Origin of the sequence: Fulvimarina manganoxydans (genome assembly GCF_900176465.1) — a bacterium.
Taxonomy (GTDB): Bacteria; Pseudomonadota; Alphaproteobacteria; order Rhizobiales; family Rhizobiaceae; genus Fulvimarina; species Fulvimarina manganoxydans.
On the sequence record NZ_FWXR01000005.1, the window covers coordinates 170938 to 227528 of the forward strand.

Consider the following 56591-nt stretch of genomic DNA (forward strand, 5'->3'; position numbering starts at 1 on the left):
CGCCGGAAAGCCAGATCCTCGTCACCGGCATCAAGGTCATCGACCTACTCGCCCCTTACGCCCGTGGCGGTAAGATCGGCCTGTTCGGCGGCGCCGGCGTCGGCAAGACGGTTCTCATTCAGGAACTGATCAACAACGTCGCCAAGGCCCATGGCGGTTACTCGGTCTTCGCCGGCGTCGGCGAGCGGACCCGCGAGGGCAACGATCTCTATCACGAGATGATCGAATCGGGCGTGAACAAGGACCCGCACAAGAATGACGGGTCTGCGACCGGCTCCAAGGCCGCGCTCGTTTACGGCCAGATGAACGAGCCTCCCGGAGCCCGCGCTCGCGTCGCCCTGACCGGCCTGACCATCGCCGAGCATTTCCGCGACCAAGGCCAGGACGTTCTGTTCTTCGTCGACAACATCTTCCGCTTCACCCAGGCGGGTTCAGAAGTGTCCGCGCTTCTCGGCCGTATTCCTTCGGCCGTGGGCTATCAGCCGACGCTCGCCACCGACATGGGTCAGATGCAGGAGCGCATCACCACGACGACCAAGGGCTCGATCACGTCCGTCCAGGCCATCTACGTGCCCGCCGACGACTTGACCGACCCGGCGCCGGCGACCTCCTTCGCCCATCTGGACGCGACGACGGTTCTCAACCGCGCCATCTCCGAGAAGGGCATCTATCCGGCGGTCGATCCGCTCGATTCCACCTCGCGCATGCTCTCCCCGATGATCATCGGCGAGGAGCATTATGAGGTGGCTCGCCGGGTGCAGGAGGTGCTGCAGAAGTACAAGTCTCTGCAGGACATCATCGCCATTCTCGGCATGGACGAGCTGTCCGAAGAGGATAAGCTCACCGTCGCTCGCGCCCGCAAGATCGAGCGCTTCCTGTCGCAGCCCTTCGCGGTCGCCGAGGTGTTCACCAACACGCCGGGCCAGCTGGTCTCGCTCGAAGACACGATCCGCTCCTTCAAGGGCCTCGTGAACGGCGAATACGACCATCTGCCGGAAGCCGCCTTCTACATGGTCGGCTCGATCGATCAGGCGGTCGAGAAGGCCCAGAAGCTGGCCTCCGAAGCGGCCTAACCATGGCCGCCCGCCTTCTCCGTCGCGAGGACGCGGTGAACGAAACCTGTCCGTGGTCGGGGAAGCCGATCGCGGACGACTCCTTGAGGATCTACGACGGCGCGGTGGTCGGGTTCTGTAATCCCGGCTGCCGCGACAAGTTCGAAGCGGCGATCCGCCACTTCGATGCCGCCATGGAAGAGAAGCGCAATGGCTGAAAGCTTCAAGTTCGATCTGGTCTCGCCGGAAAAGCTGCTCCTCTCCGAGGATGTGGAGCAGGTGACCGTGCCGGGGACTGAAGGTGACTTCGCCGTCATGGCCAAGCACGCGCCCTTCATGACGACCGTGCGCCCGGGCGTCGTCACGGCGAAACTCGCGGGCGGCTCCGAGCAGAAGATTTTCGTGCGCGGCGGCTTCGCCGACGTTGCCGAGGGTGGGCTGACGCTTCTCGCCGAACATGCGACGCCGCTCGACGAATTCGACGCCGCATCGCTGGATTCCGATATCTCGACAGCCGAGGAAACGCTTTCCAAGGCGGAAGACGACGATCTGCGCTTCGAGCAGGAACAGACCCTCGCACAGCTTCGCGACGCTCGGACCCAGCTGAGCCGCTGAGTGAGCAGCGGGGGAGCGAAGCAGCGCTGAACCAGACTTCAGTGCCGAACAGATGAGACGGCCGCTCCGGCAACGGAGCGGCTTTTTTTATTTGGCCACTTTTCGCTCTGTTGGTCGGCGAGGCATGGAGGAGACGACATCACGCCCGAGCACAGGCGGCGACGCGATTGAAAAGCCGATCGTTTCGACGCTTCGTTATTCTCGGCCACCGCGCCGAGAATCCACGCTCGGCGCCGCTCGAAATCGGTTCAGAATAAAATTCGTCGGTTATTTTTATCGCTTAAACGCACCACTGGATCCTCGGTATGGGGATCGAGAATGACGCGCACGATGAAAGCCAGGGCCTGACCTTGAGTGCCTAGAACTTGACATATGCCCGTCTCATGAAACTGCCGTGCCCTATGGGCGAAGCACCGCAATCCCCTCTAACCTTTTGTCTTGCCGCATGACGTTGCCGTAAGGCTCGTGCGGCTGTTCCGCGTCATGCTTCAGCAATCCGAACACGGAATGGTGGTGCTGACACGAGGCACCGTGACAAAGGACCGATCGATGTCGATTTCCTTCACGATGAGCGCCGCAGTCACCGGCGAGACATAGTCGAAGGTCACATCGACGAAGACGAGGAAGTTGTTTCCCCCTGCGACCAGTTCAGGCGAGACGGCATAAGGCGAATTCTTCGCAAGTCCCGGCCCGTCTTTCCGACGGGACCAAACGACGGTTCCCTTCCCCTTGTCGTCGATCGAAACGGCAGTGACCGTATAGGTCACAGCTTCCGTATCGAAGGGCACCATGATCGCGTTCGTGACCGCGAAGACGTCTTCGAGGCCTGAGACGTCGATCGACCGGGTTCGCGCCACGAGATCGCCGATCGTATGGGCCGCAGCATTGGTTTTCCGCGCGGCCTCGAAAAGATTGCTGCCCTCGAAGAGCCCGCCCAGCATGACAATACAGATCGGCGCCACGAAGACGAATTCCACCGCGGCGACTCCGCGCCGATCGGTCCGGAAGCGGCTTACGAGGTCGGCAATTCGGGCGAAGCTCTTCACAACCGTTTTCATTGATTCACCCTCAAAACGGTTCGTTGCGAAATGCGGAGACGGACGACAGCAAGGCGTTGCCGCCAGTATTCTTGGCAACTAATTTGAAGTATAGCCCTTCCCACGGCCACTCGTAATAGGTTCGTAGCACGCTGATGGAGTTCGCGCCGCCAAGCTCGTAGCGAAAACCGTCGTCATTGACATGACCCATGCGCATATCGGTGCGCAGCTCCATCGACGAGAATTCATTATAGCTTCTCAAGTCGACTTTAAGCTTATCACATCTCATATAGGGTGCGATTTGATCGCAGATCAACTTTCTGAACTCTTCACGTGTCGGCGGCCTTTCCTGGCCCTGTAGCTGGCCGGTGAGCACCAGTCGGCCGACCTGCTCCGACCCACGCTCCAGAAGGAAATTGCCCGTGAGGATGAGCCCGGTCTCGATGATGGCATAGAGAATCAGGACGAAGGGGAGACCGACAAATGCGAACTCGACGGCTGCGACGCCACTCCGGTCCCGGGCAAATCGCGTCCAGAGACGAGGCCCGCTCTTGCAAATCGTCATATTGGACCTCCGTCCCTTTCTGAACGCATCCACTTCACGACATCCCTTATGAGCCATCTCCCTTGAATCCTCGGTTAAGGGAGAGAAATGGATTCGCGCCAGATGAAAGAGCGGCCCCGGTCTTTCTCGAGCGAGCGGATCGCCACTATCCCCGGGATAGAGGGTTGGATCATCCGGCCAGACACCGTGAGAAAGGCCTCCGGCTTGTGGTGGACCAGCCAATCATTTGCTAAGAGCCGGCATCGCTCGCAGATGTTGCCCCTGAAACGGGAGTTGACGGCCGCGACCTTTGGGGCACGCCGAACGGCCTAACCCGACGAATTGACGGATCGATAGGGCATCGAGAAGATGACAGCGGCCGAACCTCGGGACAGGATGGCGGGCCAGAGCGTCGCGGTCGGCCTCAATGCGGTCGTGGTGGCGGTCGAGGAGACGACCCCGCGCGTGCTTTTGGCCGGGCCTGATGGCGCTCGCCCGAGCGCACTGCCCTCCGGCCCGCTCGAAGCCGAGCACCGAACGATGGAGACCGGCCTGCGCAGCTGGGTGGAGCGCCAGACCGGCCAGCCGCTCGGCTATGTCGAACAGCTCTACACCTTTGGCGACAAGGCGCGCGCCGGCTCGCGTCGGTTCATCTCGATCGCCTATCTCGCTCTGGTGCGCGGCCTCGGCGAGCACCGCCAGGCCAGCCTCTGGGCCGATTGGTACGCCCATTTTCCCTATGAGGACTGGCGCTGCGGGCGCCCGCCCGCGATTGAGACGATTGTCGAGGGGCTCAAGGCCTGGTCCCAGACCGCCAATGCTCATACGCTAAGGCGCGCGCGCCTTGCCCGCATCGCCATGGCGTTTGGGCTCGACGAAAACCATGCCTGGAACGAGGAGCGGGTTCTGGAGCGCTACGAGCTTCTTTATGAAGCCGGGCTCGTCGCCGAGGCCGGGCTCGATGCTCGCACAGGGCCAAGCACGGTGGCCGGAACCGGCCAGCCGCTCGCCCTCGACCATCGACGCATGCTGGCGACGGCGATCGGGCGCCTGCGGGCCAAGATCAAATATCGGCCCGTCCTCTTCGAGCTGATGCCTGACCAGTTCACGCTTTTCGACCTTCAGCGAACCGCCGAGGCCTTGTCCGGCGTTCGCCTCCACAAGCCGAATTTCCGCCGCCTGATCGAGGCCCAGGGACTGGTGGAGGAGACGGGAAATCTGTCGACTCGCACCGGCGGGCGTCCGGCAAAGCTCTTCCGCTATCGGCCGGAAGTCACTTTCGAACGTCCGCTGCCCGGCGCCCGTCTTCCCCTGCAATCCAAGGGCTGAAGCTACCCTTCATGGCTCCTTTTCGGCACTTCCAAACGCCTTTAGGCGGGAAGACGCTTGCGCGATCGGACTTATGCTCATATTTAGCATAAGCCGGCAGCGGACAGGCTGCCCATCAGGATCCGGTCCAATCCGCCATCGGGAAGCCAACGCAAGGGCTTTCGCGAGAAAACGGGCCGGGCCTTTTCCTTCGGCGAACGATGGCGAGCCTCTCGCCCTCCCGCCGGTCCAGAACCCGGGCGCACCGACACCAAACGATGCGCATGGAGACGAGCCGATGACGACCATCACCCTTGACCGCCCCCGCGCGAAGGCGACCACCGATGCGCTTTATGAGAAAGTGAGCGCCTTCATTCCGAAGGTGGAATGGGCGACCATGGAGAATGACGTCGAGGCCATTCTTCGGCTGAAAGCCGAGCGGAACGCCGTCGTCCTCGCCCATAACTATCAGACGCCGGAAATCTTCCACACGGTGTCGGACATTGTCGGCGACAGCCTGGCGCTTGCCCGCGAGGCGGTTAACACCGAGGCCGATGTGATCGTCTTGGCGGGCGTCCATTTCATGGCCGAGACGGCCAAGCTTCTGAATCCGGACAAGACCGTCCTCATCCCGGACATGGCCGCCGGCTGCTCGCTCGCCGACTCGATCACGGCCGAGGACATCGCACTTCTGCGCCAGCGCTATCCGGGCGTGCCGGTGGTGACTTATGTGAACACCTCGGCGGCGGTGAAGGCGGCGTCCGACATCTGCTGCACCAGCGGCAACGCCCATGCTGTCATCCGCTCGCTGAACGCGCCGCGCGTCCTCATGCTGCCGGACGAATATCTGGCTCAGAACGTCCAGCGCGACATTCCCGAGGTCGAGATTCTGACCTGGGCCGGCCATTGCGAGGTGCATGAGCAGTTCACCCCGCAGGACATTCGCGACATGCGCGAGGCCTATCCGGGCGTCGTGGTGCTCGCCCATCCGGAATGCCCGCCGGAGGTGGTCGCCGAGGCCGATTTCGCTGGTTCGACAGCGCATATGTCGGACTTCGTCTCGCAAAAGCGCCCGGCCCGCGTCGCGCTGATCACCGAATGCTCGATGAGCGACAATGTGGCGGCGCAGAATCCCGGCATCGAATTCGTCCGGCCCTGCAATCTCTGCCCGCATATGAAGCGCATTTCCTTGAAGAATATCCGCAGCGCCCTGGAACGGATGGAGCACGAGGTGACGGTGCCGGCCGCGTTGATGGCGCCGGCGCGGCTCGCCGTCGAGCGCATGCTGGCCGTGCGGAGCTGACCTGTTTTTTCGCGGCGGCGGACATCCTTCCGCCGCCCGCCCCTTCCTCCCGCTAGCTTTGGGAGACTGACATGACCGGGACATCCGATCCGAACCGTTTCAATGCCATAGCCGATCCGGCGCGAACCGGCGCCATCGTCGTCGGCGCCGGTGTCGCCGGCCTCGCGACCGCTCTCCGTCTTGCCGAACACCGTCCGGTGACCGTCGTCACGGCGTCGCCACTCGGTGAGGAGGCCGCGACGGGCTGGGCGCAAGGCGGGATCGCCGCCGCGATGGACCCCGCCGATTCGCCCCTGACCCATGCCGCCGATACGCTGAAGGCCGGCGCTGGCCTCACCGATGAAGCGATCGCGCGCAAGGTCGCCATGGCGGCCCCCGATGCGGTGCGCTGGCTGGAGGCGCTCGGCACGCCCTTCGATCGGGCGGCGGATGGCACGCTTGCCCTCGGCCTGGAAGCGGCCCATTCCCAACGCCGCATCGTGCGCGCCGGCGGCGACGGCACCGGCCGCGCGGTTCTCGACACGCTCGTCCGCACGGCGCGCATGACGCCCGCGATCACCCTTCTCGAAGGCGTCGTCGCCACCGCGCTTTTGAAGGATGCGGCCGGCCGGATCGCCGGCACGCTCTGTCGGCGCATCGGCGGCGGGAGTTTCACGCTCGCCGCACCCGCCGTGGTTCTGGCAACAGGCGGCATCGGCGCGCTCTATGCCGAGACGACCAACCCGCCGGGCGCCACCGCCTCGGGCCTCGCTCTGGCGGCTCGGGCCGGCGCCGTCTTGCGCGACGTCGAATTCGTCCAGTTTCATCCGACGGGGATCGCCGTGCCCCACGAAGCGGGCGAAGCGCTGCCGCTGGCGACGGAAGCCTTGCGCGGCGAAGGCGCGATCCTTTTGAATTCGAAGGGCGAGCGCTTCATGAACGGCATCGAGGGCCGCGAGCTCGCTCCGCGCGACGTGGTGGCGCGGGCGATCTTTGGCGAGCGGGCGAAGGGCGAAACCGTCCTTCTCGATGCGACCCATCTGGGGGCCGAGATCGCCACGCGCTTTCCGACCGTGACCGCCCTTTGCCGGGCCAAGGGCATCGATCCGGCGAGAGAGCCCATCCCCGTGACGCCCGCGGCCCATTATCACATGGGTGGGATCGAAGTGGACGAACGGGGCCGCACCAGCCTGCCCGGTCTCTGGGCGGCGGGCGAATGCGCTTCGAGCGGCCTTCACGGCGCCAATCGGCTTGCCTCGAATTCCCTCGTCGAGGCGCTCGCCTTTGCCGGCTGGATCGCGGCAGATATCGTCGGCGAGGCCGAAGCGGCGACCAGAGCCCCGCTCGTCCTAGCCGTTGCCCCCCTTGCCTCCCCGAAGGCCGAGGCTTCGCTCACGGCCGTTCAGATCGTTCGGCGCGTCATGGCCGATCGCGTTGGCGTCTCCCGCAACGAAGCCGGGCTCATCGATGCGATCGAGACGCTTTTGCCCCTCGCGGAAAGCGGCCATGCCAGCGCCGAGATCGGCCTTGCCATCGCCGTCTGCGCGTTTGAGCGGAGGGAAAGTCGCGGCGGTCATTATCGCAGCGACTGTCCTTACCGCTCCGAGGCAGCGCATTCGAAGGTTAGCCTCTCCGAAGCGGTCGCAAAAGCGAAAGCGCTCAGCGCCGGCCGGTCGATTGCGGACGAACCGGCCCTCGCTGCCCGTTGAACCCTGCGCCCGTCTCGATCGGCAGCCATCCTGCCGATGCCGCTATGTCTGGAGCTGCGCGCCGCCACCTTGATGCTGTTCGAGCGTGAAACGCCGAGAATGAAGGATTTCGACGATCCCATGACGCTTTTGTCGGATGCCGGGCGCAACGCGCCCTCCCCTCTTCCCCGCCTTCTGATCGAGCCGATCGTTCGGGCCGCCCTCGAAGAGGATCTCGGCCGGCGCGGGGACGTGACGTCCGAGGCTGTGATCCCGGTCGAAGCCCTCATGCGCGGCCAGATCGCGGCGCGCCAGGCTGGGCGCCTGGCCGGCATCGAAGTCGCACGCCTCGCCTTCGAGCTGGTTGATCCGGAGATCAGGACCGAGATCGTGAAAGCCGACGGCGCGGCCTTCGCACCAGGAGACGCGGTTCTGCGCATCGAAGGGCCGGCGCGGTCGATCCTCACGGCCGAGCGCGTCGCCCTTAACATGGCTTGTCACCTGTCGGGCGTCGCCTCGGCGACTGCAGAGCTCGTCGCCATCGCTAAAGCTAGCGGCCATGCCGACATCGTCTGCACCCGCAAGACGACCCCCGGCCTCAGAGGGCTCGAAAAACATGCCGTGCGCTGCGGCGGCGGCGGCAATCACCGTTTCGGCCTCGACGATGCGATCCTCATTAAGGACAATCACATCGCCGTCGCCGGCTCGATCACCGCCGCGCTCGAACGGGCGAAATCCTTTGCCGGCCATATGCTGAAGATCGAGATCGAGGTGGATACGCTCGCCCAGCTCGAAGAGGCGCTTGTCATTGGCGTCGACGCCGTCCTTCTCGACAATATGGGGCCGGACCTCTTGCATGAGGCGGTCGCCATGGTCGGTGGCCGGGCGACGACGGAGGCCTCGGGTCGGATCAGCAAGGAAACCGTTGGACCGATCGCCGCCTCCGGCGTCGATCTCATCTCGGTCGGCTGGATCACCCATTCGGCGCCGATCGTTGATCTTGGCCTCGACGAAGTCGCCTGATCGGCATCTGCCCCGTCATGGGGTGGGCATTGCGAATTCGCGGCGGCCGCCCAACCGCCATGTTGTCTCGGACCATCTGTCATACGGTGTCCGACTGATTTGGGTCGGGCTCCGTATTAGAGCCCGCGCGGTGCTTGAGCGGCTTTAAAGGTCCGTATCGCAAAGCGATCAAACGGATTTCTTATCAGAAGCGGCGTGCGTCCGATCCATGGCGCACGCCGCATCAGTATTTTTTATAATAGTTTATAATACTCTCGGACGCCCGGCGCGCTTCCGTCGCTCTTTGCTTAGACGACGATTGGTTTTTACGGAAACCCAAAGGCGCCCTGGGCACTTTATCCTTCGACGCGCCGGCAGACAGCCAATGATCGGGGCCAGGATGGTCCTTGCCCCACATGAAGGCTGGCCCTGACGCGCGACACGTCTCCGCGACCTTTCACATCGAGGCAGGCCAAAGCCGGCATGCCCCGGTGAACCCTTGCGACACAGCCCTGATCCAACAGGGCCTTGATGACGTGCGAGCGCAACCGGCCCCTGTCGGCCGGCGCAAAGACCCCTCATGTTTTGAAGGAAGGAAGCCATCATGGCCACCACCGTCGGCAAAGAAGGCGATATCGAAGGACTGGTCGTCGATCTGATCAGCCTCGAGCACGACGCCATCGCAGCCTATGAATCGAGCATCGAAAAGCTCTCGGACACGGCTTTAAGCAGCCAGATCGCCGAGTTCCGCGCCGATCATCTCCAGCATCTGGAAGTCTTGCAGGAAATGGCCCGCGAATTGTCCATCGAGGCGCCGACCTCGGGCGATGCCAAGGAGTGGCTGACCACCGGCAAGATCGCGCTGGCCAATCTCGCTGGCGATGCCGCGATCCTCAAGGCGATGAAGACCAATGAGGACGACACGGTCACCGCCTATGAGCGGGCCTCCCAGCATCCGGATGCGATCGCCAAGTCGAGAGGCTTCTTCGACAAGGCCCTCGCCGATGAGCGGCGCCACCGCGAATGGATGGATCGCACCGCCTCCGCGCTCTGAGCCGGCCATTCAAAGACACGCTTCGTGGGATGCGCCGGATGGGTCCGCCGTCAGCGGGCCAGGCGTTCCCTCACACCTTCACACGACGAAAGGGACATTCATGTTTCATCATTCATCCAAGCTTCAATACACGGTTCGCGTCGACAAGCCCGATCCGCAATTCGCCAAGCTGCTGCAGCAGGCGATCGGCGGGATCGAGGGCGAAATCCGCGTCGCCATGCAGTATTTCTTCCAGGCGATGGGCGCACGCGGCGATGACCGCATCCGCAACATCCTGATGTCGACGGCGACCGAGGAGCTGTCTCATATCGAGTTTCTCGGCCATGCGGTCGCGCTCAATCTGGAAGGCGCGCCTGTGACGGCCCAGGAGGAAGCGGCGAAGGACCCCGTCGTCCACGCCATTCTCGGCGGCGCCAATCCGCGCCATCTCCTGTCCTCGGGCCTTTCGGCCATGCCGGTCAACGCCAATGGCGTGCCTTTCGACATGAGCCATGTCTATGCCACCGGCAATATCGGCGCGGATATGATGGCGAATGTCACGGCGGAAGCCGGCGGCCGCGTTCTTGCCTCGCGCCTCTACAATTGGACCGAGGACAGCGGCATGAAGGACATGCTCTCCTTCCTGATTGCCCGTGACACCATGCATCAACAGCAGTGGCTCGCGATCCTGGAGGATATGGGCGGCCTGAAGGCATCGCTCCCGGTGCCGAATGCGACGCCGCAGAGCCATGAGGCGACCGAGCACTCCTATTACTATCTCAACACCCATCTCGATCAGGACGCGCCGGAAGGGCGCTGGTCCTCCGGCCCCTCGCTCGACGGGCGCGGCGAGTTCTCGGTCAAGGCTCAGCCCGAGCCGCTCGGCCAGGTGCCGAGCCTCGGCAAGGCCAAGCCCAATTCGGGCGCACAGAAAGAGCAGATCTGATCTGCCGCCAAGGCGCCGGCCGCAAGACCGCCTGAGGGTCTTGCCGGTGCCTTTTCAGCCCAAGGGCCGGAGCTACGCCTCCCCGCTCAGGCCCTTGGCCTTCGCCCCTTCCTCCATGCCCTGAAAAAGAGACGTCCCATGAAGGCCATCACCTGGCACGGCAAGCACGACATGCGCTGCGAAAGCGTTCCCGACCCGAAGATCGAAGCGGGACGCGACGCTATCGTGAAAGTGTCGAGCTGCGCGATCTGCGGCTCCGATCTCCACTTCTACGACGGTTTCATGCCCGGCATGGAATCGGGCGACGTGGTCGGCCATGAATTCATGGGCGAGGTCGTCGAGGTCGGGAAAGAGAATTCCAAACTGAAGGTCGGCGACCGGGTCGTCGTGCCCTTTACCATCGCCTGCGGCGAATGCGACCAGTGCAAGCGCCAAAACTATTCCGTCTGCGAGCGCAGCAACCGCAATGCCGATATGGCCCGCAAGGCCTTCGGCCATACGACGGCAGGCCTCTTCGGCTATACGCATCTGACGGGCGGCTATCCCGGCGGCCAAGCCGAATATGTGCGCGTGCCCTACGCCGATTTCGCCCCGATCAAGGTTCCGAACGGCATTCCCGACGAGGACGTCCTGTTTCTCGGCGACATTCTGACCACCGGCTGGCAGGGCGCGATGAATTGCGACATCCAGCCGACCGATACGGTCGCGATCTGGGGCGCCGGCCCGGTCGGGCTCTTCGCCCTTCAAAGCGCGATGATCCTCGGCGCCAAACAGGTCGTCGTCATCGACGAGGTGCCCGAGCGCCTGCAGCTTGCCGCCGACAAGGGCGCCATCACCATCAACTTCAAGATGGAATCGACGGTTGAGCGCCTGAACGAGCTGACCGACAACAAGGGCCCGGACAAGGTCATCGACTGCGTTGGCATGGAAGCTCACGCCCCTTACGAGGCCGAGCACTTCTACGACCGAGCCAAACAGGCCGTTATGGCCGAGAGCGGCCGGCCCCATGTCTTGCGCGAGATGATCTATGTCTGCCGTCCGGGCGGCGTCGTCTCGGTGCCGGGCGTCTATGGCGGCATCGTCGACAAGATTCCCTTCGGCGCGGCCATGAACAAGTCGCTGACCTTCCGCATGGGCCAGACCCATGTGAACAAATGGACGGATGATCTCTTGCGCCGGGTCGAGGAAGGCCAGTTCGATTCGCGCTTCATGATCACCCATCGCGGCAGCCTGGAAGACGGCCCGGAACTCTACAAGACGTTCCGCGACAAGACCGATGGCTGCGTGAAGGTGGTGCTGACGCCGTAAAGGGCGTCTTGCCACCCCTCTTTGTTATGGCATCCGAGGAACCGCCTCATGCGCTCCCATCTCAAGCCCATCAACCGCCAAACCGTCGTCCTCACGGGGGCGACGAGCGGCATCGGCCTTGCCACGGCGCGGCTTCTGGCCAAACGCGGCGCCAAGCTTGTCCTTGCCGCCCGCAACGCCGAGGCCCTAGAGGCCTTGCGCGACGAATTGTCGAAGAGCCACACCGAGGTGGTGACTGTGCCGGTCGACCTGTCGGTCAACGGCGCTGCGGCCGACATCACCCAGGCGGCCATCGAGACCTTCGGCGGCTTCGACAGCTGGATCAACAATGCCGCAACCGCGATCTATGGCGCGATCGAAGACGTCACCGACGACGAGCATCAGCAGATCTTCGCGGTGAACTATTTCGGCGTCGTTCAAGGTTCAAAGGAGGCCGCGCGTCATCTAGCGGACAAGGGCGGCAAGATCGTCAATATCGGCAGCGTCCTCTCGGACCGGGCGATCCTCTATCAGGGCCCCTATTCGGCCACCAAACATGCGGTGAAGGCCTTCACCGAAGCCTTGCGCATGGAGCTGGCGGCGGCCGGCAAGCCGATCTCGGTGACGCTGATCAAGCCGGGAGCGATCGACACGCCCTATAGCGAACATGCGCGCAATCATTTCGACACGCCCGGCACCACCAATCCGCCGCCGGCCTATGACCCGGCCGTCGTCGCCAAGGCGATCGTCTTTGCCTGCGAGCATCATCGGCGCACGCTGGCCGTCGGCTTTGGCGGCTATTCCATGAGCCTTCTGGGCAATCACTTCCCGGGTCTCACCGATACCTTGATGGAGGCCTTTGGTGGCCAGGCGCAACAGAGCAGGCGCCCAGCGCCGGCTGAGCGCCGCGACAATCTCTTCGAGCCGAGAGCAGACGGGGCCGAGCGCTCCAGCGAGGGCGGACCGGGGCCGCGAAAGTCGAGCCTCTTCCTCGAAGCGCAGATGCATCCCCGCACGACCTTCGCGCTGGCCGGCCTTGCCGGGCTCCTCGCCATGCGCGCGCTCGGCGGCGGCCGGTCGAGACGTGACCATCGCCGCATCGCTCGCCGCTTTGGCGATGATGGCTGGTGAGCGAGGCCATGGCTAAGACCGCGCCGCGCCCGGTCCGATCGAGCGCAGAAGACGACTGGACCCGCGAAAAGCTGGAAGAGGTCCTCAGCCGCAAGACCGCCCATCTGTGCATCGACATGCAGCGCATGTTCGCCGAGGAGACCGACTGGCGCACGCCCTGGATGGACCGGGTTCTGCCCGTCGTCGAAAGCCTGGTCGCCCATCGACCCGAGGCGACGATCTTCACGCGCTTTCTGCCCCCGCACGACCCGGACCAGGTGACCGGCGGCTGGCGCCGCTATTTCGAGCGCTGGCGCAATTTCACGGGGTCCGAGATGACGCCGCCCGGCCTCGTCGACCTCGTGCCAGCCCTTGAGCGCTACGTGCCGCCTGCCACGGTCTTCGACAAGCCGGTCTATTCGCCCTTCTATGGCGAGCGGCTCGACGAAATCCTGCGCGAGCGCGAAGTTCAGACGCTCGTCGTCAGCGGCGCCGAGACCGATGTCTGTGTGGTTGCCGCCGTCTTCGATGCGGTCGATCGCGGCTATGACGTCGTCCTCGTCAAGGACGCGGTCTGTTCGAGCGCCGACGAGACCCATGACGCGCTGATCACCGTCTATGCCTCACGCCTCAGGCAGCAGGTGACGCTGGCGACCAGCCGCGACGTCATGGCCGCCTGGGGTTGAGTTCGTTGATCTCACCAAAGCGAGAAAAGCGAGCCGGCCAAGGGCTTTGCGGCGACGCCGGCGCAACAGGCGGGCACTCGCTTCGTTGGTCGAGAGACGATCACAAACAGCTCGAAGAAACCGGAGTCCTCCATGAAAGCCGTCGTTTTCCATGGTGTCCGCGACATTCGCCTCGACACCGTTCCCGATCCCACCATCAAGGAGCCGACCGACGCGATCGTGCGCATCACGTCGAGCGCGATCTGCGGCACCGATCTCCACATGATCCGGGGCACCATGCCCGGCATGAAGGAGGGCACGATCATGGGCCATGAGGGGATCGGCATCATCGAGGAGACCGGGTCCAATGTACGCAATCTGAAGCGCGGCGATCGGGTCGTCATTCCCTCGACCATCGCCTGCGGCCACTGTTCCTATTGCCGCTCCGGCTATACCGCGCAATGCGACGATGCCAATCCGAACGGACCCTCGGCCGGAACGTCCTTTTATGGCGGTCCCGCCCAGACCGGGCCTTTCGACGGGCTGCAAGCGCAATTTGCCCGCATCCCCCATGCCAATGTCAATCTCGTGCCGCTCCATCCCGAGATCGATGACCACCAGGCGATCTGCCTGTCCGACATCGCCTCGACCGCTTGGTTCGGCGCCGATATCGCGGACATATCGCCGGGCCGCGGCAAGACCGTGCTCGTCATGGGTTGTGGGCCGGTCGGTCTCTTCACCATTCTTGGCGCCTGGCACAAGGGTGCCCAGCGCGTGATCGCCGTCGACCGAAGGCCCGATCGCCTCGCCAAGGCGCGCGAACTCGGCGCCGAGGTGATCAATTTCGAGGAAGAAAATCCGATCGAGGCGATCGCCGAGCTGACCGGCGGCATCGGCCCCGATCGGGCGATCGACGTCGTCGGCGTTGACGCCTTCAAGCCCACCAAGGGGCCGATGAAAGAGGCGGTCGAAAAGCGCGCCGACATCTATCGGATGCAGGTCAAACAACTGGCCGAAGAGAGCGCGGCGACCGATGCCGACCATTATGCGGCAGGCGACGCGCCGTCACTGTCGCTGGAATGGGCCGTGCAGTCCCTCGCGAAGGCCGGGACCCTGTCGATCATCGGCGTCTATCCGCAGACCCATCAGTTCTTCCCCATCGGCGAAGCGATGAACAAGAACATCACCATGCGGATGGGCAATGCCAACCACAAAAAATATGTTCAGGAACTGGTGGAGCTCGTGCGCCGAGGCGGGCTGAAACCCGAACACATCCTGACGCAAGACGAGCCGATCCGCGACGTCATCAAGGCCTATGAGACCTTCGATGCGCAGGACAAGGGCTGGATAAAGGTCGAACTTGAACCGGCGGCGGCTTAAGCTGCAGCGAGTAAGGTCTCGCGACCCGATCGGGCGGCGCTAGAGCCGCCCGGTCTTCCGAGAAGCCCTAATCTCGATCCACCTTACGCGCAGGCCGAGCGGCGGCCGGGCGCTTGTGAGGCGGCGGCGGCGACGATCTCGCAGACCTGACGCCGCACGTCGCCGATTGCAAAGGGCTTGTCCAGCACGCCTTCGATGATCGTGGCGAGATCTTCGGCTGCTTCCTTCTGCTCGGCATAGCCGGTCATCAGAAGCACCTTCACATGCGGCCAGCGCTGGGCGATGGCATGGGCGAGTTCGATCCCCGTCAGGCCCGGCATGCGAATATCCGACAGAACGAGGTCGAACTCGCCATCGGCTTCCTGCAGGCGCTCCAGAGCCTCTTCACCATCTTCGGCCGCGCTCACCTCGTGACCGTCGAGGCGAAGCGCGCGCGACACGAGATGCCGCAGGGCATCCTCGTCTTCCGCAATCAGAATATTCGCCACGACGACACTCCTGAACTTCAAACCTTTCGACCAAACAGCGATCATGCTGCCGGCAAGGCCACCATCGTCGCACGGGCAAAGTCTCCATAAGGTTTCCCTTTCGCTGTCATATCGAAAGGTCGAAATTCGGTGCCCATGCGAAGAACAAGGAGAGGATTCCATCTACGCCTGAAGTCAAGCTGGATCACGGAAGTGTGATCGCTGGTTTGGCATCATTTATCCACAGGAACTGGTGCCCGTTGGATGGCGATCAGACGGCTGACACGGGAAATCCAGAAGATCCCAGAAGGTCGACAATCAGTCGACGACCCGGCCCACAAAAGGCAGCTCGCGGAAGCGATGCCCTGCATCGAGACCATAGCCGACAACGAAGTGGTCCGGGCAGGAAAAGCCCACATGATCGGCCTCGATCTCGACCTTGCGGCGCATCGCCTTGTCGAGAAGCACGACCAGCCGGGTCTCGGTCGCGCCGCGCTCGGCCATCAGCTCGCGGGCAAAGCGAACGGTTCGCCCGCTCTCCAGAATGTCGTCGACGAGAAGCACGGTCTTCCCTGCCACGGGGCGCTCGATGTCGCGCAGAAGCCGAACGTCGCCGCCGGTGGTCCCGCCGCCATAGCTCGATAGAGAGACGAATTCGACTTCCGGCGACATGCCCTGGCGGTGAAGCGCCCGCACGAGGTCGGCCGTGAAGACGAAGGCGCCCTTGAGGACGGAGACGATGATCACGTCCCCCTCCACCGTGTCGGTGAGTTCCTTGGCAATCCGTTCGACCGCTTCGGCGATCTCGGTTTCGGAAAAGAGTGTTTCGACATCAGTGCCGGCCACGCTGATCATTGGGACGGCTCCAGGGACCGGAACCGAAGAGCGAGACGGTCGCCGGCTTCTGGCGGCACAAGGACGGAGGAAGCAAAGCCAACCGTTTCGCCGGGCTTGAGCCGGCTCGTCGTTACCTCGACGCCGCGCAGGACGCGACCGCCGCCATCATCCTGAAGCACGATTTCGAGCGGCGGCACGAGCATGTCGTGATCGGCCTTGTTCACGATTCGCCCCGACAGGGTGAGAACCGGCGCGCCGGACCGCTCCACGAAGGTCGCTTCGACGTTTTCGATCGCCAGCGGGGCGGCGGCGAGCGATCCGGTCGTCACTGTGTCGAGGACTGCGGCATTCGGCCGCCCGGCAAAGGCGAAAACACTCGGCAAGAGAAACAGACCGGCAAAGACGGCGCCGGCCACCATTGCCAGCTTGAACGGAGCAATGCGCGGCGGAACCGGCTCCGGAGTCGGCGCGGTCTTGCGCGGCGAGCGCTTAGCAGCGGCGCCGAAGAATATCTCGGCCTCCTCCGTCGCGGTTCGGCGGCCGAAATTCGTCCGCGCATCCATTTCCTCGCGCGCTAGCGTGCGGCGTTCCAAAGCGGGCCGCACCGGTGCATCGAGGCGACGAGCGCTGCCGTCGATCACGAGGGGCTGCCGCGCGACCTTGGAGCGGCGAGTATGCACCCCCATGGCCAGATCCTCGCTCACCGTCTCGCTCATCGGTACCCCTCGTCCTGTTCCTTCACGGCTTCACCCCGGACACATCCCAAAGGACCCGTCGCCCGGTGGCGCCGCCTGCGATGACGCCCCGAACCCGGCCTCACCCGCGATACCACACCGGTTCGTGTACGAGCCGCCCGATCGGGCCTGACGGCATGCGATGCCCATCTCAACGTCGCATATCGACCGGGTTCGGCTCAAACCTTGAGACCGTTTATGCACCGGGCGGCTTTGGCGAGGCTTGGGTCTCGTCTCGCCGTCAAGCGCCTTGCGCCCTCGTCGCCTTCGCATGAAATGCCTGTATCGGCGCCGGGTCGCAAGGCGCTTGACCGCGAAGAGACGGTCATTCGACGTCGCCCATCCTTTCGCATGTCGCCCAAACCCAGCGCCATGCAAGGCAGAAAAAGGACAAAGAGCCGTGATTCAGTGCCCCGATGCTGAAGGCCTGACGACGAGACGCGCCGGCGGCCACGCCGGGCGGGGCGCCTGTCGTCGCCGCCGCGCATCGAGTGCTGACGGACTGGCGCGGGGGCTGGAGCTCGAGACAGGCTCGGTAGGCGGCGTGGAGGAAGGAGCGACGGATCGGTGATCAAATTCGACAATGTCGGCCTCAGATACGATGCCGGCCGCGAAATCCTCAGCGATCTGTCCTTCGAGATCCGCAAGCAGTCCTTCCAATTCCTCACCGGCCCCTCCGGCGCGGGCAAGAGCAGCCTGTTGCGCATGCTGTTCCTGGCCCTGAAGCCGACGCGCGGCACGATCTCGGTTCTCGGCCGGGACGTCGCCAGCCTGTCGCGCCGGGATCTTCCCTCGATCCGACGGCGCATCGGTATCGTCTTTCAGGATTTTCGCCTGCTCGATCATCTGACGACTTATGAGAATGTCGCACTGCCTCTTCGCGTGCGCGGCCGCTCGGAAGCGAGCTATCGCCAGGACGTCGTCGATCTGATCGAATGGGTCGGGCTCGGCTCGCGCATGCATGCTTCGCCGGTGACGCTGTCGGGCGGCGAGAAGCAGCGCGCCGCGATCGCCCGCGCCCTCATCGACCAGCCGGACATTCTTCTCGCCGACGAGCCGACGGGCAATGTGGACCCGCCAATGGCGCGCCGTCTCCTGCGCCTCTTTCTGGAGTTGAACCGCACCGGCACCGCCGTCGTCATCGCTACCCACGACTTCACCCTGATGGACCAGATCGCGGCGCGCCGCCTCATCCTCAACGAGTCCCGGCTCGAGATTCATGACTGATCTCACCCATTCCGGCGATCGCATCTTGCGGGCGCTCCGCTTCGCTGTGGAGGCCGTCGCCCGAAGAAGGCGGGAGCGGCCGACGCCGATCGTCCCCTCGCACAACGTGGCCGGCCGCGCGCTGGTGACAACGATCGCCATCATGACCTTTCTCGCCAGCCTGACGGTGGGCGCGGTGACCCTCGTCTCCGAGACCGCCGCCCAGTGGCAGAACGACATCTCGCGCGAGATCACCGTTCAGATCATCCCTCGCGAAGGTCTCGACATGGAGGCCGCGCTCGGCGCGGTCGAACAGGTGGCGCGCGAGACGCCGGGCGTCACCGGCGCCGCCCGGCTTGACGATGCGGCGACGAGCCGGCTTCTGGAGCCCTGGCTCGGCGAGGGCCTGCAGCTCAGTGAGCTACCCGTCCCGCGTCTCGTCGTCATCGCGATCGATACAAGCGAGCCGCCGAATTTCGAGGCGCTCGGCCAAAGGCTGACCGAGGCCGTGCCCCAGGCCGAGCTCGACGATCACCGCGCCTGGGTCTCTCGCCTTGTCGCCATGGCCAATGCCATGATCATCACCGGCATCGGCGTCCTCGTCCTCGTCCTTCTGGCGACGGCCCTCACGGTGGTCTTCGCCACGCGCGGCGCCATGGCCGGCAATCGCCAGATCGTCGAAGTGCTGCATTTCGTCGGCGCCCGCTCCGAATTCATCGCCGCCGAATTCCAGCGCCATTTCTTCCGCCTCGCCTTGATCGGCGCTCTCTTCGGCGGCTTCGGCGCCTTCGTCCTCTTCTGGATGATGGGCTTGTGGACCGAGAGCAATCAGGCCCGGCCCGAGGCCGATCAGATCTCGGCCCTGTTCGGCTCCTTCTCCATCGGCTGGACAGGATATGCAGGAACCGTTGCCCTGGTTGCCCTCGTCGCGGGGCTGACGGCCCTCACCTCCCGTATGACGGTGCTGAGACAACTGGCCTCGATCGACATGCTCTCGCCTGTCGAAAATTGAACCATATTTTCCCGTAATGATTCAGGTGAAGGGTTGAGGTCAGGCGGTAAGCCTATCGTCGGTCGGGCGAAGACGAGAACCATCGGTCGGTCTCGTCGAAACAGCGGCGCAAGGCTCTCAAACCCCTCGGTTTGTCATGAGCGGCGCATCGCTTCGAGGAGTTCGCATGGGATGAAACCGGCGGAAGACAGACAGACGGCGGAAAAGGGCCAGTTGGAGGGCAGGACGTGGTGGCAGCATCTGCGCCATGTCCGCAAGCGCCGCTTTGCCCTGCTCGCGCTTCTCGTCGTCATGACGACCGGCTTCATCGTCGGCGGATTCGTTCGCTATACGGAGGCGACAGCCGCCCTGGCGCGTGGTGGCGACCGGCTGCTGAAAGCCGATGCTATCGTCGTCCTGACGGGTGGAGCCAACCGCATCCAGCAGGCCGTCTCCCTGCTCCAATCGGGCCATGGCCAACGGCTTCTCATCAGCGGGGTCAATCCCGGCACGAGCCGCACCACACTCGCCCGGATGACCGACACCGACCGGCGCCTCTTCGATTGCTGCGTCGATATCGACGTCGCAGCGCTCGACACGGTCGGCAATGCCCAGGAAGCGACGCGCTGGGCCAAGGATCATGGCTTCGACGAACTCATTTTGGTCACCAGCGACTATCATATGGAGCGATCCATCGTGGAATTCGAACGGGTCGGCGGGCTGAAGAGCATCACGCCGGTCGCCGTGCGCCGCGACGATTTCTGGCAAGACGACAGCCTGCCGACGACCTCCGGCCTCAAGGTGCTTCTGACCGAATATGTAAAGCTGATGGCCGCTCGGCTCCGGGCGAGCCTCGACGGGGCGGACGCGCCGATCGCCGTCGCCGCGGCCGCGGTGCGGCAAGACTGACGCCTGCCACCCCTCGCAGGTTCGCTCTCGCATTCTTCGCCAGAACGGCTCGCATCCCGGCGCCGAAGATCGTATGGAGCCGTGCCGGCCCGAGACATCGTCGATCCGCGACGCTTGGCTCGAGGTCGCACGCTTCAGGACGGGGCCCATCCGGCATGCTGATTCTTCGATCGATCGCCTTCCAGATCTGCTTCTATCTGAACCTCATCCTCCAGCTCCTGATCTTCCTGCCGATCTTCTTCTTCATCTCCGAGGAGCGGGCTTGGGGCATCGTCAAGAACATGGCGCGGTCCAGCCTTTGGATCCTGAGGGTCGTCGCCGGCACCCATTCGAAGGTCGAGGGTCAGGAGAATCTGCCGAAGGGCGGCTGCATCGTCGCCGCCAAACACCAGTCCTTCTGGGAGATCATCGCGCTTCTGCCGCAGCTCGACAGCCCCACCTTCATCCTGAAGAAGGAGCTGATGAGCATTCCGGTCTTCGGCCAATATGCCAGGCGCATGAAGATGATCCCGATCGATCGATCGAAGCGCGGCGGCGCCATTCCGGCGATGCTGGAAGAGGCCAAGCGTTCCGTCGGCGAGGGCCGCCAGATCGTGATCTTTCCCGAAGGCACCCGTGTCGCGCCCGGAGCGGCGCCCGACTATCGCCAGGGCGTTTATCGCCTTTACGAGGCGCTCGACCTGCCCGTGGTCCCGGTGGCGCTGAATTCGGGCCTTTATTGGCCGCGCAAGGATGTACGCCGCTGGCCGGGCACCATCCGGGCCGAATTGTTGCCGCCGCTTCAGCCTGGCCTGTCGCGCACCGACTTCATAGCCCGCCTGCGCGATGCGATCGAGACACGCTCCGAGGCGCTCCTTGCCGAGGCCGAGCGCGTCGACGGCCTGCGTCCACGGCCGGTACGGCAAACCGCCGAGGAGGTCGAAGGATCGTCCTGACGCTTAGTCATCCTGCGTCATTTCATCAATGATCGCGGTGTCTGCAGGTCTTAGATGGATCAGGCGCGCATATGGGCGATCACCGCTTCCAGCCAGCGATCGCTGAGGCCCATGCGATGGATCTCGGCCAAAGCATTGGCGACGTAGTCGACATTGGGGCCCGAGCGGCCATGGGCGCCCATCACGATACGGGCCGCGTCCTGGACGCTCGGCCGGCCGGCATATTGGCTATGGCCACGATCCACCACATAAGTGACGGCGTGGACGGCCCGCCCGTCAAGAAGTCGGATCGACAGGGTCATCTCGCGATAGACATGGGTGACAAGCTCACGGGCCCTCAAATAATCGAGCACCTCGCAGCGCTTGTCCCCCGACACTCGAAACGCCATGCCGACGCAGGAGCCACCCCGATCGAGCCCGAAGACAAGGCCTGGACGCTCCGGCGTGCCCCGATGCACATGGGAATGCACGCACAATGCTCGATGATAGCCGGACAGCCTCGCTTTCGCCGCTTCAAGATGGTCGAAGCCTGGATTCCAGATGAGGGAGCCGTAGCCGAACACCCAGAAGTCCTGACTTTCGTCCATTGCCTTGTCTCAGCTCCCGCATCGAACTCGTACACCCTCTCTCAAAGGATAGTCGCTTGTCCGCGTCAACCTCGGAGCCCCGCCGTATCCGCCGCGCCTATCTGTGGATCGTCGCGGTCGTCCTTCTTCTCTTCACCCTTCTCACCGGCGCCTGGCTCTATGCCGCAAACTGGATCGACCAGCAGGCGGGGCTCGCCATCGAGCGCGCCGCGCGCTCGGGCGTTGCCATCGGCTGTCCGAACCGGGACGTCACCGGTTATCCCTTCCGTATCGGCCTGACCTGCGAGGCGGTGACTGTGGACGCACCGGCCGAAGAATTTCGCATGAATGGCGGCGCTTTCCGCAGCGCCGCCCAGCTCTATCGGCCGAACCGGCTTGTGACCGAACTCGACGGCCCGGTCATCATCGATGCGGCCGGCGCACCGCCGCTCGATCTGCGCTGGGACCTCTTCCAGGCAAGCGTCAGCGCCTGGAGCGAAGGGCTCGATCGCTTCTCGGTCCATGTGGATCGGCCGTCCTTTGCAACCGTCGCCCCCGCCGCCTCTCGCAAACCCTTCTTCGAGGCAGTCTCGGGCGAGGTTCATGGGCGCCGCCGCGAGAGCGATCTCGATCTCGCCTTTCGCACGACAGGGGGCCATCTTTCGCGGGGCACCGGCGCGGAGCTGCCGCCCTTCGACATCTTTGCCGACGTCACCATCGACGGCGCGGCGGATTGGCTCTCGGGCGGGGCGGCCGGCCAGAGCGCCCGCGAGCTCTTTGCCGGGCGGAGCGGAACACTGCGCAGCGTCTCGATCAATTTGAGTGACGGCAGCGCGCAGGCGACTGGCGTGGACGGCCAAAATGGCGGCGCCGAACTTATGGGCGACTTCGCCTTTTCCGAGGATGGTCGTCTTTCGGGCGCCTTCGACCTCGCCCTTTCAAAGCCCGACGAGGTCGCTCAGAGCGTCTCGAACGCTATTCCCGAGCTCGCGGACACGGCCCGCCAGATCGCCTCCGTCATTCCGTATCTCGGTAAGAAGGACGACAAGGGCCGGACCGTCATTCGCCTGACCGCCGATGACGGGCGGCTCTCTGCCGGCCTGATCCCCCTTGGCGAGATTCCGCCGCTTCAATAAGTCGATGCCGCCCTCGACAGAGAGGGGAGGACACCATAGCTCGGCGAAGACGAAGCACACCTTAGGACGAGGACCGACGCCGTGACCGATGCCGCCCCCGAACCCGACGAAGAGACGCTCGCTTTCGCCGCCAAGGTCTTCGCGGCCGCGCGCGAAGGGGATGTGGGCACGCTCGGCCCCCTTCTCGATGCCGGTCTTCCGGCCGATCTCAGCAATGACAAGGGCGATACGCTGCTCATGCTGGCGAGCTATCACGGCCATGAAGCGCTGACGGAACGCCTGCTCAAGGCCGGCGCCGATCCGGCGATCGCCAATGATCGCGGCCAGACGCCGCTCGCCGGTGCCGCCTTCAAAGGCGAGACGGCGATCGCCCGCCTGCTTTTGGATCACGGTGCCCCGGTCGAGGATGGCGGACCGGGCGGCAAGCCACCGCTGACCATAGCTGCAATGTTCGACCGGGTGGAGATCCTGGACCTCCTCATCGAGCGCGGCGCCGATCCCCAAAAGCCCGGCCCCGACGGCTCGACGGCCCTTGGCGCCGCAAGAGCCATGGGCGCTGAGAAGGCCGCGGCCTTTCTTGAAGCGAAGCTCGGCTGAGCCCATCCGCCTTACGCCGTCAGAGCCGCGCCGAGGAGGCCAACGCCGACGAGTGTCATCAGCAACGCGCCCGCCAGTTGAAGAAGCGGGGACAAAAGAGAAAAGCGCCGCTGCCCGCGACCCTGTCCGCCAAAGCGTTCCAAAGCGCCGCGTCCCAGAACGGTCAGGCTGGCCAGCGCCGAGACCGTAATCGCGGTGCCGAGCGACATGGCGAAGACCGATAGCAGGCCACCGAGATAGAGCTCGTTCAACAGCGCGAAGGTCAGAACGACGACCGCACCGGCGCAGGGGCGCAGCCCAATCGCCATCACTGCCGCCAGGCCCGAACGCAGGGTCAGCGGACGCGACACGGCCTCGGGCGCCGGCATATGCGCCCGTCCGCAGCCGCAATCGGCCTCATCCGCCTCGCAGGTCGCGCCCCGTTCCAGCGCCTCGGCCCGAAAACCATATCCCGCCGATCGCTCGCCGGGCGCGGCAAAGGCGAGAGCGCCCATGGCGCCGGACGAGCCGCCGCCAGCCCCTTTTCGAACCATGCGAGAAATCCGCGTCCCGGCTGCCGAAAGCCGGTGCCGCAGGCCGGCGACGCGGCTCAGACCGACACACGCGCGGACGAGAAGCGCCAGGCCAAAGAGGGTGACGAGCGCATAGGACGCGATCTCCAGCATATCGGTCGCATCGCTCATCGACACGCCGCTGCCGCGCAAGAGATACCAGCCGGCGCCGACGGCGAGGATCGCCGTCGTCCCCTGCACGAGAGACGAGACGAAGGAGAGAAAGATGCCGCGCTTCAATTCGGCCCGGCTCGCCAGCATATAGGCCGAGATCACCGCCTTGCCGTGGCCGGGCCCGGCCGCATGAAAGACGCCATAGGAAAAGGACAGGCCGACGAGAAGGGCGAAGGCGCCCTCTTCGCGCTTCAGCCCGACAAGCGCCTCGCGAAGGGCGGAGAAGAATTCGCGCTGCCAGAGCGTGATCTGCGTGAAGAGCGGACCGAAGAGACCCGATCCGCCGGCGGGCGTCATCGTATCAGCCGTGCCGATGCCCAGAGAGGACTTTGCGAGAGCCGGCCCCGCCAACAGAACGAAGGCAAGGCAAAGAATGGACGTCGGGCGGCAGAATCCTTGAGCGATCGTCAGCTTGCCGGCGCGCATGAAACCTCCATTCGCGTCGCCATCACGTCGGCAAAGGCCGTGGCCCCGTCGCCCACCTCTTCGTCTGGTCCCAGATTCGCGATCTGATCCATCCACTGCTTGGCTGCCTCGTCCTCATCCGGCACATGCAGCGCCTTGCTGCAGGCATTCGGCAGGCCGATCAGCTGAAAGGCGTCGTCGCCAGGAAAGTCGAAGGCGACGAAGAAGCTCTCGTCGAAATTGGAGACCTTGATGCTTTGGGTCTTCAGATCGACGGTCTCGGTGACCGGCATTTCGAAAAAGAGGATCAGCTGGCCATCTTCATACAGCGCATGGATGACGTCCGGCCCTTTCAGCTTCACGTCCCGGCTGCCAAGCTCCACGAAGGTGTAAAAACCCCATTCGGCGATCGAGCCGCGGATCGTCTCGGCAACCTGTTCCAATTCATCCGCATCGAGCGTGCCATTGGCATTACTATCGAAATCGACCACGACCGAGGACGAAAACAATTCGTCGAACCGCCAGACATTGCGCAGCGCCACGAAATGCGCCGCGTCGTCGCCGACGATCTCCACATGCGCATCGATGAACACATGCGGATGGGCCAAAGCGGGCGCGGATATGGTCAGCGCGCCAGAGACTGCCATGGCCGCAGCGCAAGAGCGCAAGCTTCCACGACACTTCCGGCCCAGCCAGGACCTTTCTCGACTGATCGGCAAGCCAGACACTCCCCTCGTCCCCATCGCCCGCGACATCGACGGCGCCGAATGTGGGGCCCAGACGCCTGGATGCGAGCATCGTGCTGGGGGATGAAGCCCATAAGCATGGCCGAAGTTTGGACAGGCCTTGCGGGAGGCTTGCAGAAAATGACCGCTTTAGCGCCGGCCGAAGACGAGAATGCCGGTTTCTCGACAACCCGGCGCCTCATCAAGGCCTGTGCGTCATCAAGGATTGAGAGTGTGCCGGGCGATCCTGACTGATCGCCGGCATTCTAACGTAGCACGCGGACTTCAGCACCCACATGGACGCGCTCGAAGAGGTCTTTGACATCGCCGTTGCGCATGCGAAAGCAGCCGGCCGAGGCGGCGGACCCAATCGACTGCGGCTTGTTGGTACCGTGAATCCGGTAGGCACCCCAGCCAAGATTGATCGCCCGTTCGCCGAGCGGATTGTTCGGCCCCGGCGCCACCGATTGGGGCAGGCGCGGGTTCTTCTCGCGCATGGAGGGGGTCGGCGTCCAGGTGGGCGCTTCGCGCTTTTTCGACACCCAGCTCTTGCCGAACCACTGCTCGCTCGGCTTGCCGACGGCGATGTCGTAGACGAGGGCGCGATCGGTGTCGGTCACCAGATAGAGCTTGCGCTCGGCGGTTTTGATGACGATCGTGCCCGGCTCGGCGCCCAGATCGATGCGCGTTTCCGACGCCGTCGCATGGGCCGGAGCCGCAGGCAGGGCGAGACCAGCAAGAACGGTCAGCGTCAGGGCGGCAATTCGGAGGCGGTAAGTGCTCATGGCGGCGAGCTTATCGCTCCACCGGTGAAGCGCCGGTTACCGCCGCCGCGCCAACCAGCCTTGAATGGCGCGCCTTCACCTGCCGAGGAGCGGAAGCGCCTCAACCCTCATTGGTCAGGCCCAGATCGTGGCGGCGGAACCAGTCGGCCATGAAGTCGACGAAAAGGCGCACCCGCGCCGGTAGATGCCGGCGATGGGGGAAGACGGCATAGATGCCCGCTTCGCTCGACATGAAGTCTTCGAGTATTGGCACGAGGCTGCCATTCTCGATCTCCTTGCGAACGACGAAGGTCGGGCTCAAGGCGACGCCGAGCCCGGCGAGCGCCGCGGCGCGCACGGTCATCGGGCTGTTGACCGTGAACTGGCCCGAGACGTTGACGGGCATGGACTGGCCGGTCTCGGGATCGCGGAACATCCAGGCGGAAAATAGCCTGGAATTGGAATCGATGATCGCCGGATAATTGGCGACCTGGGAGGGATGGGTCGGTCGGCCGAGACGTTTCAAGAGATCGGGGCTCGCGACGATCGAGAAGTCGAGCGAGGCCAGGCGGCGCGCGATCATCGCCGAATCGGCGAGCCGGGTCATGCGGATCGCGACGTCGAAGCCCTCATTGACGAGATCGACGAAGCCGTCGTCGAGATTGATGTCGAGGCCGATATCTGGATGGGCCTTGGCGAAATCGACCAGAGAGAGGCCAAGCTCTGCATCGCCGAAGGTGCGAGCGGCGGTGACGCGGATCGTGCCCTTGACTTCGCCGGTCGCCTCACGCGCCTTTTCGGTCAGACATTCGAGGTCGGACAGGATCTGGCCCGCCCGCGCCATATAGACCTCGCCCGCCGCCGTCAGGGCGATCTGGCGCGTGGTGCGGTTGATCAGGAGGACGCCGATCTCGTCTTCGAGTTCGCGCACATATTTCGACAAGAGCGCCTTCGACCGGCCGGTCTTGCGCGCGGCGGCCGAAAAGCCCTCATTCTCGATCACGGCTATGAACGCCCGGATGCGCGTCAGCGTGTCCATCGCCCCCTCGCAGCTGGCATCGTCTTCTCCGCTCCCAACCCCCTCGTCCAAGGGCGCGTCATCCTGTTCGGCTCGCCGTAGCGATGTCCCATCCTTCGCGGCTTACCGAGGCAAAATCAATGCAGGAGCAGGAAATCGACCGCTCCTGAAATTTTGGGCTTGCGTATGACGGACACGATGTCTATTTCCGTCACTGCCCTATGTCGCACGTGCCTGTGGGCGTCCCCCGGTCCTCACGATAGCGAGGGTAGCCGGGACGGTACCTGGACGTAACACACCCAGTCGGTTTCGCGAGCCGCGCGTTTCCGAGGACGCCTTGAAGCAACGACGGTCCGGGCCTTTGACGGTCTCTCCCGGTCTCCACAGCCGGGATTACTGAAGAGGCACACCTTCTTTGCCTGAAGTGCGGCGGGTCCAAGCCCTCCAATCCATGGCAGACCGATAAGCCGAACGCCGCTGGCCTTTTGTCGCCGGCTTTCGGACCAATCGCGTCGCGCGAGCCCTGTCTCGCGGGAACGGACGGATCTCGTCCGGGCCCAGGGATTCGTCTTGCGTAGCGCTCCTCGTCGACCTTAATTCCGGTTCATGGGAGAGCCACATGGCCACTCAGCGCATTATCGACTTCCTCGCCGACCGACGTATCGACGGCCCTTGCCTCGTCGTCGACCTCAATGTGGTCGAAGAAAACTTCAACGCCTTCCGGCATGCGTTGCCGGATTCGGCGATCTTCTATGCCGTGAAGGCCAATCCGGCCCCGGAGATCCTCAAGCTCCTCGCCTCGCTCGGCTCGAATTTCGACTGTGCCTCGGTCGCCGAGATCAAGATGGCGCTGGCCGCTGGCGCAACGCCCGCCCGCATCTCCTATGGCAACACGATCAAGAAGGAGCGCGATGTCGCCGCCGCCCATGCGCTCGGCGTCTCGCTCTTTGCCGTCGACTGCGTGGAAGAGGTCGAGAAGATCGCCCGCGCCGCCCCCGGCGCCCGCGTCTTCTGCCGCGTCCTGACCAATGGCGAGGGCGCCGAATGGCCGCTGTCGCGCAAATTCGGCTGCGTACCGGCCATGGCGATCGACGTGCTGACCCATGCCCGCGACCTCGGCTTGAAGTCCACCGGCGTCTCCTTCCATGTGGGCTCCCAGCAGACCGACACCAATGCCTGGGATGCGGCGATCGCCGATGCTCGCTTCGTCTTCGAGGCGCTGGAGAAGCGCGGTATCCTTCTCACCCTCGTCAATATGGGCGGCGGCTTCCCGACCCGCTATCTGAAGGACGTCCCGACCGCGGAAGCCTATGGCCGCGCGATCTTCGACAGCCTGAAGGCCCATTTCGGCAACCGCTTGCCGGAGACGATCATCGAGCCGGGCCGCGGCATGGTGGGCGATGCCGGCGTCATCAAGGCCGAGGTCGTTCTCGTCTCCAAGAAGTCGGACGCCGACGAGAACCGCTGGGTCTATCTCGACATTGGCAAGTTCGGCGGTCTCGCCGAAACGATGGACGAGGCGATCCGCTATCCGATCCGCACCGCCCATGACGGCGGCGCCGTCGCCCCTTGCGTGCTGGCCGGCCCGACCTGCGATTCGGCGGATGTTCTTTATGAGAAGACACCCTATCCGCTGCCTTTGGCCCTCACCATCGGCGATGAAGTGCTGATCGAGGGCACGGGCGCCTACACGACCACCTATTCGGCGGTCGCCTTCAATGGCTTCGAGCCGCTCGCCTCCTACGTGATCTAAAAGGGGCGCCTGACTTTGAGACCGAGGATGATCCCGGCCGCTTCTCTTCGACGACGAAGCCTGAACGACTGATCCGGCGCCCATGGTGCGCCGGGTTCTGACCCCGCGCGCCATGCCGCCCGATGACGGCTCCTTGCGCATTTTCCGCAACCGCCTCGATAGTCGAAAGGTGGTCCGTCATGTCCGACACCGGTCTCCTCGCCTCCCAAATCACGTCCGATGTCCTAAGCCAGGCCATCGTGCCGGCTCTTGCCGCTTTCTCGATCCAAGCCGAAACGGCAGAGCATGTCGGCGCGCGTGAAGCGCTTCTCGACCGCGCCATGGGTAAGAGCCGCAAGCGCAAATCCTCCGAAGCGATCCGGCGCGGCCGGCGGCCGGCTGAAGGTCTCGCCTTTTCCGCCGTCTCGGTTTCGGGCGAGCTTCTCGGCACGCTTCGCCTCTGGCATGTCGCGGCCGGCACGAAGGACGGCAAGCCCGTCCTGGCGCTTCTTCTCGGGCCCCTCGCCGTTTCGCCGGAGGCCCAGGGCCTCGGGCTTGGCGGCGCCTTGATGCGCCATGCGATCGACGCGGCGAGCCGGCTCGGCCATGGCGCGATCCTTCTCGTCGGCGATCCCGAATATTATGAGCGCTTCGGCTTTTCGGCCTGTGAGACGGGTGGGCTCGCCATGCCCGGCCCCTTCGAGCCCCGGCGGCTTCTCGCCCTCGAACTGAGCCATGGCGCGATCGCCGGCGCTTGCGGGCGCATCGTTGGCACCGGTGCGCGGATCGGCGAGATGGGCCACCGCCGCTTCTCCAGCGATGGCTTTGCGGTTGCCGCCTGATCCGTCGTAGGTCTTGCGGGCACGCCACCCTGTGCCTCTTTCGCATCGCCGGGAATTCAAAGCTTTGAGATGGCGGCAGGTTTTCCACTTTACCGGCGGCGACCGAAGGGATCGACTATCTAAGGCGGGCCGCAACGCGTATCGTTCAGACTGACGTCACCGCCTCGAAAAGGCGCTTTTACGGACTGACGGATGAGCGAATCCGAGATATTCAATCTCACGGCTGAGGAGCGGCTTGCCGCTCTTCGACGCGAAAACGAGGATCTGCGCCTTCGTCTCTCCCGTCTTCAGGATGCGGAAGACAGACGAGCTGAGATCGCGAATCATGATCGCGAAATCGCCAATCTGCGCCGCGCGCTTCATCGCTCGGAGGCCCGCTATCGGCTGATCGTCGAGAGCGCCGTCGACTACGCCATCATCGCCACCGATCTCGACGGCACCGTGACCACCTGGAACGAGGCCGCCGAGGCGACGCTCGGCTGGAGCGCCGAGCAGATGATCGGCCGCCCGATCAAGACGATCTTCACGCGCGAGGATGTGGCGAACGGCATTCATGAGCGCGAGATGCGCCTGTCGCTCACGGAAGGAAAGGCACGCGACGAGCGCTGGCATCTACGGGCCAACGGGTCGCGCTTCTTCGCCAGCGGCGAGATGATGCCGCTGCTCGACGACGACGAGCAGCCGGCCGGCTTTCTCAAGATCCTGCGCGACCGCACCCAGGAGGTCCTGGAGCGCAAGGAACTCGACGCCAGCCGCGAACGATTGCGCTTGGCGCTCGACGCCTCGGCCATCGTCGGCACCTTCGATTGGGACGTGCCGGCCGATATCCTCTTTGCCGATCAGCGCTTTGCAGCGATCTTCGGCATTGGCGAGGCGACTGCCCGGCAGGGGGTGTCCGTCGCCGCCTTTCTCGACGGCATTCATCCCGAAGATCGGGCCCGCGTCGGCGCCAAGCTCGAGGCGGCTGTTGCGAGCGCCGACATCTTCGCCGAGGAGTTTCGCAGCGCGCCCGCCCATGGGCAGATCCGCTGGATCTTCGCCAGAGGCCGCTGCTTCCACGACGCCACCGGCCGCCCCCAGCGCTTTCCTGGCGCCATCGTCGACATCACCGCCGAGAAGGAGCGCAATCGCCGCCAGGCCGCGCTTTTGAAGCTCGGCGACGACATGATGCGCGAATCGGGGACGACCGACTATTCCCGTCTCGCTCTGTCGATCCTCGGCGAGACGCTCGGGGTCTCGCGTGTCGGCTATGCGACGATCGATCGAAGCGGCCGTTATGCAACAGTGGTCAACGAATGGTGCGAAGAGGGAACGGCGCCTTTGCGCGGCCGATATGAGATCGGCCTTTTCGGCGAGCACTTCCTGCCCGCCCTGCGCAAGGGTCTTCTCGTCGTGGAAGACGTCTTCGAGGCGAGCGAAACGGCCGATGCCGCCGATGAATGGGCGGCGCTCTCGGTGCGCTCCCTCGTCAATATCGCCGTCGTCGAAGGCGGCGAGCCGAGGCTCATTTTCTATGTCCATTCGTCGCGCATCAGGCGTTGGTCCGACGAGGACATCGCCTTCATCCGCGAGATCCTGGCGCGCTCCTGGACCTATACGCGCCGGCGCCGGGCCGAGATCGCGCTGAAGGAGACCGAGACGCGCCTACGCCTGGCCCAGGAAGCGGCGGAGATCGGCACCTTCGACTATGATCTGAGAACCGGCGTCCTCATCTGGGACGATCGATGCCGCGCCATGTTCGGGGTCTCGCCGGGCGAGCCGATCTCCTATGAGGAGGTCTTCCTGCCCGGGCTCCATCCGGAGGATCGCGCCCGGGTGGAAGAGGCGGTCGCGCAGGCGATCGATCCCGATTCGTCAGGCGATTACGACGTCACCTATCGCACCATCGGGATCGAGGACGGGGCGCTCCGCCATGTCCATGCCAGCGGTCAGACCATCGTCGAGAATGGCGAGACGGTGCGCTTTGTCGGCGCAGTTCGCGACGTCACGGAGGAAAAGCTCGCCGAGGGTCGCCAGCAGCTCCTGACCCGCGAATTGCAGCATCGGGTCAAGAACACCCTCGCCATGGTCACGGCGATCGCCAATCAGACGCTGCGACGGGCACCGAGCGTCGAGGAGGGGCTGGCCGCCTTTTCCGCCCGGGTCTCGGCCCTTGCCAAAGCCCATGACATCCTCACCGAGACGAGCTGGACGGCGGCCCCCATCGCGGACATCGTCGAGCAATCGCTTCTGACCCACCGTCCGGCCAAGGGCGAGCGCATGGGCTGGTCCGGGCCGAAGGTCATGCTGACGGCCCGCCAGTCGCTCTCCTTGTCGCTCGCCTTGCACGAACTGGCGACAAACGCGGCGAAATACGGAGCTCTCTCCAATGACGACGGCCGGGTCGCCATTGTCTGGAGCGTCGACACGCAAGCCGGGACACGCTGCCTGAGGCTGCAATGGCGCGAGATCGGCGGCCCGCCCGTCGTCGCGCCGACCCGCAAGGGTTTCGGATCGAGGCTCATCCAGCAATCGCTCTCAGCCGAATTCGGCGGCAATATCGTCCTCGACTACCAGACGACCGGCCTCATCTGCTCGATCGACGCGCCGATCACCTTCGATGAGGGGGAGTGGCCGGCGGGGTGATCGGAGCGATGCTCCGCCTGCGGCGGCCAGAGCATGATGTGACCCGAAAAGTTGCAGAGCTTTGGGGTCACACGGCGTCTGTTCCTAAATCGTTATCGGGCCTGCAGAGTCTGAAGGTGAGTGCAATTCTCCCGACGCTTCGCCATCCTTGCTCTCGGGAAGAGAGCGGGGACCATGCCGTCACCGTCAGAGGGGCATTCCGGCTGAGGAATTTCACGAAAGAGACCGCTATCGTCTGCGGATGTGAGCAACGTTCGAGGCATAGGTCCCCGGCCCTGAGGGGCCGAGGATGACGACCGGTATCAATGACTGCGTCAAAACCTTTTACGCATTCATTTGACACAGTGGGACCAGATGTCCGCGTTAGGCAGGCTCATCGCGCTCGCCGCGATAGCGTTGGATGCGCCACGCGGCACCGCTTCCGTCTTCAGCGGCGCGCGAACATCACGATATTGCCGAGACCCGCCAGAAAGACCCCCGCAAAGGCGCTCGCGGTCCATTCGTAGCCCTCGAAAAGGGTCGAAAGGGTCAGTGCGACGATCGGAAAGAGGACCGTCGCATAGCCTGCGCGGGCCGAGCCGATCCGCGCGACGAGCATGAGATAGGTGGTGAAGCCGACCACCGAGCCGATGACCGCCAGATAGACGAGCGCCGTCCAGTAGCTGACGCTTGCGGGAACGGCCAGCGTCTCGCCCCGCAAGGCGATCAGGATCAGGACGACGGCCGCGCCGATGCCCATGCCCCAGCTGTTTGCGACGACCGGGGTGATGCCGAGGGCCGAATTCTTGCGGGAGGCCATATTGCCGAACGAGAAGAAGATCGTTCCCATGACCGCCCAGACGAGGCCAACCAGCGTTTGCGGATCGAAGCCGACGGCAAGATCGTGCCAGAAAAGCAGCGTCAGGCCGCAGACGCCGAGCGCACCGGCAAGCAAGGTCTGCGGATTGATCCGATCGCCGAAGAACAGCCGCGCATTCACCGCGTTGAAGATCGAGGCCAGCGAAAAGACGACGGAGACGAGACCCGAGGGGATCGACGCGGTCGCATTGTAGAGGCCAATGAAATTGAACGAGAACAGGCAGAGCGCCTGAAGGACGACGAAACGCCAGTGCGAGGGCCGCTTCAAGCGGCCCAGAAGGGCGAGCCCGGCCACCATGACCACGCCGGACAGGGCGAAACGATAGAAGATCGAGACAAACACGGGCGCCTCGCCGACCTCCGCGGCGATGCCGATCCAGGTGGTGCCCCAGATGAGGACGGTCGAGACGAAGAGGATGGCGGTCTGCATGGCGGTTCCTTTCAAGGACGCTCGCCCATAAGCCGTAGAGGGATGCCGCCCTTGCACGATCTTGCGCTATTCTCGAATGGCTGACGTTCCGCGCCGGTTTCGGGTCGGCTATGGTTGAGGCCATGGTTTCGACGGTTCGCCATTCCCTGGAGGCTTCGCCCTCCGCCCGCACGCTCGCCGCGCTCAATCTCGGCGACGGCCGCTCCGTCGCGATCTGGGAAAATCGGAACGACCGGGTGCGCTATGAGGCGCCGGCCCACCATGCCTTCAGCCTCTATCTGACTGGCGGAGATGGAACGCGCCGGGTGGACCGGGGGCGGGAATGCGGCCGCGCCGGAACGGTCTGCATCATGCCCGAGGGCCGCAATTCAGAATGGGAGATCACCGCCCCGTTCCGCTTCGTCCATCTCTATCTGAGCGACGGTGGGCTGAAGGGAGCCTTCTCGCGCATTCACGACAGGGACGCCCGCTGCCTCGATCTGCCCGAGGTCACCTTCGTCCTGGCGCCGAACCTTGCCGACCCGCTCGCACGCCTGGCCGAAGCGGCGGTGTCGGCGGATCTCATCGGGGCCGATGGTGCGGTGGCCGATCTTGTTGCCGGGTTTCGCCCATCCCCCGTCCAGCTGCGCGGCGGCCTGCCGTCCTTTCTCCTTCGCCGCCTGGATGAGTGGATCGAGGCCCATCTGGACCAGCCCATCCGGCTGTCAGACCTCGCGCGCCTCACCGACCTCTCGGAATTTCACTGCCATCGCATGTTCCGGCTCTCGCGCGGCGTTCCGCCCAATGTGTGGATCGCCCAGCGGCGGATCGAGCGGGCAAAAGACCTCCTGCGGACGACGACCCCGATCGCCGAGATCGCGGCGGCCTGCGGCTTCTCCAGCGCCAGCTACCTGACGCGCGTCTTCAAGGCCCAGACCGGCGGCACACCCGCCGCCTATCGCGGCGCGATGGAAGGGAAGACGATCGAGGGACGGGCGTCTTGAGGCACCATACCCTCCCTTCGATATCCCACCACGATCTCATCTGTCGGGCCCAGAGCGACTGGACTTGTCGATGAAACAGATCGCCGTACCGGCGAGCATCAGAGCGACATAAGAGAAGGCGAGGCTCCAGAAGGTTGGCCAGTCCACCCATCTCCACCCCCAGACGGAAGCGATGACCATCGTTGCGATCGCTATCGTGGCAGCGACGCAGGCCGGGCGTAGAACCGCGACAATACCAGAAATCATGAAAATATCTCCGCCAATCGGCGAGAGTATATGGTCCCAGCGCCTACCGGTCGATGCGGATGATGGCCGGAACGCACTCTTCAGCGAAAGAAGCGCACTCCATGGTTAAGAGGGCTTCGATCACCTGAGCGCGCGATGCAATAACCCAAATTCGCCATCGCGGTCCAAGGCTTTGTCTTGCCGCCTGACGTCCAGCCCACCCCTTGATCCTGATCAAGGCGCTCGCCTTCCATCTCGTCCATGACGCAAGCTGAAACGCGATCCTCGCGGGGGCCTACCTCGCGACCGAGACGAAGAAGCCGCTGCCATCATGGACACCCATCCGAACGAGTCTTTGCCGGGAGAGGACGAGGTCCAGACCTTTGCCGATACGGCGACCCACAAGGTCGGATCGAGCGCGCCGCTTTATGCCAAGCGCGAGAAGATCCACCCCAAGCGCGCCGAGGGCCGGTTTCGCCGGCTCAAATGGATCATCATGGCGATCACCTTGGGGATCTATTACGTCACTCCCTGGCTACGCTGGGATCGCGGGCCTTATGCGCCGGATCAGGCGGTGCTCGTCGATCTCGCCAATCGGCGCTTCTATTTCTTCTTCATCGAGATATGGCCTCAGGAATTCTATTACGTCGCCGGGCTTCTGGTCATGGCAGGCATCGGCCTGTTCCTCATCACCTCCGTCGTCGGTCGTGCCTGGTGCGGCTATACCTGCCCGCAGACCGTCTGGACCGACCTCTTTCTTTGGGTCGAGCGCGCGGTGGAAGGCGATCGCAACGCCCGCATGCGCCTCGACAAGGCGCCGATGGATGCGGGCAAGCTCGCCAAGCGCGTGACGAAACACGCTATCTGGCTTCTCATCGCGGTCGCCACTGGCGGCGCCTGGATCTTCTATTTCGCCGATGCGCCGACGCTTCTGAGGGACGTCGTCACGGGGGATGCACCCTTCGTCGCCTATGGCACGATCGCGGTCCTCGCCTTCACCACCTATAGCCTCGGCGGCCTCATGCGCGAACAGGTCTGCATCTATATGTGCCCCTGGCCGCGCATCCAGGCGGCGATGCTGGACGAGGATTCGCTCACCGTCACCTATAATGACTGGCGGGGCGAGCCGCGCTCCAAGCACCAGAAGAAGGCGATCGCGGCCGGCGAGCCGGTCGGCGACTGCATCGACTGCAATGCCTGTGTCGCCGTCTGCCCGATGGGCATCGATATCCGCGAGGGCCAGCAGCTCGGCTGCATCACATGCGCCCTCTGCATCGATGCCTGCGACGGCGTGATGGATAAGATCGGCCGCGAGCGCGGTCTGATCGCCTATGCCACCTTCCGCGATTATCACGACAATATGGAAGCGGCGACCAACCCGGAGACAGGTCGGATCGAGCCCGCCCGCGTTCGCGATCAGAGCGGGCGGTTCCTGCCCGGCCTGAAGCACTTCGACTGGCGGATCATCTTCCGGCCACGCACGCTGATCTATTTTGCCGCCTGGGCCGCCATCGGTCTTGGTCTCGTCACCGCGCTCACCTTGCGCGAGCGGCTGCAACTCAATGTCCAGCACGACCGCAACCCGGTCTATGTGACGCTAAAGGACGGCTCGATCCGCAACGGCTACACGGTCAAGCTCCTCAACATGGTGCCCGAACCGCGCGAAATCACGCTGTCGCTCCAAGGACTGCCCGGCGCGACCATGCATGTCCCCGATCTCGGCCTCGACAATGTCCGCTCGCTCGACGTGCCGGTCGAGCCCGATCTTTTGCGCCAGATCAAGGTCTTTGTCTCCCAGCCGGGCGATAAGGTGGAAGACGGCAAGACCGGCTTCGACTTCCTCGCCAAGGACGTCGGGTCCGACGAGGCCGACCGTTACGACGCCGTGTTCGAAGCCCCGGAAGGACGGTGAAAATCAGATGAAGAGCGCCCTCAACATGACCACGCTTCTCGATACGCTCCTTGCCCGCAAGTCCTTCACCGGCATGCATATGCTCGCCGTCATGCTGGTCTTTTTCGGCACGATCATTAGCGTCAACCTCTATATGGCGCGCCAAGCTATGGAGAGTTGGACCGGTCTCGTCGTCGAAAACAGCTATGTGGCGAGCCAGCACTTCAACGACGATGTCGCCGAGCGGGAACGCCTCGCCGGCCTCGGCTATTCGCTTCATGCGACTTACGCGAACGAGACCTTGACCATTCATCTCGCCCGCAGCGGCAAGCCCCTGGCGATCGGCTCGATCGAGGGGCGTGTCGGTCGCCCGGTGACGGCGATGGAGGATCGCGATCTCACCTTCTCACTCACCGGCGACGGCACCGCGCGTTCCGCGCTAAAGCTCGGGGCTGGTCTTTGGAAGGCTGATGTCCTGGTGAGGACCGCCAATGGCGAGATGATGGAGCGCGGTCTGCGCTTCATCGTCACCGAGGCTGAGGCGGAGGCGGTCCAATGAGCTGCTGCGGGGGCGATCTCGCCGGAGCCTGCGTCGAGGCCGTCGGCGATCCCGACAGGCTGCGGCGGGCCGAAGAGCTCCGCCATGCCGGGCGCGAACTTCCCGATGGGGGAACGGAATTCGTTCTGTCGGCCCCATCGATCCATTGCGGCCAGTGCATCGTCGCTATCGAAGACCAGCTCGCAAAACTGTCCGGCATCGAGAATGTCCGGGTCAATCTCACGCTGAAGCGCGTGACGATCACCACCAGCCCCGACTTCGAGGAACCGATCGTCCTTCTCGAGACCCTCGACCGGCTCGGCTATCCGGCAACGCCAGTCGATCTCGGCGATCTCGACGACCTCGCCAAGGGCCAGCGCTCGCGCGAACTCCTCAAGGCGCTCGCCGTCGCCGGCTTTGCCAGCGCCAATGTCATGCTGCTCTCGGTCTCGGTCTGGTCCGGCGCGGATGCTGCGACGCGCGACTTCTTCCATCTCGTCTCGGCCCTGATTGCTTTGCCGGCGGTCGGCTATTCGGGCCGGGTCTTCTTCCGCTCGGCCCTTAAAGCCTTGAGCGCCGGGCGACTGAACATGGACGTGCCGATCGCCCTTGCGATCCTGCTCGCCCTTGCCATGAGCCTTTACGAGAGTCTGTCGGGCGGCGAGACCGCCTATTTCGACGCCGCCCTCACCCTCACCTTCTTCCTGCTCATCGGTCGCTTTCTCGACGAGGCGATGCGCGAGCGCGCGCGCAGCGCCGTCACCGCTTTGGCAAGGCTCGTCTCCAAAGGGGCCAATGTCGTCGAGGCCGATGGCAGGATCCGCTATCGTCCGCTCGACGAGATCCAGCCCGGCATGCGGCTGCGCCTGGCCGCCGGCGACCGGCTTGCGGTGGATGCCAGGGTTCTGAGCGGCGAGGCCATGATCGACCGCTCACTGGTCACCGGTGAGAGCGCGCCCATGCTGGCCGCGCTCGGCACGCGGCTCGAAGCGGGCGTTCTCAATCTGTCCGCACCGATCGAGGTGGAGGCGACGAGCGATGCCGGGACCTCGTTCCTCGCCGAGACGCAGCGGATGATGGAGGCGGCGGAGGTCGGTCGCGGTCGCTATGTGCGCATCGCCGACCGCATGGCCCGCATCTATGCGCCGGCCGTCCATCTCCTGTCGCTCGTCACCTTTCTCGGTTGGGTCGTTATCACCGGTGACTGGTATGCGGCCGTCTATGCCGCGATTTCGGTCCTGATCATCACCTGCCCCTGCGCCCTCGGCCTCGCAGTGCCCGTGGTCCATGTGGTCGCTGCCGGCCGGCTGTTCGAAGGCGGGGTGATGATGAAGGACGGTTCGGGCCTCGAACGCCTCGCGAAAATCTCTCACGCCGTCTTCGACAAGACGGGAACGCTGACCACGGGCACGCCGCGCGTTGATGCAACGACGATCTCGGATAAAGACGTCCCGCTCGCCCTTTCCCTCGCCGCCGCCTCGACCCATCCGGCCGCCCGCGCCGTCGCGGCCCATTATGCCGGACGGTCAGGCGCCGCGATCGAGGCCCTTCGCGAAGAGCCTGGCTGCGGCATGGAAGGCACGATCGGAGGCATGGGCCGGCGCCTGCGGCTCGGACGGCCCGACTGGGTGGGCGAGATCGCCGATGTCGATCCGCGCAGCGCGGCCACCCTGGAAGGCGTCGCCTTCGCCATAGAGGGCCATCCGATCGCTCATGTCACCTTGACCGAGACCCTGCGCCCCGGAGCCGAGGCGATCGTCCAGGCGCTTGGCAAGCTTTCGCTTTCGGCCGAGCTTCTGTCGGGCGACGCCGAACGGCCGGTTTATCGCCTGGCCACGCGCCTCGGCCTGCCGGCCAAGGCCCGGCGGGCTCCTTCAGACAAGATCGGCCGCATCCGCGCCCTCCAAGAGGCCGGTGAACGCGTTCTGATGGTCGGGGACGGGCTCAACGATGCGCCGAGCCTAGCCGCCGGCGACGTCTCCATGGCGCCGGCTTCGGCCTGCGACGTCGGGCGGCTCGCCGCCGATTTCGTGCTGACACAGAACGATCTCTCCGCGATCCCTGAGACGATCGAGGTCGCCCGCAAGGCCGAGCGGCTCGTCACCCAGAATTTCGGCCTCGCCATCGCCTATAATTGCGTCGCCGTACCGCTCGCCATGGCGGGCATCGTGACACCGCTCATCGCTGCCATCGCCATGTCCGCCTCTTCGATCCTCGTCGTCGCCAACAGCCTTCGCCTCGCCCGCCGGCCCTCTTTCCGATCGAAGAAGCAGGAACCGGCGACGCCCGCCTTCCTTGCCCCCGAGGTTTTCGGATGAGCCTTCTTCTGTTTCTAATTCCCATCGCGCTCGGGCTCGGGGCCCTCGGCCTCGGCGCCTTTCTCTGGAGCCTCAAGAGTGGCCAGTATGACGATCTCGACGGGGCGGCGGTGCGGATCCTCTTCGACGACGAGGAAAGCCTGAAACGGTCCGATCGCCGGCCCCGCTGAAGCGAAGCTCTTTTGTGCGGCGCGTCATTATGACCGCGATCTTTTGAAACCTCTCACGTCTGACCCAGTTTGCCTCTAACAGCGGGTTGGCTGGCTCTTAGTTCTCCGGTTGCCCGTCTCCTCTCGACAGTGGCAGGTTTATGAACAGCGAGAACAGCGGCGACGCGCGGAAAGGCGAAGCCAAAGGCAATCAACGGCTCCACGCCAGCAATGTGACCGAGCATCGCATCGAGCATGAAGGCTCGACGCTCACCCGGAGTGAACTCGAAGAAGTCGACCATCGCATGAAGCTGAGGCCGCTCGCGGTCTATGAGATCGTACGCCAGGAAGGCGAAGACGAGCTCACCCGGCCCAATCGCAGCCTTCTGTGGTCGGGCCTCGCGGCCGGCCTTTCGATCGGCTTCTCGGTCTGGACGCAAGCCGCCCTGCGCGCCTATCTGCCGGATGCCCCGTGGCGTCCGCTTGTGGAATGCTGGGGCTATGCGGTGGGCTTTCTCATCGTCATTCTCGGCCGTCAGCAGCTGTTCACGGAAATCACATTGACGGCCGTCCTGCCGGTTCTCGCCCGCACGAAGTTACGCGGCTTCATCGCCATTGCCCGGCTCTGGGCGATCGTCTTCTTCGCCAACATGGTGGGAACGGCGATCTTCGGATATGGCATCGCCTCGGATGTCCTCAACACACCGGACATCACAGCGGCCGCGCTCGAAGTGTCGCGAAAGGCGATGGAGCCCGACTTTCATTTCATGCTGTTGAGAGGCGTAGCGGCTGGCTGGCTGATGGCGACGGTGGTCTGGCTCCTGCCGTCGGCCGATAAATCGAGCTTCGCGGTGATCGCGCTCCTGACCTATCTGATCGCGCTGTTTCATCTCGCCCATGTGGTGGCGGGCTCGGTCGAAGCTTTTGCCCTGGTCTTTGCCGGAGAAATGACGCTCGCCCAAGCCGTCTTCGGCTTTCACATTCCCGCACTCATTGGCAATGTCCTTGGCGGCGCGGCGCTCTTTGCTCTGATCAGCTATGGGCAGGTCGCCGACGAGCTCGACGAGAGAGGGAACTGACGGTTCGCGGCAAAACAGTACCGGCCGAGGCGCCAAGGCCCCGGCCGGTTCAGGAATGCGGAACGCATAGAAGAACCGCTCAAACGCACAATCGTCACGCGACATAGACCTACGGCCACCGGCCGAGACCGGAGGCCGTCTGCATCAGATTATTCAGCCGCGCAGGATCGACGTGCCGGCATAAACGGCCTGGCTGCCCAGTTCTTCCTCGATGCGCAGGAGCTGGTTGTATTTGGCGAGCCGGTCGGAGCGGGCGAGCGAGCCGGTCTTGATCTGCCCGCAATTGGTCGCGACGGCGAGATCGGCGATGGTGGAATCCTCGGTTTCGCCCGAACGGTGGGACATGACCGCCGTATAGCCGGCGCGATGAGCCACATTGACCGCATCGAGCGTCTCGGAGAGCGAGCCGATCTGATTGACCTTGACGAGGATCGAATTGGCAACGCCCTTCTTGATACCCTCCCGCAGACGCTCGGAATTCGTCACGAAGAGATCGTCGCCGACGAGCTGCACCTTGCCGCCGATCTGGTCGGTCAGGGTCTTCCAGCCCTCCCAGTCGTCCTCGGCCATGCCGTCCTCGATCGAGATGATCGGATAGGCAGAAGCGAGCTCGCCATAATAGGCCGCCATGTCGTTCGGCGAGAGCTTGCGCCCTTCGCCGGCGAGATCATAGACGCCGTCCTTGAAGAACTCGGTCGAGGCCGGATCGAGGGCGATATAGATGTCGTCGCCCGGACGGTAGCCAGCCTTCTCGATCGCCTTGACGACGAAGTCGAGCGCTTCCTTGGCCGAGCCGAGATTGGGGGCAAAACCGCCCTCGTCACCCACATTGGTGTTGTGGCCAGCCTCTTTCAGCATCTTCTTCAGGGTGTGGAAGGTCTCGGCGCCCCAGCGCAGCGCTTCCGAGAAGCTCTCCGCGCCGACCGGCATGATCATGAATTCCTGAAAATCGATCGGATTGTCCGCATGGGCGCCGCCATTGATGATGTTCATCATCGGAACGGGCAGGACATGGGCCGAGGGGCCGCCCACATAGCGATAGAGCGGCAGGCCCGAGGCCTCGGCCGCCGCCTTGGCGATGGCGAGCGAGACGCCGAGAATGGCATTGGCGCCGATCCGGCTCTTATTGTCGGTCCCGTCGAGATCGGAGAGCGAGGCGTCGATCATCAGCTGATCCTCGGCCTCCATGCCGATGATCTCCTCGGCGATCTCATTGTTGACCGCATCGACCGCCTTGAGGACGCCCTTGCCCATATAGCGCTCGTCGCCGTCGCGCAGCTCGACCGCCTCATAGGCGCCGGTCGAGGCGCCCGAAGGAACGGCGGCGCGGCCCATGGAGCCGTCCTCTAGAATCACGTCGACCTCGACGGTGGGGTTGCCCCGGCTGTCGAGAATTTCGCGTCCAATGATGTCGATGATCGCGGTCATGGGATGAAGCCCTCCAGCTTGATGGATGCGCATCTTGCGTCGAAGGTCTCATAGAGGATCGATGCCCGGCTGAACAGCGCCCCACCGGGAACCTCGCCGCCGGTTTTCGAATTAGCGAAATGATCCCATCGAACAGAAGGGACGAGCCCGATGAAGACAGTGACATTCGAGAAAGACGGTCCGGACACGATCGTGCGGATCAACGGAACGATCATCGGCCGGCTGACCGGCGAAGAGCATCAACGCAAGCTGCAATGGCGCGCCGGCCAGGACCTCGACGCCGAAAAGGTCGAGGCCTTCGATCTCGGCTATGGCGACAGCGACCGCTCGGAAAACGCCGTCACCCGCGAATTGAAGAAGGCTGGATTTCTGTAAGCCTCCCCGGAGGCTCCGGCTCCGGGCGCTCGGCCGCTTCGTGCCGTCAGCCGGTAAGCGTGGCGGTCAGGCGGCGGACCTCGCGTTCGGCGGCCTGGAGCACCTGATAGGCCGCGTATTTCGCCTCATGATAGGCCGCCTCCCCGATGGCGGGCTCGATCGCCTCCGCCGTCCGGCACATGGAGGCAGCGGCCGAGGCGAGATCGCGATAGGCGCCACCGGCAACGGCACCGAGCATCGCGCTGCCGAGGAGGACCGGCTCTGGCGTCTTCGGCAGGGCGACCCGGCAGCCGGTGGCATCGGCGAGAATCCGGCGCAAAAGCGCCGAGCGCGATGCCCCGCCCGAGACGACGAGCGTTTCGACGCAAATGCCCTTCTCCCGATTGGCTTCGACGATCTGCCTTGTGCCGTATGACAGGCCGCAGAGGCCGGCGACGAAGAGGCGGACGAGGCTGTCGACGCTTGCATCCAGGGTGAGGCCGCACAGAAGCGCGGTCGATGCCGGATCGCCATGGGGCGAGCGATTGCCGAGAAATTCCGGCAGGATGTCGAGCTTGGCGCCGAGACGGGCGGCGGCCTCCAGCGAGCCCGCCATATGCAAGGCTTGCGCTTCCAGGAAATCGAGCAGCGGCAGGGATCGGGATGCTGCGAGGCGCTCGGCCTCGGCCCGGGCCGGATGCAGGGCGACCAGATGATCGAGGGCGGCGCCATAGGCCGACTGGCCTCCTTCGAGGAGCCAATAGCCGGGGATCATGGCGCTGTAATAGGGTCCCCAGACGCCCGGCACGAAGACCGGCTCGCGGGTCAGCGTCATGGTGCAGGAGGAGGTGCCCATGATGAAGGCGAGTTCGCCGGTCGGATCGAGGGCCCCGCCCCTCTCGCTTTTGCCGCCCAGCGTCCCGACCCCGCCGGCATGGGCATCGATCAGCGAAGCGCCGACGGGCGTTCCCGCCAGGAGGCCGAGATCGACCGCCGCCGTCTCGGTCAGGCCATCGGCAAGCGGCGTCGCGATATCGACGACCTCGGTGCCGATCCGCCGAAAATCCTCGGCGGCAAGCTCTTCGAGCCCGATCGTTCGAAAGAAATCGGGATCGAAGCGCCCTTCATGGGCGAGATAGGTCCATTTGCAGGTCAGCGTGCAGAGCGAGCGGGCAAGGCTGCCGGTCGCGCGGTAGGAGAGATAATCGGCGAGATCGAAGAAATGGCCGGCTTTGGCGAAGGTCTCCGGCCGATGGCGCTTCAGCCAGAGAAGCTTCGGCGCCTGCATTTCCGGGGAGATCGCCCCGCCAACATAGTCGAGGACCGCGTGGCCGGTGGCATTGATCTCGGCCGTTTCGGTGAGCGCGCGATGATCCATCCAGCAGATGACGTTGCGCTCCGGCGCCCCCGACGGGCTCACCGTCAAAGCCCCTCCCGCCGGATCGATGACGACCAGCGAGCAGGTCGCGTCGAAGCCGAGACCCTTGACCGCCTCCGGAGGTATGGAGGCCATTTGCAGAGCCTCGCGGACGCTTTCGCAGATCGCCTGCCAGATATCCTCGGAGGAATGCTCGGCAAAGGCGCCATCCTCGCGCCAGAGCCGGATGGGTCGGCGCGCACTCGACAAAAGCGTGCCCCTCGCATCGAAGAGGCCGGCCCGGGCGCTGCCCGTCCCCACATCGACGCCGAGATAAACGCCTGCCATCGCCGCTCCCCATCCTCGCGGAAGCGACCTAGCCGATTTCAGCGCAGGAGGGAAACGGCCACGACAAACGATGCGGGATTAGAGGAGAAACGCCGAGCGCGGCTCAATCCCCGAGATAGACCTTCAATGTTTCCGCCGTGCCCTTTTCGCTCAGCATGGCGAGCCACTTCGCAAAGGGCTCGGCAAAACGCGGCTCGTCCTTCAGCGTGCCGTAGACCTCGGTCATGGACAGCCAGGCCGAGGGGTCGCTCTCGGCCGCCCGCGCCTTTTCGACGAGGCGATCCCAATTCGGATCGTTCGGCTCGATCACGCGGCCGGAATCGGTGATGCCCCGGCAATAGCGGCACCAGAGCGCCGATTCGAGCGCGAGACCGCTCGGCTCCCGGCCCGCCTTCAGATTGTCGAGGATCGAAGGGACGATGAATTTCGGCTGACGGTTCGATCCGTCCAGGCAAAGCCGGCGGATCGTGTCGCCGATTTTTGGATTGGCGAAGCGGCGTTTGATGAGGTCGAAATAGTCCGACAGATCGGTGTCCGGCACCGGCGGCACGATCGGCAGGATATCGTCGCGCTCGACCTTTTCCAAGAAGCGGGCGACGAGATCGGTCTCCATCGCCTCATGGACGAAATGCACGTCCATCAGGCCCGCCGGATAGGCGATGATCGCATGGCCGCCATTGAGGATGCGGATCTTCATGGTCTCGTAGGGAGACACGTCGGGGACGAACTGGACGCCGACCTTTTCCAGCGCCGGCCGGCCTTGCGGAAAATCGTCCTCCAGCACCCATTGCTTGAACTCTTCGCAATAGACCGGCCAGGCATCGTCGATGTCGAAGGTCTCGGCGCAATGAGCGATCTCGCGCTCGCTCGTCGCGGGCGTGATCCGGTCGACCATGCCGTTCGGAAAGGCGACATTCTGATCGATCCAATCGGCAAAATTCGGATCGGAGAGGCGCATCGTGCCGACGACGGCCGCGCGGGTGACCTTGCCGTTATGGGGGATGTTGTCGCAGCTCATCACCGTGAAGGGCGCGATTCCCGCCTCCTGGCGTCGCTTGAGACCGGCACCGATGAGGCCAAAAACTGTCTTCGGGTTCGCCGGCCGGGCGCCGTCCTCGGCGATCGCCGGGTGGCTCGGATCGAAGTGCCCATCGGAATCGACGAAATAGCCGCCCTCGGTGACCGTCAGCGAGACGATGCGGATCGCCGGATCGGCGAGCCGGCCGATGATGGCCGGGCCGTCGCCGACGGGCATCATGTCGATCATCGGACCGGTCACGCGAGCTGCCGTGCGCTCGTTGTCCTGCTCGACAACCGTGGTGAGGTAGTCCTGCCCGGCAAGTTTTTCGCGCATGGCGGCATCGGACGGCATGACGCCGGCGCCGACGATCGCGAAGTCATGGCCTTCGCCCTTTTCGAAGAGGTCATCGAGATAGACGGCCTGATGAGCCCGATGAAAATTGCCGACACCGAAATGGAGGATGCCGGCTTTCAGCCCGGTGCGGTCGTAGGACGGCGTCTCCGCCTTCGAGATCGTCGAGAGATTGTCCTGGTTGAGCCTGACGGTCATGTCTGTCTCCTGATGGCATGCGCGGGCCGCCCGGCCGTAACGGCGGGAGCGCGCCCTTGGACGAGGGTCACTGATGGGCGATCAGCGGATCGCCAGGCCCTTGTCGTCGAAGCGATGGATCTTGTCCGCTTGCGGCGTCAGATAGACCGTGTCGCCGTAATGGACGGGAAATTCGCCATCGGCGCGCACCGTCAAGGGCTCGGGATGAAGAGCCGTCTCCACATGGAGGAAGGTGTCGGAGCCGAGATGCTCGGAGACCTTCACCGTGCCTTTCCACATCCCCTCGCTGGTCGATAGAGCGATATGTTCGGGCCGCACGCCGATCGTCGCCGCATCGTGTTTCTTCGCCTCGGCCCCGGTGAGGAGGTTCATCTTCGGCGAGCCGATGAAACCGGCGACGAAGGTGTTGCGCGGACGCGAATAGAGTTCGAGCGGCGAGCCGACCTGTTCGATATGGCCGGCATGGAGCACGACGATCTTGTCGGCCATGGTCATTGCCTCGACCTGATCGTGGGTCACGTAGATCATCGTCGTCTTGAGGCGCTGATGCAGCTCGGAAATCTCCAGCCGCATGCCAACGCGAAGCGCCGCATCGAGGTTCGACAAGGGCTCGTCGAAGAGGAAGGCAGCGGGCTCGCGCACGATCGCCCTTCCGATAGCCACACGCTGGCGCTGGCCGCCCGACAACTGGCCGGGGCGCCGGTCGATATAGTTGTCGAGATTGAGGATCTTGGCGGCGTTGGACACGCGCTTGTCGATCTCGGCCTTGTCCATCCCCGCCATCTTCAGCGGGAAGGCGATGTTCTTCCTCACGCTCATATGGGGATAGAGCGCATAGGACTGGAACACCATGGCGAGCCGGCGCTTGGCCGGCGGCAGTTCGGTGGCGTTGGTTCCATCGATGGTGATGTCGCCGGAGGTGACGTCCTCAAGCCCTGCGATCAGGCGCAGAAGCGTCGACTTTCCGCAGCCCGAGGGCCCGACGAAGACGACGAATTCGCCATCTTTGATGTCGAGGTCGAGCTCGGGGATGATGACCGCCTCGCCGAACGCCTTGCGGACCTTTTCGAGCCGAATGGCACCCATGATGAGTCACTCCCTACTTGACGGCGCCGAAGGTCAGGCCGCGGACGAGTTGCTTCTGGCTGAACCAGCCGAGGATGAGAATGGGGGCGATCGCCAGCATCGAGGCCGCCGAGAGCTTGGCGTAGAAATTGCCCTGAGGGGATGAGAAGGAGGCGATGAACGCGGTGAGCGGCGCCGCGTTCGACGTCGTCAGATTGAGCGTCCAGAACGCCTCGTTCCAGGCCAGAATGATGTTGAGAAGAACCGTCGAGGCGATGCCCGGCACCGCCATCGGTGCGAGGATCTGGGTGATCTCCTGGCGCAGGGTCGCCCCGTCCATGCGGCCCGCTTCCAAGATCTCGCCGGGGATTTCCTTGAAATAGGTGTAGAGCATCCAGACGATGATCGGCAGATTGATCAGGAAGAGCACGACGATCAGGCCGAGCCTCGAATCGAGCAGCCCGAAATTGACGAAGAGCAGATAGATCGGGATCAGCACGCCGACGGCGGGCAGCATCTTGGTCGAGAGCATCCAGAGGAGGATGTCCTTGGTGCGCGGGGTCGGCGAAAAGGCCATCGCCCAGGCGGCCGGAATGGCGAAGAGGAGACCCAGCGCCGTCGAGCCGAGCGACAGATAGATCGAATTCATCATGTAGTGGAAGTAGTTCGACTGCTCGTAGATCGTCGCATAGTTCTCCGTCGTCCAGTCGAAGAAGAGGAATTGCGGCGGGATCGAGATCGCCGTCAGTTCTGATTTGAACGAGGTGAGAAAGGTCCACAGGATCGGGAAGAAGATCAGGAGACCGACGGCCCAGGCTAGGACCGTCATGCCGATCTTCCGACGTTGGGTGACGCGGCGTGCCATGATGGACCTCCTTCTAAGCGTCGAGATTCTTGCCGATGAGGCGGACAAGGAAGATGGCGACGATATTCGCGAGGATGACCGCCACGATGCCGCCGGCCGAAGCCGCGCCCACATCGCCGAAGGAGATCGCCTGCTGATAGACGAGATAGGTGAGGTTGGTGGACTGGGAGCCCGGCCCGCCATTCGTCGTCACCAGGATCTCGGCGAAGATCGACAGGAGGAAGATCGTCTGAATCAGGATGACGACGGTGATCGCCCGGCTCATATGCGGCAGGGTGATGTACCAGAAGATGGACAGCGCCCCGGCTCCGTCCATCTCGGCCGCCTCCTTCTGATCGGAGGAGAGCGACTGAAGCGCGGTGAGCAGGATCAGCGTCGCGAAGGGCAGCCACTGCCAGGCGACGATGATGATGATCGACAGGAGCGGAACCTCGGTCATCCAGTCGATCGGCTGCAAGCCGATGGATGAGAGAAACTGGCCGATCACGCCATAGACCGGGTTCATCATCATGTTCTTCCACACCAGCGCGGCGACCGTCGGCATGACGAAGAAGGGCGCGATGACCAGAAGCCGGACTACGTTGACGCCGTAAAAATCCTGATCGAGGAGGAGCGCCACCAGAATGCCGCCCCCGACGGTGATGCAGAGGACGCCGACGACAAGGATCAGCGTATTGACCAGCGCGGCGGAAAAGGTCGGGTCGGAGAGGAAATAGCTGTAATTGTCGAAGCCGACGAAGGGCGTCGAGATCGGATTATACAGGCTGTAGCCGAGCGTCGAATAATAGAGCGTCATGGCGAGTGGAACCGCCATCCAGATCAGCAGCGCTATGACCGAGGGGGCCATCATTGCGCGGGCCGCGCTCTTGGTATGCGTCGTCGCCATGACGTGTTTCCTCCCTCTGCGCGGCCTTTATCGGCTCAGGGCGCAGCATTCGACGAAAACGTTCAAACGGTCGGGGCGTTGGGAAGCGGGACGGATCGCGCGGAACGCGGTAGAGGACCAGCCCCATCGGGCGGTCGCCTGGCGATCCTTGAGGGTTGCGCGCATCGCACCAACCTCGCGCTCTCTGGCACGGGGCGATACGCGCCGGTCTCTCGGCCCCTCCTCCCGAACGGCCGGGGGACGGGGCGACGGGAAACCGCCGCCCCGCCCTGTCATGTTCTTACTTGATGTAACCCGCGCGGGTCATCTCGCGGGTCGCGATCGCCTGGGCCTGTGACAGCGCCTGGTCGACCGTGGCCGAACCGGACAGCGCCGCCGCCATCTGCTGGCCAACCGCCGTACCGATGCCCTGGAATTCGGGGATCGCCGCGAATTGGAGGCCGTAATAAGGCTTGTCCTCGGTCGGCGAAGGATCGGCATGGTTGATCGCGTTCAGCGTCGCATCGGCGAAGGGCGCCGCGCTCGTATAGTTCTCATTGTTGTAGAGCGAGGTGCGGGTGCCCGGAGGCACGTTCGCCCAGCCTTCCTTCTCGGCGACGAGCTCGAGATACTCCTTCGAGGTCGCCCAGCCGATGAAGGTCTGCGCGGCTTCCGCCTTCTCCGACGAGGCCGGGATCGCCAGCGACCAGGCCCAGAGCCAGTTGAAGCCGTCATTCGGGCAGTTCTCAGTGCCGCAAGGCGCTGCGCCGAACCCGACCTGATCGGGCACCTGGCTCTGCTTCGGATCGGTCACGAAGGACGCGGCGACCGAGGCGTCGATCCACATGGCGCATTTGCCTTGGCCGAACAGCGAGAGATTCTCGTTGAAGCCGTTCGAGGCCGCGCCCGGAGGGCCATATTTCTGCATCAGATCGACATAAAGGGTGATGGCCTTCTTCCAGCCTTCGCTCTCGAACTGGGGCTGCCAGTTGGCGTCGAAATAATTGGCGCCGAACTCGCGGGCCATATTGCCCAGGAAGCCCATATTCTCGCCCCAGCCCGGCTTGCCGCGCAGGCAGATGCCGTAAATGCCGGCATCCTTGTCGGCGGTCTTTTCCGCCGCTTCCGCGATGAAATCCCAGGTCGGCTTTTCGGGCATTTCCAGCCCGGCCTTCTCGAAGAGGTCCTTGCGATAGAGCGTCAGAACGCTCTCGGCATAGAAGGGCGCGGCGTAAAGCGTGCCGTCGACCGACAGGGCCGAGCGGATCGGCGGAATCAGATCGTCATAGTCGTAATTGTCGCCGAGGCTGTCGAGCGCCTTCAGCCAGTCTTGCTTGGCCCAGATCGGGACCTCGTAGGTGCCGATGGTCATGACGTCGAACTGCCCGCCATTGGTGGCGATGTCCGTCGTCACGCGCTGGCGGAGCATGTTCTCCTCCAGCGTCACCCAGTTCACCTTGATGTCGGGGTGGGCTTCTTCGAACACGCTCGTCAGACCCTGCATGCGGATCATGTCGGAGTTGTTGACCGTGCCGATGGTGATGGTCGTCTGCGCCCCGGCCGTACCGGCGGTGGCGGTCAAGACGACGAGCGACGCGGCTCCCGCCAGCATCGTCGAAATCTTCATGATGTCCTCCCGGCTCACGAATGAGCAATTGTCCATTGCACGGGCAAAATCTCACCGATTTCATCACCTGTCAAACCAATTGACGGTGATCGGACCAAGATTCTGTTGTGCAATGCACGCTTTGCGGCGCAACCGGAGCCCCATGATCCCGCATTCGGCGCGACCACCTGCCGGTTACTTTAACGATCTAGGATGATGACTGTCCGCGTCGACTCTGGAGCGCTCAGGCGCCCTCGGCGATGAGCCGTGCCGCCGTCGCCTCGTCGGTAATGAGGCCGTTGACGAGGCGGCCGCGCATCGCCGCCGCCATCGCCGGGGTCTTGCCCGGCCCCATGGCGACGGCGATGACGTCGGAGGCTTCGACAGACGGGATGACGGCGCTCGCCACCCGGTCGTTCAAGCCGCATTCGATCAGCCGTCCATCGCGGTCGAAGACCCAGCCGACGATCTCGCCGACCGCGCCGGCCTTGAGGAGTTCGTCCTGTTCGAGCGCGGTGATGAAGCCATCCAGGACGAGCGGCGCATTGGCGTCCACCTCGCCGACACCGACAAAGGTCACCTGGGCCGTCGCGGCCAGATGCAGCGTCGCCTCGACCACCTTCTGGCGATGAAGGAGATCGCGCTCCTGCGGCGAGGAGACGACCACGGGCAGCGGCATCGGATAATGTGGCGCTTTCACCTTATCGGCCATGGAAAAGATGACGTTATAGACCGAAGCGGACCCGTCCGGCGCGATATTGCCGGTCAGCGAGACGATGCGATGCTGGGGACAGCTCATCGGGGATAGATTCTCGACCGCCGCCTTCAATGTGCGTCCGGTGCCGAGCGCGATGACCGTCGGGGCATCTCGCTTCAGCCAGCGCTCCATCTCGCCGGCGCAGGCCTCCGCGATGCCGAGGGTCGTTGATGTCGAAGTCGGATCGGATGGAACGACCTCGGCGAATGTCAGACCGAAGGCCGATTTCAGCCTTTCGGCAAGATCGAGACAGGCGGCGATCGGATGGTCGATGCGCACGCGCACGAGGCCAGCGCTGACCGATAGCGAGACGAGCCGTTGGGCCGCTTGGCGCGAAATGCCGAGCTTGGCCGCGATCTCTTCCTGGGTGTTGCCGGCGACGTAATAGAGCCAGCCCGCCCGGGCCGCCTCGTCGAGCCGCGTCGTGTCGTCCTCCCTGATACGCGCCATCGCCCGGACCTCCTTGAGAGCCATCGTTTAGGCCGAAGCGGGAAGCGCTGGCAACATGGGGGGCGTCGTGGCCGCATCTCTCGTTTCAGACGGATCCGATCGGGAGCGCCGTTCTCATCGAAGGCGCGAATCGGTATGGTCCATCTATGAAGCGCTTCGCCCTCGCCCTTGCGGCCCTCCTCATCGCCTCGCCCGGCCTTGCTCAGGCCCGGATCGGCATCGCCGCGCCCTTGACCGATTCCGCCGCCCTTCTCGGCGAACAGATCGAGGCCGGCGCCAAGGCGGCCGCGGACACGGCCGGCGTCGAGACCGTGACCGCCGACACCGCTTGCACGTCTGAAGGCGGCAAGGCGGCGGCCGAACGGCTTCTGGCTGAGGGCGCGTCGATCGTCATCGGCTTTCTCTGCACCGAGGCGATCGAGGCGGCGCTGCCGATCCTGACCGGAAAAGGCGTGCCGGTCATCGATGTGGGCGTGCGTGCCAACCGGCTGACCGACCGGCGCGAGAGAAGCGGCCAGCTTGTCTGGCGCGTCGCGCCGCGTTCGGACGCCGAAGCGACGGCGATTGCCGAGAGCGTCGCGACACGCTGGTCGGACGAGCCCTTCGGATTCATCGAAGACGGCTCGATCGCCAATCGCGCCTTGACGGATACGGTCCGCAGGCTCCTCGGCGACAAGGGACTTCAGCCCTCCCTGATGGACAATTACCGTCCGGCCGAGGAAAAGCAGTTCGGTCTTGCCCGGCGTCTCCAGCGCTCGGGCGTCACACGCTTCGTGATCGCCGGGGACCGGCCGGATATCGCCGTCATCCTGCGCGATGCGGCCGAACTTGGGCTTGATCTTGAGGTGATCGGCGGCGAAAGCCTGATGGACGAGACCAGCGTCGACCAGCCCTTAGGCGACGGCGTTATCGCTGTCCTGCCGCCAATGCGCTTCCCGGCACTCGTGGAGACGCTGGGAGACAAGGCTCACGGCTACGCGGGCCCGGCCTATGCGAGCGCCGAGATCGCCGCCGAGGCGCTCGCCTTGGCAGAGGAAAGCGACCGGTCCCTTGCCGATATCCTGAACGGCGAGACCTTCGAGACCGTGCTCGGTCCCGCCCGCTTCGACGAAAAGGGAGACTCCGGCCTCCTTGAGTGGCGGCCCTATGTCTGGACCGGCGAGGATTTTGCGCCGCTCGCGGATCAGGCTGCGCACGGTGGTTCGGATCGATGATTGCGCCGCGAAGCGGGCCGCGCAACCATATTCTCGACATTGCCGGTCTCAGCATCGGCCATGCCGAGGACGAGCGCGTCAAATCGGGCTCGACCGTCCTCCTCTTCGACGAACCGACCATCGCCTCGCTCGCCGTTCTCGGCGGCGCGCCCGGTACGCGCGAGACCGATCTTCTGGCGCCCGAAAACACGGTCGCCGGCGTCGATGCCCTGGTGCTCTCCGGCGGCTCGGCCTTCGGCCTCGAAGCGGCATCGGGCGTCATGGCGCGCCTCGCCGAGACGGGACGCGGCTTTGCGGTCGCCGGCGCCCGCGTGCCGATCGTTCCCGCCGCCATCCTCTTCGATCTTGCCAATGGCGGAGCGAAGGATTGGGGTGCCACCCCGCCCTATCGCGAACTCGGCTATCGCGCCGCCTCGCAAGCGGGAGACGATACGCGCCTCGGCCGCGTCGGCGCCGGTTTCGGGGCTCGAACGGCTTGCGGCATCGGCGGCCTTGGCTCGGCTTCGATGGTGCTGGAGAATGGCGTGACGGTCGCCGCCCTCGTCGCCGTCAACGCCGTCGGTTCACCCTTGATGGGAGACGGTCCGCACTTCTGGGCCGCGCCTTTCGAGATCGGCACCGAATTCGGCGGCTTCGGCCTGCCATCGCAGCTGACACCCGATCTCGCCAGCCCCCGCACGAAATTCGACGCGGCGCCCGGCGCCAATACGACGATCGGGATCGTCGCGACCGATGCCGTTCTCGACAAGGGCGCGGCCAAACGCCTGGCGATCGCCGGCCATGCCGGGCTCGCCAAGGCGATCTTTCCCTCGCACACGGATTTCGACGGGGACCTCGTCTTTGCGGCGGCCACGGGGCGCTCGCGCGTAGCCTTCGACCCAAGAGATCGCGCCTCGGTGCTTCTCGGGGCGGCAGCCGCCTCGACCATGGCCCGCGCCGTCGCGCGTGGGGTCTTTGCGGCAAGACGGACCGGTTGATCGGCCGGCCTTACCGGTCTCGGCAAAAAACCGGTTCATCACGACCAATCCCCCCGAAGGAATCGGATTGGCGGGATCGACGCCCCGTGTCATTCTCCCCCGCGCCGTTTTCCTTCGAGGACCCTTCGATGTCGCTTCGCGCGTCCTGCCTTGCCTTTTCCCTCGCCGCGATCACCCTTGCCCCGGCGCCCGCTTTCGCCGAGGACGACCTGCCCTTCCTCGGGCGCTGGGACTGCGAAGTGGCCGAATTCACCTTCACCCCCGACACCTACAACAACGGCTCGGACGATCTTCCCATCCTCGAGATTCAAGAGGGCACGGACGGCAGCTACACGCTGTTCTTCGACGACGACTACGCCATCACCCTTTCCGGCTTCACCGGCGATACGATGGGTTGGTACTCGCTGGCGAGCGGCGACGCCTTCAACTGCACGCGCCTGTCGGAGTGAAGAGAGGGTGCCGGCGCTTCAGGATCAGGCCTCGGGACACAATGGCCGTGGTGCTTTTGGGCGACGCGCGCTTGAGCCGCTTGGGCGCCTCTTCGCTTTGCCGCTGATCCTGGGGTCCCTGATCATGGCCGGGCCGGCGCGCGCTGGCGACATCGCCCTGCTGGAATCCCTCGGCTTTTCCGAGGCTGGCGACGTCTTCGCCTTTCAGCAATCGGGCGTCGAAGACGGGTCGGGCTTTCCATACGCGGAGATTTTCTTTCTCGACCTCAAATCCGACCGGTTTCTCGAACCGTCCCCGATCAGGGTCCGGCTCAATCAAGACGGCGCCTTGGTGGGCGACGCGGTCGCCGAGGCACGCGCGGCGGCGGCCGACCTCTTGACCCGGACCATGCCGGACAAGCGCAACGGCCATGTGGTCCTCGACAATCCGCCGACGGACTTGTCGAGCGACGGCAAGGCCGCCCGCTTCGTCGCCCGGCCGGTCCTGCCGCCGATCGACGAGCCAGTGGAATTGCGATTGGAGACCTTTCCGCTTGAAGGCCCTGAGATCTGCCAGGACATCGGCAGGCCGGTGATGGGCTACCGCATCGTCAAACTGGCCCTCGAACCCGGTCAGAAGGCGAGCGTCCTGCATGAAGACACCGCGATTCCCACCTCGCGCGGCTGTCCGCTCGATTATGCAATCCGCCAGGTCCGGGTCTACGAAAAGCCCGGGGGCGGTTTTGCAGCCGTCGCGATCATCGCGGTCCAATCCCACGGCTTCGAAGGGCCCGACATTCGCTATATTGCCAATCCGGTGCCGATGCCGGCCACTCCTTGATGCTACGCCGCCGAAGCTGACGCTTCGAACCAAGCGTCGTGCCGAGTGTTCTAGCGCTACCCCCCTTGGGGGATGCGGGCGCTTGCCGCAAAATTCTAGGTCTCTCTGCGTCAACGATCCTGAAACAGAGACATCGCTCTTATGAAAATTCCCAACAGTCTTGCCGGTCTTTCTTCGGCTGCCCTTTTCCTGTCCATCGCTCTTGCCGCGCCGACGCAGGCGCAAGGCTGGAGCAGCCCATGCTGGGAAAAGGCTCAGAACCGCGTCGCTGCGAAAGTGGCCTCGCAGGTCCAGAACGCACAGGGCATCTGCCAGAACGCGCGAGCCTCCAAGACCATGTACGAAATGCTCCTGCGTGAGGCGAGAAAATGCGGTGTCCCGCAGGCCGGCATTAACGAATTGCAGGCGATGATTAACCAATCGGCCGCAGCTGCGCGCGGATCATGCATGTGAACCTGCCACCGGATCGGCTCTGACCCGTCCGACACCATCGGGTGCGGCCAGAGCCCATGGCAGTTGCTTCGAACGGCGTATATCGAGGGCTCGGCACTCGGATGCAGGACATTCGCATTCATCGCGCTCGTCATGCTTCAAGCTCCGTCCCGGGCATCCAGTGCGCCAAGGAAGCCACTCTTTTTTCAGGCGTTTCTGGATTCTCGGTACGGGGACCGAGAAGGACGATGCGTTGAGGGTATCGGCTTTGCAATCGGTCGCGATCTGCGTTTGAGCGCAGTGCCGTGCACTCTGCTGTCCCCCATATCCTGGCTGCCAACTCACATTGAGGCTTTCCCCGCCCTCTGCTAGAGGGCAGGCCACCCCTCGACACTGTGACGGAAGCCGCCGATGATCCCCCGCTATGCCCGCCCCGAAATGGTTGCCGTCTGGTCGCCGGAGACGAAGTTCCGCATCTGGTTCGAGATCGAGGCCCATGCCTGCGACGCCCTGGCCGAGCTCGGCGTCATCCCCAAGGAGGCCGCCAAGACCATTTGGGAAAAGGGCGGCGCGGCGACTTTCGACATCGATCGCATCGACGCGATCGAGCGCGAGACCAAGCACGATGTCATCGCCTTCCTGACCCATCTGTCGGAAATCGTCGGGCCCGATGCCCGTTTCGTGCATCAGGGCATGACCTCCTCCGACGTGCTCGACACCTGCCTCAACGTCCAGCTGACCAAGGCGACGGATCTTCTCCTCGCCGATCTCGACGCCCTGCTCGCCGCTCTGGAAAAGCGCGCCTTCGAGCATAAGGACACGGTCACGATCGGCCGCTCCCATGGCATCCATGCCGAGCCGACCACCTTCGGCATCAAACTCGCCCAGGCTTATGTGGAGTTCCAGCGCTGCCGCGAGCGCCTCGTCAACGCCCGCGAGGAGATCGCGACCTGCGCCATTTCCGGCGCCGTCGGCAGCTTCGCCAATATCGATCCGCGCGTCGAAGAGCATGTGGCCGAGGCCATGGGGCTGAAGCCCGAGCCGGTCTCGACCCAGGTCATCCCCCGCGATCGCCACGCCATGTATTTCGCGACGCTCGGCGTCATCGCGTCTTCGGTGGAGCGGCTGGCGACGGAAATCCGCCATCTCCAACGCACCGAGGTTCTGGAAGCTGAGGAGTTCTTCTCCAAGGGCCAGAAGGGCTCGTCGGCCATGCCCCACAAGCGCAATCCGGTGCTGACCGAAAATCTCACCGGCCTTGCCCGCATGGTGCGTTCCTATGCCATGCCGGCCATGGAAAATGTCGCGCTCTGGCACGAGCGGGACATCTCCCACTCTTCCGTCGAGCGCTATATCGGCCCGGACGCGACGATCACGCTGGACTTCGCCCTCGCCCGCCT

The 56591-nt window shown here is 64.3% G+C and carries 53 protein-coding genes and 1 pseudogene (2 of these 54 only partly in view); 35 read left to right on the forward strand and 19 right to left on the reverse strand.

Going from position 1 to position 56591, the window contains the following annotated elements; genetic code table 11:
• The 3 genes in view from atpD to B9A15_RS08355 are tightly spaced (at most 2 nt apart) and all read left to right on the forward strand, a layout consistent with a single transcriptional unit that may run on beyond the window.
• Positions 1 to 1073, forward strand: the 3' portion of a protein-coding gene (atpD, locus tag B9A15_RS08345) for a F0F1 ATP synthase subunit beta (protein WP_084409661.1). The gene continues 382 nt to the left of window position 1, outside the view; the window shows 1073 of its 1455 coding nt (coding positions 383-1455); its start codon lies beyond the left edge, outside the window; its stop codon occupies positions 1071 to 1073.
• A gap of 2 nt (positions 1074 to 1075) precedes the next feature.
• Positions 1076 to 1270 (forward strand): eL24 family ribosomal protein, encoded by a 195-nt coding sequence (locus B9A15_RS08350; protein ID WP_084409579.1) that lies wholly within the window; start codon positions 1076 to 1078, stop codon positions 1268 to 1270.
• Positions 1263 to 1667, forward strand: a complete 405-nt coding sequence (locus B9A15_RS08355) for a F0F1 ATP synthase subunit epsilon (RefSeq protein WP_084409580.1) — start codon at positions 1263 to 1265, stop codon at positions 1665 to 1667. Before B9A15_RS08350 ends, B9A15_RS08355 begins: the two co-directional genes overlap by 8 nt.
• A gap of 488 nt (positions 1668 to 2155) precedes the next feature.
• On the opposite strand, the gene B9A15_RS08360 is transcribed toward B9A15_RS08355, so the two are convergent.
• Together B9A15_RS08360 and B9A15_RS08365 are read right to left on the reverse strand one after the other, a co-directional pair.
• Positions 2156 to 2725: a TadE/TadG family type IV pilus assembly protein gene (locus B9A15_RS08360; protein ID WP_084409581.1), complete on the reverse strand. Its 570-nt coding sequence runs from the start codon at positions 2723 to 2725 to the stop codon at positions 2156 to 2158.
• Positions 2726 to 2735: 10 nt separating this feature from the next.
• Positions 2736 to 3269: a TadE/TadG family type IV pilus assembly protein gene (locus tag B9A15_RS08365; protein WP_170923210.1), complete on the reverse strand. Its 534-nt coding sequence runs from the start codon at positions 3267 to 3269 to the stop codon at positions 2736 to 2738.
• A 348-nt stretch (positions 3270 to 3617) separates the two neighbouring features.
• On the opposite strand from B9A15_RS08365, the gene B9A15_RS08375 reads away from it, so the two are divergent.
• The 10 genes and pseudogenes from B9A15_RS08375 to B9A15_RS23805 all read left to right on the forward strand — a co-directional run.
• The gene (locus tag B9A15_RS08375; protein WP_139798277.1) at positions 3618 to 4577 is read left to right on the forward strand and encodes an NUDIX hydrolase; all 960 of its coding nucleotides are present in this window, start codon (positions 3618 to 3620) and stop codon (positions 4575 to 4577) included.
• 277 nt (positions 4578 to 4854) lie between these two features.
• The gene (gene nadA / locus B9A15_RS08380; protein ID WP_084409585.1) at positions 4855 to 5859 is read left to right on the forward strand and encodes a quinolinate synthase NadA; all 1005 of its coding nucleotides are present in this window, start codon (positions 4855 to 4857) and stop codon (positions 5857 to 5859) included.
• Positions 5860 to 5930: 71 nt separating this feature from the next.
• Positions 5931 to 7547, forward strand: coding sequence for an L-aspartate oxidase (locus B9A15_RS08385; protein ID WP_084409586.1), 1617 nt, complete (start codon positions 5931 to 5933; stop codon positions 7545 to 7547).
• Positions 7548 to 7667: 120 nt separating this feature from the next.
• Positions 7668 to 8549, forward strand: a complete 882-nt coding sequence (gene nadC, locus B9A15_RS08390) for a carboxylating nicotinate-nucleotide diphosphorylase (RefSeq protein ID WP_084409662.1) — start codon at positions 7668 to 7670, stop codon at positions 8547 to 8549.
• Positions 8550 to 9132: 583 nt separating this feature from the next.
• The gene (locus B9A15_RS08395; protein WP_084409587.1) at positions 9133 to 9582 is read left to right on the forward strand and encodes a DUF2383 domain-containing protein; all 450 of its coding nucleotides are present in this window, start codon (positions 9133 to 9135) and stop codon (positions 9580 to 9582) included.
• A 100-nt stretch (positions 9583 to 9682) separates the two neighbouring features.
• Positions 9683 to 10507: a manganese catalase family protein gene (locus B9A15_RS08400; protein ID WP_084409588.1), complete on the forward strand. Its 825-nt coding sequence runs from the start codon at positions 9683 to 9685 to the stop codon at positions 10505 to 10507.
• A 138-nt stretch (positions 10508 to 10645) separates the two neighbouring features.
• The gene (locus B9A15_RS08405; protein WP_084409589.1) at positions 10646 to 11815 is read left to right on the forward strand and encodes a zinc-dependent alcohol dehydrogenase; all 1170 of its coding nucleotides are present in this window, start codon (positions 10646 to 10648) and stop codon (positions 11813 to 11815) included.
• Between the two features lie 48 nt (positions 11816 to 11863).
• Positions 11864 to 12925, forward strand: coding sequence for an SDR family oxidoreductase (locus tag B9A15_RS08410; protein WP_084409590.1), 1062 nt, complete (start codon positions 11864 to 11866; stop codon positions 12923 to 12925).
• 8 nt (positions 12926 to 12933) lie between these two features.
• Positions 12934 to 13590, forward strand: a complete 657-nt coding sequence (locus B9A15_RS08415; RefSeq protein WP_084409591.1) for a cysteine hydrolase family protein — start codon at positions 12934 to 12936, stop codon at positions 13588 to 13590.
• Between the two features lie 132 nt (positions 13591 to 13722).
• Positions 13723 to 14493, forward strand: a pseudogene (locus B9A15_RS23805) (alcohol dehydrogenase catalytic domain-containing protein); the annotation flags it as partial.
• A 539-nt stretch (positions 14494 to 15032) separates the two neighbouring features.
• Here the strand turns inward: B9A15_RS23805 and B9A15_RS08425 are convergent.
• The 3 genes from B9A15_RS08425 to B9A15_RS08435 form a co-directional block, all read right to left on the reverse strand.
• Positions 15033 to 15437 (reverse strand): response regulator, encoded by a 405-nt coding sequence (locus tag B9A15_RS08425; protein ID WP_084409663.1) that lies wholly within the window; start codon positions 15435 to 15437, stop codon positions 15033 to 15035.
• Positions 15438 to 15734: 297 nt separating this feature from the next.
• On the reverse strand, positions 15735 to 16271 hold the full coding sequence (gene hpt / locus B9A15_RS08430; RefSeq protein WP_084409593.1) for a hypoxanthine phosphoribosyltransferase: 537 nt from the start codon (positions 16269 to 16271) through the stop codon (positions 15735 to 15737).
• Positions 16268 to 16969, reverse strand: a complete 702-nt coding sequence (locus B9A15_RS08435; RefSeq protein ID WP_084409594.1) for a hypothetical protein — start codon at positions 16967 to 16969, stop codon at positions 16268 to 16270. Before B9A15_RS08435 ends, hpt begins: the two co-directional genes overlap by 4 nt.
• A 585-nt stretch (positions 16970 to 17554) precedes the next feature.
• Between B9A15_RS08435 and ftsE the strand changes: the two genes are divergently transcribed.
• From ftsE to B9A15_RS08455, 4 genes are all read left to right on the forward strand, one after another.
• Positions 17555 to 18214, forward strand: coding sequence for a cell division ATP-binding protein FtsE (gene ftsE, locus B9A15_RS08440; protein WP_084409595.1), 660 nt, complete (start codon positions 17555 to 17557; stop codon positions 18212 to 18214).
• A complete protein-coding gene (locus B9A15_RS08445; protein ID WP_084409596.1) occupies positions 18207 to 19205 on the forward strand; it encodes a cell division protein FtsX in 999 nt (332 codons plus the stop codon). The genes ftsE and B9A15_RS08445 overlap by 8 nt, the downstream gene beginning before the upstream one ends.
• A gap of 171 nt (positions 19206 to 19376) precedes the next feature.
• Positions 19377 to 20093: a YdcF family protein gene (locus B9A15_RS08450; RefSeq protein WP_084409597.1), complete on the forward strand. Its 717-nt coding sequence runs from the start codon at positions 19377 to 19379 to the stop codon at positions 20091 to 20093.
• A 155-nt stretch (positions 20094 to 20248) separates the two neighbouring features.
• Positions 20249 to 21028 (forward strand): lysophospholipid acyltransferase family protein, encoded by a 780-nt coding sequence (locus tag B9A15_RS08455; RefSeq protein ID WP_084409598.1) that lies wholly within the window; start codon positions 20249 to 20251, stop codon positions 21026 to 21028.
• 59 nt (positions 21029 to 21087) lie between these two features.
• On the opposite strand, the gene B9A15_RS08460 is transcribed toward B9A15_RS08455, so the two are convergent.
• Complete coding sequence (locus tag B9A15_RS08460) at positions 21088 to 21615, reverse strand: gamma-glutamylcyclotransferase (protein ID WP_084409599.1); 528 nt, start codon at positions 21613 to 21615, stop codon at positions 21088 to 21090.
• A 56-nt stretch (positions 21616 to 21671) separates the two neighbouring features.
• Between B9A15_RS08460 and B9A15_RS08465 the strand changes: the two genes are divergently transcribed.
• On the forward strand, positions 21672 to 22730 hold the full coding sequence (locus B9A15_RS08465; protein ID WP_170923211.1) for a DUF2125 domain-containing protein: 1059 nt from the start codon (positions 21672 to 21674) through the stop codon (positions 22728 to 22730).
• 81 nt (positions 22731 to 22811) lie between these two features.
• Positions 22812 to 23327, forward strand: a complete 516-nt coding sequence (locus tag B9A15_RS08470) for an ankyrin repeat domain-containing protein (protein WP_084409601.1) — start codon at positions 22812 to 22814, stop codon at positions 23325 to 23327.
• A gap of 11 nt (positions 23328 to 23338) precedes the next feature.
• On the opposite strand, the gene B9A15_RS08475 is transcribed toward B9A15_RS08470, so the two are convergent.
• From B9A15_RS08475 to B9A15_RS08490, 4 genes are all read right to left on the reverse strand, one after another.
• Positions 23339 to 24478: a nickel/cobalt transporter gene (locus B9A15_RS08475; RefSeq protein WP_084409602.1), complete on the reverse strand. Its 1140-nt coding sequence runs from the start codon at positions 24476 to 24478 to the stop codon at positions 23339 to 23341.
• On the reverse strand, positions 24460 to 25104 hold the full coding sequence (locus tag B9A15_RS08480) for a DUF1007 family protein (RefSeq protein WP_139798278.1): 645 nt from the start codon (positions 25102 to 25104) through the stop codon (positions 24460 to 24462). Before B9A15_RS08480 ends, B9A15_RS08475 begins: the two co-directional genes overlap by 19 nt.
• A gap of 344 nt (positions 25105 to 25448) precedes the next feature.
• Positions 25449 to 25967 (reverse strand): L,D-transpeptidase, encoded by a 519-nt coding sequence (locus B9A15_RS08485; protein WP_084409603.1) that lies wholly within the window; start codon positions 25965 to 25967, stop codon positions 25449 to 25451.
• Between the two features lie 100 nt (positions 25968 to 26067).
• Positions 26068 to 26985, reverse strand: a complete 918-nt coding sequence (locus B9A15_RS08490; RefSeq protein ID WP_084409604.1) for a LysR family transcriptional regulator — start codon at positions 26983 to 26985, stop codon at positions 26068 to 26070.
• Between the two features lie 598 nt (positions 26986 to 27583).
• On the opposite strand from B9A15_RS08490, the gene odc2 reads away from it, so the two are divergent.
• The 3 genes from odc2 to B9A15_RS08505 all read left to right on the forward strand — a co-directional run bounded on the left by odc2 (position 27584) and on the right by B9A15_RS08505 (position 32163).
• The gene (gene odc2 / locus B9A15_RS08495; RefSeq protein WP_084409605.1) at positions 27584 to 28717 is read left to right on the forward strand and encodes an ornithine/lysine decarboxylase; all 1134 of its coding nucleotides are present in this window, start codon (positions 27584 to 27586) and stop codon (positions 28715 to 28717) included.
• A gap of 179 nt (positions 28718 to 28896) precedes the next feature.
• Positions 28897 to 29538, forward strand: a complete 642-nt coding sequence (locus B9A15_RS08500) for a GNAT family N-acetyltransferase (RefSeq protein ID WP_084409606.1) — start codon at positions 28897 to 28899, stop codon at positions 29536 to 29538.
• A gap of 192 nt (positions 29539 to 29730) precedes the next feature.
• Positions 29731 to 32163 (forward strand): PAS domain S-box protein, encoded by a 2433-nt coding sequence (locus tag B9A15_RS08505; protein ID WP_084409607.1) that lies wholly within the window; start codon positions 29731 to 29733, stop codon positions 32161 to 32163.
• 427 nt (positions 32164 to 32590) lie between these two features.
• On the opposite strand, the gene B9A15_RS08510 is transcribed toward B9A15_RS08505, so the two are convergent.
• Positions 32591 to 33451: a DMT family transporter gene (locus B9A15_RS08510; RefSeq protein WP_084409608.1), complete on the reverse strand. Its 861-nt coding sequence runs from the start codon at positions 33449 to 33451 to the stop codon at positions 32591 to 32593.
• Between the two features lie 122 nt (positions 33452 to 33573).
• Between B9A15_RS08510 and B9A15_RS08515 the strand changes: the two genes are divergently transcribed.
• From B9A15_RS08515 to B9A15_RS08540, 6 genes are all read left to right on the forward strand, one after another.
• A complete protein-coding gene (locus B9A15_RS08515) occupies positions 33574 to 34434 on the forward strand; it encodes a helix-turn-helix domain-containing protein (RefSeq protein WP_244556853.1) in 861 nt (286 codons plus the stop codon).
• A gap of 556 nt (positions 34435 to 34990) precedes the next feature.
• Positions 34991 to 36571, forward strand: a complete 1581-nt coding sequence (gene ccoG, locus B9A15_RS08520) for a cytochrome c oxidase accessory protein CcoG (protein WP_084409610.1) — start codon at positions 34991 to 34993, stop codon at positions 36569 to 36571.
• A 7-nt stretch (positions 36572 to 36578) separates the two neighbouring features.
• On the forward strand, positions 36579 to 37109 hold the full coding sequence (locus tag B9A15_RS08525) for a FixH family protein (protein WP_139798279.1): 531 nt from the start codon (positions 36579 to 36581) through the stop codon (positions 37107 to 37109).
• Complete coding sequence (locus B9A15_RS08530; protein ID WP_084409611.1) at positions 37106 to 39406, forward strand: heavy metal translocating P-type ATPase; 2301 nt, start codon at positions 37106 to 37108, stop codon at positions 39404 to 39406. The genes B9A15_RS08525 and B9A15_RS08530 overlap by 4 nt, the downstream gene beginning before the upstream one ends.
• The gene (gene ccoS, locus B9A15_RS08535; RefSeq protein ID WP_084409612.1) at positions 39403 to 39576 is read left to right on the forward strand and encodes a cbb3-type cytochrome oxidase assembly protein CcoS; all 174 of its coding nucleotides are present in this window, start codon (positions 39403 to 39405) and stop codon (positions 39574 to 39576) included. The genes B9A15_RS08530 and ccoS overlap by 4 nt, the downstream gene beginning before the upstream one ends.
• Positions 39577 to 39716: 140 nt before the next feature.
• Entirely contained in the window at positions 39717 to 40634 is a 918-nt protein-coding gene (locus tag B9A15_RS08540; protein ID WP_084409613.1) for a formate/nitrite transporter family protein, read from the forward strand.
• A 153-nt stretch (positions 40635 to 40787) separates the two neighbouring features.
• On the opposite strand, the gene eno is transcribed toward B9A15_RS08540, so the two are convergent.
• Positions 40788 to 42062: a phosphopyruvate hydratase gene (gene eno, locus B9A15_RS08545; protein ID WP_084409666.1), complete on the reverse strand. Its 1275-nt coding sequence runs from the start codon at positions 42060 to 42062 to the stop codon at positions 40788 to 40790.
• Positions 42063 to 42212: 150 nt separating this feature from the next.
• Between eno and B9A15_RS08550 the strand changes: the two genes are divergently transcribed.
• Positions 42213 to 42437 carry a hypothetical protein gene (locus B9A15_RS08550; protein WP_084409614.1) on the forward strand — a complete coding sequence of 75 codons (225 nt, stop codon included), beginning with the start codon at positions 42213 to 42215 and terminating at the stop codon, positions 42435 to 42437.
• A 46-nt stretch (positions 42438 to 42483) separates the two neighbouring features.
• Here B9A15_RS08550 and B9A15_RS08555 read toward each other — a convergent pair whose 3' ends face one another.
• The 7 genes from B9A15_RS08555 to B9A15_RS08585 all read right to left on the reverse strand — a co-directional run bounded on the left by B9A15_RS08555 (position 42484) and on the right by B9A15_RS08585 (position 51299).
• On the reverse strand, positions 42484 to 44121 hold the full coding sequence (locus tag B9A15_RS08555; protein ID WP_084409615.1) for an FGGY-family carbohydrate kinase: 1638 nt from the start codon (positions 44119 to 44121) through the stop codon (positions 42484 to 42486).
• A 103-nt stretch (positions 44122 to 44224) separates the two neighbouring features.
• Positions 44225 to 45691 carry a mannitol dehydrogenase family protein gene (locus B9A15_RS08560; RefSeq protein WP_084409616.1) on the reverse strand — a complete coding sequence of 489 codons (1467 nt, stop codon included), beginning with the start codon at positions 45689 to 45691 and terminating at the stop codon, positions 44225 to 44227.
• Between the two features lie 81 nt (positions 45692 to 45772).
• Positions 45773 to 46777 carry an ABC transporter ATP-binding protein gene (locus B9A15_RS08565; protein ID WP_084409617.1) on the reverse strand — a complete coding sequence of 335 codons (1005 nt, stop codon included), beginning with the start codon at positions 46775 to 46777 and terminating at the stop codon, positions 45773 to 45775.
• A gap of 13 nt (positions 46778 to 46790) precedes the next feature.
• Positions 46791 to 47621 (reverse strand): carbohydrate ABC transporter permease, encoded by an 831-nt coding sequence (locus B9A15_RS08570; RefSeq protein WP_084409618.1) that lies wholly within the window; start codon positions 47619 to 47621, stop codon positions 46791 to 46793.
• A gap of 13 nt (positions 47622 to 47634) precedes the next feature.
• A complete protein-coding gene (locus tag B9A15_RS08575; RefSeq protein ID WP_084409619.1) occupies positions 47635 to 48507 on the reverse strand; it encodes a carbohydrate ABC transporter permease in 873 nt (290 codons plus the stop codon).
• A 280-nt stretch (positions 48508 to 48787) separates the two neighbouring features.
• Positions 48788 to 50113, reverse strand: a complete 1326-nt coding sequence (locus B9A15_RS08580; protein WP_084409667.1) for an ABC transporter substrate-binding protein — start codon at positions 50111 to 50113, stop codon at positions 48788 to 48790.
• Between the two features lie 223 nt (positions 50114 to 50336).
• Positions 50337 to 51299 (reverse strand): sugar-binding transcriptional regulator, encoded by a 963-nt coding sequence (locus tag B9A15_RS08585; RefSeq protein ID WP_084409620.1) that lies wholly within the window; start codon positions 51297 to 51299, stop codon positions 50337 to 50339.
• A gap of 146 nt (positions 51300 to 51445) precedes the next feature.
• Between B9A15_RS08585 and B9A15_RS08590 the strand changes: the two genes are divergently transcribed.
• The 6 genes from B9A15_RS08590 to purB form a co-directional block, all read left to right on the forward strand.
• On the forward strand, positions 51446 to 52513 hold the full coding sequence (locus B9A15_RS08590) for an ABC transporter substrate-binding protein (protein ID WP_084409621.1): 1068 nt from the start codon (positions 51446 to 51448) through the stop codon (positions 52511 to 52513).
• A complete protein-coding gene (locus B9A15_RS08595; protein WP_084409622.1) occupies positions 52510 to 53490 on the forward strand; it encodes a P1 family peptidase in 981 nt (326 codons plus the stop codon). Before B9A15_RS08590 ends, B9A15_RS08595 begins: the two co-directional genes overlap by 4 nt.
• A gap of 128 nt (positions 53491 to 53618) precedes the next feature.
• On the forward strand, positions 53619 to 53939 hold the full coding sequence (locus tag B9A15_RS08600; RefSeq protein ID WP_139798280.1) for a hypothetical protein: 321 nt from the start codon (positions 53619 to 53621) through the stop codon (positions 53937 to 53939).
• A 7-nt stretch (positions 53940 to 53946) separates the two neighbouring features.
• The gene (locus B9A15_RS08605) at positions 53947 to 54759 is read left to right on the forward strand and encodes a DUF2259 domain-containing protein (protein WP_244556854.1); all 813 of its coding nucleotides are present in this window, start codon (positions 53947 to 53949) and stop codon (positions 54757 to 54759) included.
• Between the two features lie 141 nt (positions 54760 to 54900).
• On the forward strand, positions 54901 to 55212 hold the full coding sequence (locus tag B9A15_RS08610; RefSeq protein WP_084409624.1) for a hypothetical protein: 312 nt from the start codon (positions 54901 to 54903) through the stop codon (positions 55210 to 55212).
• A 390-nt stretch (positions 55213 to 55602) separates the two neighbouring features.
• Positions 55603 to 56591: the 5' portion of an adenylosuccinate lyase gene (gene purB / locus B9A15_RS08615; RefSeq protein ID WP_084409625.1), read on the forward strand. It continues 343 nt past the right edge of the window; only the first 989 of its 1332 coding nucleotides appear in the window; it begins with the start codon at positions 55603 to 55605; the stop codon falls past the right edge of the window.

Bases quoted from the DNA above. Each gene is read 5' to 3' on its own strand.
- B9A15_RS08350 (WP_084409579.1), top strand. From the start codon at position 1,076: ATGGCCGCCCGCCTTCTCCGTCGCGAGGACGCGGTGAACGAAACCTGT.
- B9A15_RS08355 (WP_084409580.1), top strand. From the start codon at position 1,263: ATGGCTGAAAGCTTCAAGTTCGATCTGGTCTCGCCGGAAAAGCTGCTC.
- B9A15_RS08360 (WP_084409581.1), bottom strand. From the start codon at position 2,725: ATGAAAACGGTTGTGAAGAGCTTCGCCCGAATTGCCGACCTCGTAAGC.
- B9A15_RS08365 (WP_170923210.1), bottom strand. From the start codon at position 3,269: ATGACGATTTGCAAGAGCGGGCCTCGTCTCTGGACGCGATTTGCCCGG.
- B9A15_RS08375 (WP_139798277.1), top strand. From the start codon at position 3,618: ATGACAGCGGCCGAACCTCGGGACAGGATGGCGGGCCAGAGCGTCGCG.
- nadA (WP_084409585.1), top strand. From the start codon at position 4,855: ATGACGACCATCACCCTTGACCGCCCCCGCGCGAAGGCGACCACCGAT.
- B9A15_RS08385 (WP_084409586.1), top strand. From the start codon at position 5,931: ATGACCGGGACATCCGATCCGAACCGTTTCAATGCCATAGCCGATCCG.
- nadC (WP_084409662.1), top strand. From the start codon at position 7,668: ATGACGCTTTTGTCGGATGCCGGGCGCAACGCGCCCTCCCCTCTTCCC.
- B9A15_RS08395 (WP_084409587.1), top strand. From the start codon at position 9,133: ATGGCCACCACCGTCGGCAAAGAAGGCGATATCGAAGGACTGGTCGTC.
- B9A15_RS08400 (WP_084409588.1), top strand. From the start codon at position 9,683: ATGTTTCATCATTCATCCAAGCTTCAATACACGGTTCGCGTCGACAAG.
- B9A15_RS08405 (WP_084409589.1), top strand. From the start codon at position 10,646: ATGAAGGCCATCACCTGGCACGGCAAGCACGACATGCGCTGCGAAAGC.
- B9A15_RS08410 (WP_084409590.1), top strand. From the start codon at position 11,864: ATGCGCTCCCATCTCAAGCCCATCAACCGCCAAACCGTCGTCCTCACG.
- B9A15_RS08415 (WP_084409591.1), top strand. From the start codon at position 12,934: ATGGCTAAGACCGCGCCGCGCCCGGTCCGATCGAGCGCAGAAGACGAC.
- hpt (WP_084409593.1), bottom strand. From the start codon at position 16,271: ATGATCAGCGTGGCCGGCACTGATGTCGAAACACTCTTTTCCGAAACC.
- B9A15_RS08435 (WP_084409594.1), bottom strand. From the start codon at position 16,969: ATGAGCGAGACGGTGAGCGAGGATCTGGCCATGGGGGTGCATACTCGC.
- B9A15_RS08445 (WP_084409596.1), top strand. From the start codon at position 18,207: ATGACTGATCTCACCCATTCCGGCGATCGCATCTTGCGGGCGCTCCGC.
- B9A15_RS08450 (WP_084409597.1), top strand. From the start codon at position 19,377: ATGAAACCGGCGGAAGACAGACAGACGGCGGAAAAGGGCCAGTTGGAG.
- B9A15_RS08455 (WP_084409598.1), top strand. From the start codon at position 20,249: ATGCTGATTCTTCGATCGATCGCCTTCCAGATCTGCTTCTATCTGAAC.
- B9A15_RS08460 (WP_084409599.1), bottom strand. From the start codon at position 21,615: ATGGACGAAAGTCAGGACTTCTGGGTGTTCGGCTACGGCTCCCTCATC.
- B9A15_RS08475 (WP_084409602.1), bottom strand. From the start codon at position 24,478: ATGCGCGCCGGCAAGCTGACGATCGCTCAAGGATTCTGCCGCCCGACG.
- B9A15_RS08480 (WP_139798278.1), bottom strand. From the start codon at position 25,104: ATGGCAGTCTCTGGCGCGCTGACCATATCCGCGCCCGCTTTGGCCCAT.
- B9A15_RS08485 (WP_084409603.1), bottom strand. From the start codon at position 25,967: ATGAGCACTTACCGCCTCCGAATTGCCGCCCTGACGCTGACCGTTCTT.
- B9A15_RS08490 (WP_084409604.1), bottom strand. From the start codon at position 26,985: ATGGACACGCTGACGCGCATCCGGGCGTTCATAGCCGTGATCGAGAAT.
- odc2 (WP_084409605.1), top strand. From the start codon at position 27,584: ATGGCCACTCAGCGCATTATCGACTTCCTCGCCGACCGACGTATCGAC.
- B9A15_RS08500 (WP_084409606.1), top strand. From the start codon at position 28,897: ATGTCCGACACCGGTCTCCTCGCCTCCCAAATCACGTCCGATGTCCTA.
- B9A15_RS08505 (WP_084409607.1), top strand. From the start codon at position 29,731: ATGAGCGAATCCGAGATATTCAATCTCACGGCTGAGGAGCGGCTTGCC.
- B9A15_RS08510 (WP_084409608.1), bottom strand. From the start codon at position 33,451: ATGCAGACCGCCATCCTCTTCGTCTCGACCGTCCTCATCTGGGGCACC.
- B9A15_RS08515 (WP_244556853.1), top strand. From the start codon at position 33,574: ATGGTTTCGACGGTTCGCCATTCCCTGGAGGCTTCGCCCTCCGCCCGC.
- ccoG (WP_084409610.1), top strand. From the start codon at position 34,991: ATGGACACCCATCCGAACGAGTCTTTGCCGGGAGAGGACGAGGTCCAG.
- B9A15_RS08525 (WP_139798279.1), top strand. From the start codon at position 36,579: ATGAAGAGCGCCCTCAACATGACCACGCTTCTCGATACGCTCCTTGCC.
- B9A15_RS08530 (WP_084409611.1), top strand. From the start codon at position 37,106: ATGAGCTGCTGCGGGGGCGATCTCGCCGGAGCCTGCGTCGAGGCCGTC.
- ccoS (WP_084409612.1), top strand. From the start codon at position 39,403: ATGAGCCTTCTTCTGTTTCTAATTCCCATCGCGCTCGGGCTCGGGGCC.
- B9A15_RS08540 (WP_084409613.1), top strand. From the start codon at position 39,717: ATGAACAGCGAGAACAGCGGCGACGCGCGGAAAGGCGAAGCCAAAGGC.
- eno (WP_084409666.1), bottom strand. From the start codon at position 42,062: ATGACCGCGATCATCGACATCATTGGACGCGAAATTCTCGACAGCCGG.
- B9A15_RS08550 (WP_084409614.1), top strand. From the start codon at position 42,213: ATGAAGACAGTGACATTCGAGAAAGACGGTCCGGACACGATCGTGCGG.
- B9A15_RS08555 (WP_084409615.1), bottom strand. From the start codon at position 44,121: ATGGCAGGCGTTTATCTCGGCGTCGATGTGGGGACGGGCAGCGCCCGG.
- B9A15_RS08560 (WP_084409616.1), bottom strand. From the start codon at position 45,691: ATGACCGTCAGGCTCAACCAGGACAATCTCTCGACGATCTCGAAGGCG.
- B9A15_RS08565 (WP_084409617.1), bottom strand. From the start codon at position 46,777: ATGGGTGCCATTCGGCTCGAAAAGGTCCGCAAGGCGTTCGGCGAGGCG.
- B9A15_RS08570 (WP_084409618.1), bottom strand. From the start codon at position 47,621: ATGGCACGCCGCGTCACCCAACGTCGGAAGATCGGCATGACGGTCCTA.
- B9A15_RS08575 (WP_084409619.1), bottom strand. From the start codon at position 48,507: ATGGCGACGACGCATACCAAGAGCGCGGCCCGCGCAATGATGGCCCCC.
- B9A15_RS08580 (WP_084409667.1), bottom strand. From the start codon at position 50,113: ATGAAGATTTCGACGATGCTGGCGGGAGCCGCGTCGCTCGTCGTCTTG.
- B9A15_RS08585 (WP_084409620.1), bottom strand. From the start codon at position 51,299: ATGGCGCGTATCAGGGAGGACGACACGACGCGGCTCGACGAGGCGGCC.
- B9A15_RS08590 (WP_084409621.1), top strand. From the start codon at position 51,446: ATGAAGCGCTTCGCCCTCGCCCTTGCGGCCCTCCTCATCGCCTCGCCC.
- B9A15_RS08595 (WP_084409622.1), top strand. From the start codon at position 52,510: ATGATTGCGCCGCGAAGCGGGCCGCGCAACCATATTCTCGACATTGCC.
- B9A15_RS08600 (WP_139798280.1), top strand. From the start codon at position 53,619: ATGTCGCTTCGCGCGTCCTGCCTTGCCTTTTCCCTCGCCGCGATCACC.
- B9A15_RS08610 (WP_084409624.1), top strand. From the start codon at position 54,901: ATGAAAATTCCCAACAGTCTTGCCGGTCTTTCTTCGGCTGCCCTTTTC.